This is a genomic window from Dyella sp. (genome assembly GCF_036568765.1).
In the GTDB taxonomy this organism is placed as follows: Bacteria; Pseudomonadota; Gammaproteobacteria; order Xanthomonadales; family Rhodanobacteraceae; genus GSA-30.
The window spans coordinates 1-41,210 of record NZ_DATCRY010000092.1 but is presented as its reverse complement, the minus strand read 5'-3'; the positions used below and the strand labels follow the sequence as shown (position 1 = coordinate 41,210).

The following is a 41,210-nucleotide window of genomic DNA, read 5'->3' as shown; positions in this document are numbered from 1 at the left end:
CAGTTCTGCGGCAGCCTTGCCGAACAGCGTCGGGCCATATGTCTGTGGCATCGGCGGTGTGGGATATTCGGCCGAGCGTGCGCCTTCGAAGGGATTGCCGCCGGGCTGAATCGTGCCGTTGAGATTGCCGGCCTTGCCACTGGTTCCGCACAATACATCGAACTGCTGGTAGTACGGCTCGAGTTCCTCGTACGTTACGCCCCAATCCTGGACGGTCAGATCGTAATCGCTAACCGCTTTCTTGCCATAGCGTTGTTCGTTATGGCTCTTGGTCAGAAAATCCGAAGGCAGAAAGCGCCAGATCTGGCCATTCCAGTGCACGCCGCCACTGCCGACGCCTGTGCCAAGCAGGAACGAGCCAAGATGTCGCATCGGCAGTGCGGTCTGACTAGTGTTGTTGCGTATGGTCAGCGTGTCGTCGGAGACGTTCTGGAACAAGTGATGTCGCCACATGTAGCGCAGTTCATCTTGCGCAAAGCCAGTGGCAAAGTCGGTGGCCGTGTCGCGCCAGGGGCCGCGCTCCAGGGCGAGCACTTCCAACCCCGCATCCGCCAATTGCTGTCCCATGATGGCGCCGGTCCAGCCAAAGCCGACAATCACCGCATCGACAGGTTTCAAGCTCGTCGCCATGGTCAGCTCTCCCCATTCCAGCCAGCGCGCCCTTTGAAACTGACGGGCGGGAAGGGCACGGGTTCGCCATGTCGCGTTACCCATTCGCGATAGTCGTAATGCGCGCCGGGAAAGCCGATCATTTTCCAGGCGCCCATGTCCTTGTTGCCACCATAGATGGGATCGGAGAAATAGCCCTCCTTGGTGTTCTGCAGCAGCATGGCAAAGAACGTCTTTGCATCGACGCCATCTTCAAGCTGGATGGAGCCGCTCTCCATGCCCTTCAGCAGCTTGTCGCGATTGTCCTCGGACAACTTGGCGAAGTCCGCACCGTTGAAGTTTGCGTGCGTGTATTTGTCGATGGCCGCGATGGCCGCCCGGTACATTTGTGCGGGTGAGAAGCGACTTTGATATCCCTGTTCCGGCGCTCCCTTGGGCCAGGGTCCGCCCAGATAGTAATGATCTCCGCGGCCGAATGGTCCGGCCAACTGCCGATCCAGGAAGAACGGAACATTCGCTTCGACAGCGCCCGGTCCCAGTTCATCGTTCGGAATCAGGCGGCTGACCGCGGCTTCGATAAACGCGCGTTCGGCAGGCGTAAAAAACTTGAAGTCCGTGCCCGACACACCGGGCGGTTCGTCCGCCAATCCCTCGGTCCACGGAACACCGCCTTGATAAGTGCGTGGTGGTGCGCCGAGTTCACCGTCGCGGACTTTTGCACCCAATGAGCCCGCTACTCCGGCTCCGGCCGCGACAGCCGTGCTGATCAGGAAATGACGCCGACCAGAGACTGGCTTATCCATCGGACCCTCGCTTGAGCGCAAGACACCTTTTTAATATTTCTCTTGCTGCAGTGATGTCGTGGTGAAGGAGGGAGCGTGATGAGAAATATGATTTAAATCATTATTTTAATGGATTGATTTAAGGCGAATTCTCGTAATGTGAGCCGCTCTGGCATGGCTGGTGGCATTCCATGAGAGCTGTGCATTGGCGATGGGTGTGAATGGACAGCTACATTCGTTCGGCACCGAATTCCGCGTGCCCGTGCTCGACACTTTGACCTGGACAATTTCCGGGCGCCTGGATAAGTACCACGATGCCGGCAGCGCCGACATCGCCCGCACCTGGGGCACGGGCCTGGAATGGCGCCCGTTGGACGGACTGTTGCTTCGCGGCAGCTATGGCACCAACTTCAAGGCGCCGGACATGCAGGCTATCTACCTGTGCGGTTCTACGTCGCCGGTCGGCGATTACATCGATCCCTTGCAGTGTATCAATGCCATCAAACAGGGCCAGAACAACAACACCTGGTGCAACCTGGTACAGCGTCCGACCTCGCAGTACTACACTTTGTATACGAATGGCAGTCGCTTGTTGCTGCCGCAGACTGGCCACTCCTGGGCCTACGGTTTCGTGTGGCAGGTTCCCGGCATGCAGGGGCTGTCGCTATCTGCCGATTACTGGCACATGGGCGTGGACAACGCCATCCAATACCTCGACCAGAACACCGTGCTGTCGGCTGGCAGATCAATCCGGAGACCAGGCTGAAGCTCACCGTCTCCAACATCTTCGACAAGGTCGGCGCGATTCCTTACTATGCCGGCGGCTTAGACGGGGAATCGGATCGATGAACGATGCAGTCGGACCGGTGTTGAATAGGTCTCGCAAAGTCTATGGAATAATCCTCGGGACGTGTATCGTGCTGATTGCCCCTCACTTGGGCGTGCCCATGTTTCTGTATCCCGTGCTTGGGCTTGGGCTTTGCACAGCAATGCTACGTTACCAGGGACTCGGTTGGTCCGATGTTGGCTTCCGCTGGAAAACGTTCGGCATTGCCCCGTTGGTTGTCGGTGGAGCGTTAGGGCTGGCTTATGCCCTGGTGAATTACGCTGTCATCGGCCCCGTGCTTGCTCATCTGCTGACCGAACGGCCCGACTTTTCCGACTTCGCTTTCGTGCGTGCCAGCCTTTCCGGTTATCTGATGGCCCTGGGGCTGGCGTGGGTTATCGGGGGATTCTATGAAGAATTGCTGTTTCGTGGTTATCTCTACGACACGCTTCTACGTCACTTGCCAGCTTCGCGTTTGCGTTCCTTGCTTGCATTCACGGTAACCGCTCTGGTGTTCGCCGTGTACCACTGGCAGCTCGGCAGTTTCGGTGTGGTCAATGCCCTGGTGTTTGCTTTGCTTGCGGGCGCGATACGTTCGTTTTGGCCGGCTAATCTCTGGTACGTCATCGGTTTTCATGCTTGTGCCGACATGAGTGCGTTCACATTGATACGTTTCGGTTATCTATAAGCGCTAATTCCGATGTGCCTGCCTAAAAGGGCAACGCAGTTCGCCCTGGAGCCCCATCGGCTCCAGGGCTGAAATCGGTATAAGCCTGCTAAGCCTTGCTCGAGAGCCCTACCAAGCCAAGCCGAATCAGACTTTCGGCCGTGGCAACGATGGCCTCCTCGCTCGAACGCGGCGCCCAATCGAGCATGCGGCAGGCTTTCTCGCTCGTGGCATTCATATTCCTGCCGAGTAGTGTCGCTATGCCTCTCATTCCGGGGTTGCTGCGGGCGTAGAAGCGCACCAGCCAGTTGGGCAGTTCCCACCTCGGCACTTTATGAGCCGAAGCCCCCATGCGACGACGCAGAACCTTCGCCACTTCGATCAGCCACAGGCTATCGCCGGCGATTGCCAGAAACCGTTCGCCTTTGGCGTGGGGATGCGTCATGGCGCGCATATGCAAGTCCGCTACGTCCCTCACGTCGACAAAACCGCAATTCACTTTAGGACATCCTCGTTGACCATCGAGCATGTTCGTGATCATCCTTATCGAGTGCGAGTAATCCGGCCCCAATACCGGACCGAGCACGGCGGTGGGATTGACGACGGACAGTTCGAGTCCGCGCCCTTCGCGCTCGATAAATTCCCAGGCGGCGCGTTCGGAGAGGGTTTTCGACTTCTGATAGGGCCATACGTTACCAGTCAGATTGCTCCAATCCGTTTCGTCGAACGGGCGCTTCATGGAAGAGTGTCCGGCGCAAATGGCACCGAAGGCGGAAGTAAGAACTACCCGCTGCACGCCTGCATCCCGCGCAGCACGCAGAACGCGCAAGTTGCCGTCTACGGCGGGTCGGATCCAATCGTCCTCATGGGTGTGGTTGCCAGATGGCGTGGGAGAAGCGCCATGCAGCACATACGTGCAATCGGCGGCAGCATCGGCCCAGCCGAGATCCTCGCTCAAATCGGCAATGACAAAAGACAGGCGATCTCCCGGGTCGGCTCCGCCGGTCTTGAGGTTGTCCCGTACTTCCGACTCGCGGCTGGGCGAGCGGATCGTTGTCCGCACGCGGTATCCCTTCCCGAGCAGGGCGAGAATGCAGTGCTGCGCGATAAATCCTGTGCCCCCAGTGACCAATACCTGTTTTTCGTTCATGCCGATGTCCTAATTGACTGATCGTCAGGTTAGACATCGATTGCCGTACTGTGAATAATCAAAAGTACGATCTACTTGCGTGAAAGTACGGGCATGAGCGTCGATCCGTTCTCCGACATCCTCAGATTCACCAGAACCGAATCCCTGCTCACGGGCGGCTTTACGGCAGGCGGTGCTTGGGCGCTTCGTTTTCCGGCGCCGGACAAGATCAAGTTTTTTGCCGTGGTGAAAGGGCATTGCTGGGTTCATATCGAAGGTACCGCCGAACCTGTCTGCTTCGATACTGGAGATATCGGGCTGCTATCGGCAAAGCGCTCGTTCGTGCTGGCGAGCGACCTGGGCGTGGCCCCCGTGGATGCCATGAGCGTCTTTTCCGGGGCGGGGAAAGCAACCGCGCAATTAGGCGACGGCAACGACTTCGCCCACATCGGTGGGCATGTCCTGCTCGACCCGGCCAGCGGGCGGCTACTGTCGGATGTCCTGCCACCGTGGATACACGTGCCGGCCAGTTCACCGCAGGCAACAGCGTTTCGCTGGCTACTCGATAGACTGGTGGAAGAGTGCGCTACCGAGCAACCCGGTGGCCAGCTTGCATCGGCGCAACTGGCTCAGCTTCTTTTTATTCAGATACTGCGCGCTCATCTGAAAACGTCGGCCCCGAAGCCTGCCAGTTGGTTGCGGGCGCTGGGCGATCCACGTATTGCTCCGGCCCTCCGCTTGATGCATGACGATCCCGCATGCAACTGGGGGCTGGACCAGCTTGCCAGGGCATGTGCTATGTCGCGTACAACGTTTGCCCTCCATTTCAGGACGATCGCAGGCGTCGCTCCATTGACCTATCTCACACAGTGGCGCATGCACTTGGCTGAGCGCGCATTGCGCGAGGAGAAAAGTCCCATTGCCTCCATTGCCCAGAAGCTTGGGTATGCCTCGGAAAGCGCTTTCAGCAACGCATTCAAGCGGGTCACCGGCCAGGCGCCCAAAACCTTTCGATTGCCGAACGACCAGCGGTAATTATCGTTACCCGCCATTTCGACGGCGCGAGTATGTCTTCATGGCCTTTTGCGCTTCCTCATGGACCGAGATCCTACTGCGTAGAAACCTGTCAATGACTTGGACACAGCGAAAACGGATCCTATCGTTGTGGGAGCGACTTCAGTCGCGACAAGAACTTGCGATAAGGCACGATCGTCGCGACGAAAGTCGCTCTCACAGAATGCAGGTTTTTAGAGGTTCCCTTCAGTCCGATCGGCCCCTTCGTGCCACGGCGAGTTAAGAAACAGGGCATTGGCGTTCGACAGAACGCTTCTGCCTCAGCCTGTGTTGCTCGACGAGCCGGGGAAATAATCTGAATCTGACCATCGTCTCCCGAAGGGTCCCACAAAACGGGGGGACAGACAGGATCCCGACTCGTCCGGCAGACGCGACGGTGGACCGAATCGTTATTGACCCGGTCCACCATCATGCATCTTCGCCGCATCAGGTTTCGGGCGTCTTGCAAGGCCGTCTTAGTGCTCGATACCCATGCTGGCGAGGCTCGGATGCTGGTTACGGACGGGACTCATGCTTTCCAACAGGGCACCGAGATGCAGAATCGTCGACTCTGCCAGCCAGGGCGATACCAGTTGCACGCCGATCGGAAGACCATCGTGGCTTGTGCCGAAACGAAGCGAAAGGCCGGGTAGACCGGTGACACTGAGGGGAGCGGTCGCATCCATGACATGCAGAGACGAGACCGTCTGGCCGTTGATGACAAACTCGGCAGCATCGTGTGCATGTGCCGGTACCGGCGTGACCGGGCAGAGCAGCGCATCGTAGCGATGGAAGTACTGGGCGAATCCGTCTCGCATGACTTCGATCTGCTGCTCGGCGATAACGAAATCCTCGATGGCTGTATCGGGGGTATCGAAAACGCCCTGAACGTGCTTGTAGATGAGTTCCTCGTGGCCTGCGGTCGCTTCCTTGAAGGCCGGCTTGGTCTCCATGGCCTGGAGCTTCCAAAGAAGTTCAAGGGCATTGATTTGCTCGAGCACAGGGATACGCACCGGTTCTACGATAACTCCGGCACTCTTCAGCGCTTCGGCCGCTGCCTGCACCGTTGCTGCCACATCATTGTCCACCAGGCCAAAGCCAGGCTCGACAAGCCAGCCAACGCGGAGCGGTCGCTTCGGCGTGGTACCGACACCGGCATCGAGTGAGAGCGGACTCGTAGAGAATCCATCTGCGCCGTCCGGGCCTGCCAATAACGAGTAGGCAAGTGCCACATCGCGAACCGTGCGTGCCAGCGGACCGGCGTGCCAGAACCGGCGCGGCACGCGAGGCCAGATACCCGTCATGGGGATGCGTCCATGCGTTGCCTTGAGCCCGACGACGCCGGTCAATGCGGCCGGGCCACGGACGGAGATCGCGACATCGGTGGCAAGGCCGATCGGGGACATGCCCGCTGCGATGGCGGCGGACTCACCGCCACTTGAGCCGCCCGGCGTACGATCCTGGTTCCAGGGGTTCAACGTACGGCCCGAAAGCAAGTTGTCGCTTTCGATCCAGTATGAAAATTCAGGCAGATTGGTTTTTGCGAGCAGGATGGCGCCGGCTTTCTTCATGCGTGTAACGCTGGTCGCGTCGCTGTCGGGGATGCGTCCCTTGAAGATCGGCGAACCCAGCTGGGTGAGGACACCGGCGGTATCGAAAGAGTCTTTGGCCGTGAAAGGAACGCCGTGCAATGGTCCGAGCTCGTGGCCCGCCAGAACAGCGGCCTCGGCCGCCTTGGCGGCTTTCAGTGCGTTGTCGGCGACGGTAACGATGGCGTTGATGTTGGGGTTGGCCGCTTCGATGCGGTCCAGGTGCGCCTGCACGACCTCGACGGGCGAAACCTCCTTGGCGCGGATCATTTCGGCGAGCTTGGTCGCGTCTTGGTAAACAAGTCCGGAATTCATGGGTTTTCTCAACAAAGGCGAAAGGGAGGGTCAACAAGGTCGGGTGGCGCGCTCTACCTAACACTTGTTAGGGCGGAAGATACGCCCTATATTCGGGGCGAGTCAATACCTTTCGTCTCGGTCGAATTTGGCCCTGCTTACCGGTTTTGAGAGAATGACGAGGCAGGAATGCGGCCCATCTCTTCGAGGAAATGTTCGTGGAAAGCCATACAAACAAAAATTCCAAGGACACCATCGTCGATGCCGCAACGCGGATGGCGCAGGCTCATGGTTATGGCGGGCTGAACCTTCGCGCGCTGGCGGAGAATGTTGGCATCAAGGCGGCAAGCCTCTATCACCACTTTCCAAGCAAGGCCGACCTGGCGACCGCCGTAGCCAGGCGCTACTGGGAAGATGCCGCCGCAGGGCTGGAGGCACTCGCGGCACGGCTGCCGGATCCTGCCGATCGCCTGCGGAAGTATCCGGGTACGTTTCGCAAGGCACTCGAAAACGACAACCGGATTTGTTTGTGCAGCTTCATGACGGCCGAATTCGACGATCTTCCCGAGGTGGTCAAGAAAGAGGTCGAGAGTTTCACCGACGTCAATGTCGAGTGGCTGAGCCAGACACTCGTTGAGGCAGGGATTGTGGGCGCAAAAGATGCCAGCAAGCGAGCGCACGCTATTTTCGCAGCGGTCGCAGGGGCGCAATTGATGGCCCGCGGGCGCTCCGATATCAAGCTCTTCGATGTGTTGATCAAGAATTATCAGGCGGCAGGGTTGTTGCCGCCTTGAGCGTCGCCCCCGAATCTTGCTCAACCGGCTACCGGCTTTGCCGTATTGAACGCCAATTGGGCAGCGAAAGCCCGCTTGTACGCAGGACGTGCTTCGCCGCGAGCCACATACGCAGCCAAAGTGGGAAACTCATTCAAAATGCCCGATGGCTTGGTCCTGAGCAGCACCGAGACCATGACCAGGTCACCTGCGCTGAACGCACCATCCAACCACTCCGCATCGCCCAGGCGCGCCGCCAGTTGGCCCAACCGTTGGCGGACTCGATCGACGACCACCGGCAGGCGGTCCTTGGCCCAGGGGTAATCGCGCTCGGTAATCTTGGCGATGGATAAATCCAGAATCGGTGGCTCCACAGAGTTGAGCGCGGCAAACATCCAGGCGATCGCACGCGCCCTTGCGCCGGGGTTATCGGGCAACAAGCCGGCACAATGCGAGGCGATATGGAAAATGATCGCGCCCGACTCGAACAGTACGAGATCGCCTTCTTCGTAGGTGGGAATCTGGCCGAAGGGATGGGCGGCCAAATGTGCCGGTTCTTTCATCGCAGAGAATGAGACAGGGCGAACCTCGTAGGGCAGGCCCGCTTCTTCAAGCGCCCAGCGGACCCGCGTATCGCGAGCCAGCCCCATGCCGCCATCGGGCGATCGTTCGAAGGCAGTAATGGTGATGGACATGGGAATCTCCTGTCGTAGCGATTGCACAGTGTCATTTGGGAGGCGGACGTTTCTCGTCCAGTTCAACATGATGACGAACGAATTGCTGCCAAATCGACACAGCCGGCGAAGCGACTTCCGGTCCGCGCCCTGTTGCGGCTGAAGCCGGTCCCACAGAGATAGCTGCCTTTTCGCTAAGGATGGCGTTGCCGATCCCTGCTCATGGAAGGTTGTGGCGCATTTTCTTGCGCCCTTCGCTTCACGAAGATGTAGTCAGCGCAATGATCGCGAGATCCATTTCGATGATGCAGCGCAGACGAAGAATCAGCGTGCCGTAGCGGATGCCGTCGAGCCCCTTGGCATGGCCAGTCCCATCTATGCCGCCATGGTCGGCCTGGATGCGCCCACGGCGCGGTAGCGCTTCAATGCCCTATCTGACGAACAGTTTGCCAGCGCGCGCAGCGCGCTGGTGGACGATAGCCATTCGGTCATCGCCCGACGAGCATGCGCGTCGATCAACGCGATTCCAACGCCCACGCGACCACGACGGAGCTGGTTATTTACGGCGACGTCTCCTGTCGATATGAGCCTTGTCTTCGCATTCGCGCGCAATGTATCGGTCGACGCCAGTTACGGCGGCCAATTTGGTAACGGCGCCACGGATCAATCCGCGCATATGAGCTTGACTTGAGGCGGTGGCGGTCGTCGTGCTATCGATCGCATCGTGTGCCCGCAAGATATCAGGGTTCGGTTATTCGACCACGGAGTTTTCATGAGAAAGTTCATGGCAATGCAGATCCTGTCAGTCGTTCTGGCAGGCCTTTCTTTTGTTGCGGCAGCACAAGTGCCAGAGGCGAAGCCGGCGCCTTCGGCCGCGGATGTCCAGCGCATGCAATGGTTCAAAGATGCCAAGCTGGGCATTTTTATCCATTGGGGTATCTACGCCGTCGATGGCATTGACGAATCGTGGTCGTTCTTCAACGGGAAGATCGGCTACCCCGACTATATGAAACAGCTGCATGGTTTCACGGCGGCGCATTACGACCCCCAGGCTTGGGCCGACCTGATCAAGCGCAGCGGTGCGCGTTATGCAGTGCTCACCAGCCGTCATCATGACGGCGTGGCGCTGTGGAATTCCGCGCACGGCATCAATGTGGTCAAAGACACGCCGGCGGGCCGCGATCTGATAGGGCCTTTCGTGCGGGCGCTGCGCAAGGACGACTTGAAGGTAGGGCTGTATTACTCGCTGGCGGATTGGTCGTCGCCGGACTACGACGTGTTTACTCGCAAGGAGAAGCGTTATACCAACGACCCCGTACGATGGCAGCGATTCGTCAGCTATTACCAGGGCCAGTTACGTGAGCTGTCGCAGCGCTACCGCCCGGATCTGTTCTGGTTCGACGGCGACTGGGAGCACAATGCAAAGGAATGGCAGGCCAACAAGACGCGCGACATGCTGCGCAGCGACAACCCACAGGTCATACTCAATGCAAGGCTGCCGGAAAACGGCGATTATGCTACGCCCGAACAAGGCCCCCCGATCGCCCGGCCCTCGGATCGGTATTGGGAACTTTGTCTGACGACCAACGACTCGTGGGGTTACCAGCAGCGCGACCGCAATTTCAAGACACCGACGCAGGTGATCGGTCTGTTCGTCGACACGATCGGCATGGGCGGCAACCTTCTCCTCGACATCGGCGCTCGCGCCGACGGCACCTTTCCGCAGGAGCAGGTGGATATCCTCGATGCCCTCGGCCAATGGATTCATCGGTATCCCCAGGCGGTCTACGGCACCGATGCCGGTGTACCGAAGGATTACTACAACGGGCCGAGCACGCTCTCGGCCGATCAGCGCACGCTGTATTTGTTCGTCAACGGCAAACCGAATGGCCCGGTGCTTGTGAAAGGGTTGATAAACAAGGTTGTAGATGCCCGTCTGCTTGGCGGCAATACAAGTTTGAAGACACAGTTAATTGGCAACAGCGTGAATATCCCTGGGCTGCTTTACATCGACACGGCGGGGCAGGCGCTAGATCAGCACATGAGCGTGATCGCGCTCCAGTTGGATAGTCCGCTCAAGCTCTACAAGAAGCCGCTGGACGCAGCCGCGGGCAGTTGACTGTGCCGCAGTCCCAACGCCCCTTTTTGTGGGGCGCTGGGACGACGTCGGGAGCCTCGCCTTCAAGGGCCAGCGGCACCGAGCGCTGTAAAACATTCGCCAAGTGCTCTGACAACCATGAGCACCGATGCGTCCATGCCGACGCATTGTGCCGCCCATCGATCGATGGGGAAGGTCGCCAGATCGGGCTCATTGCCACCACGCCAGTTGGAGCTCTTTGCGAGGAGCTTGGTAAATATCATGTCGTCCTCACCGGCTTCCTCGATGGAATGAATATGATATTTGGTCAGGCCATCTCCATTGCCCGTCTGGAACATAAAACCATCGTTCCTGCTCGGCTTAAAGAAATAGCTGACTCCTTTGTCTCTCAGGCAGTCTTCCAGTCGGATCCACTGGGTGAGTGGAAGTGTATAAGCCATGGCTACCTCCGAAGGCGATATGCGATAGATCCGCGACGCGAGCACGATCGCTCCGCGGGTGTATCGGATGGACGCTCATTGGAGAGGAGTGTGAAGGTCGGTGCGACGTCGGCATCGACCCGTATTCACGCCATTTCCACACAAATGCATGCTAGCTTCACGCCGCTTTCGGGGGAATGCAGGCGTCTGTTTCGGTCGACCAAGAGGGGTTGAGGTGCTGCGTCGAGCACTGGTCGTCTGCTTTCGGCTTGCCACTGGATTGATTTGACTTGCTGGCTTTATGCCTGCGGGTCGGTTGCGCTTGAATGTTTCGAGCGTTTCCGTGTGGCTGCCATGTTTTCTCGCGATAAGCGCAGATCGATGATTTTCGGATGTATCTCATTCAATAATGAAAGGGGAATCTTATGCGCTTGAATAGTAATCGCCCAGGTTATTTTCTGGCATGCGGTATAACGTCGTTGATTGCCTTGTCCTACGGCGGTGCCGCTTTGGCTGCACCTGTTCATGGAAAGGCGCAAGTACGACTGACGCATGTCTTTGCGACGTTGCAGACCGGCGAGCAGGACAAGAAGCCCGAAGACGTGGCCGCGTGCCGCAAGCAGGTAGCGGCAGTAGACTCGCGGTATCTTGGTGTTACCGTCACAACACAGTATTCCATTGACGCGCAGACGCTGATCATGAGCGCGTCATCGTCGCTGCCGTCGCCTGTGGCCACCAAGCCGCTGCAGCTCACCATAAAATTGGCGCCGCTCGGTATTGCTGGCCAGTATGCTTTCGGCGCATTCCGTCCGGCGGCATTACCGAACAATTTCGTACTATTCTCGATCGGAACCGACTTCAAAGGCGCCAATTCGTCGATACTGGTTCTTAATGAAGGCAAGGATTACAACTGCCTGGTCAGCAGCGATCCCAATCCTTTCAATAGCGGGTTGGGAGAGAAATTTTCGGCTGGGCAGAAATAAGCTGCGCCGCGAGGAATGAAGCGGGAAGGCAAAAGCAGGCGTCTCCGGGAGCCTGCTTTTTTTAAGGGCAAGAGGACTGGAGTGGCAACGCCGCAAAGCATGAGATACTTATTGCGCCACCGTAGTCAGCCCAAACTTGTTGGCACGGATCTCGACTTGCGGATCGAGCGTTCGCCCGGCCGCGAGATCCGCATTGCCAGCATCCTTGTCGCCATGACGAAGTTCGGCGACGCCTAGACTATAGTGTGACCACGCAGACTGTGGCTGTTGTGCTACCAGTTTCTGGTATGCCTTGACTGAATCGGAGTAATTCCCCAGCCTCAGCTCGACCAGGCCAAGACCATTGAGAGAGAGCGGTTTTTCGCCGTCCCGCTTAATCGCCTTCTTGCAATCCTTGAGCGCTTCATTGAGCGCCTGATTACTAAGGGCGCGTGCCCAGCAACGCTCGGCTAGGGCATGGCCAAGCATAGCGTCATCGTCATGTAAGCGTATCCAATCGTCCAGCATAGGAAGCGCGTCCGCAGGTCGATCCAGCCTGATATAGAAGCTCGCCACAGCGTGTTGCAAGATTGTCCCCGCAGGGGCCAATAAACTGGCAGCCGCAACATCCGAAGCGGCTCCCGCGCGATCTTTAAGAGCGAAGCGAATCTGAGCCCGCATGAGTAGCGCAGTGGCATCCTTGGGATTCAATTCGAGCGCTTTGTCCAGATCGGCAAGCTCCTCGTTCGGCTGCCTCGCGATCTCATGTGCCTTGGCTCGCGCGGCATAATAGCCAGCCCTGTCGGGTGCCATGCGAATCGCTTCGTCGAAATCGGTCAGTGCCGCGGCAGTCTCGTCGCGAGACAAGTGCGCCTGGCCAAGCAGATAATAGTCGTTCGCGGTCCTGGGCTTGCTCTCGTCTTCGCCGGGCTTTGTATCGATATCGGTCTTGTCGCTGTCGACGGGTGCCGAGGCATAGGTAAATATACGCCCGCCGTTGTAAGTGAAATAGGCCTTCTTCTTGCTGTTGGCAATAAACATATGATGGGCAAGGACGAAGTCCACACCCAGAATCATATCGGTGTCGTCGGCCACTTTCCCATCGATGACGACCATCTGGCTGTGTTGGATCGTTTCCGTGCCAACAGAAAAAGAGTCGACATTCACGATCCAGGATTTGAGCGTTTTCTCGCCGATGCCGGTGCTGTTGCCTACTACTTTGACCGTAGGAGCGTTGAGGTCGATGCCTGCTTTCTCGGCTGCCTTGCGCCCCAATATGGTAGATACGGCCCCTGTGTCGAGCAGGGCGCGCAGCTCTTTTCCATGTATCGTTACCTTCATGAAGGTGCGCCGATCGTGTTCGCGAGTCGGTTCGATATCAGCGACATTGTATCGGCCATCTTTCGACCAGTAGGCGAGCGATGCCTTTTCGCAGTTATCTGCTTTGAGCAGCACTACCTTGCCATGCGCGAGATCGAGCTCCAGATCGGCGACATCGAGGAGATTGGCGCCAAGCAGTCCACGTCCTGCATCCGTGCCGCCGACGATAAAAGCGACGTTGTCGATAGTGGTGCCAAGAATGCCAAATCGCTTGACGCGGGTTTGCTGGACGCTGGCGCTACCGCCAATGCCACTAATACGATACCCCCATGGCATCGGCTCTAACTCAAGTCCCAGCGCTGAAGCATTAGCGTTTGACATGAAATTGAAGAATGCCCCGGTGTCCAGAATGAAGCGCGTGCTTACCCCATTGATTTTCACCAACGTCGTGGCACGGTCACCGACCATATTCACCTGAAGGGTTCCGTACTCCCTTAGCTTGCAATCATCGGCTACGGCTCGGCCCGCGAGCAAAGCGCCCAGGATCAGGCAGCAAAAACGCAGACACTTCATGATTCTCCCCCGTGTATAACTATCGAGCCATTGCGGCTGCGAAGCCGGAGGAATTATAGCTATCGGGAAGTGAGTGTGTTGGCGCAAAAAATTGCGCATCGATGTGAAATTCCACCGCCGATGTAAGGCAGCTGGCTATGAAGGGAACGGTGCGATTGCTGTCGAATTGCAGCGGCGCACTTTATTTTCGTCTGAGTTCATGCGTGGAATAGGAGTGGGGAGAGAAGCCATTGAGTATGTGGTGCGCTAATCCATGCTGTCGCCCATGACGACTTGCCGGGACGAAGATAATGCGGACATGCGCGACCGAGCGACTTAAGGTGATCCGTTAACTGATTGAACTGTAAGTATTTTTTAATATTGACATGCCAATGTGAGCCGGTCTCGATTAGCTGATGATTTGATTTATGAGACCGATTGACCATTATCTCATCGAGCTAGAAGGCTACACTGGGGTCGAGTCGTTTGGATTATCTCTCGACCCTCGACATTGGAGCCTTCAAAATCACGAAGGAACAGCCCGAATTAGCAGCTGGCAAGGAACCACAAGGACATCCATCCATGAGCGATCAACTGGAAGCGGAGCGCAAGCTGTTTGAGGTCGAGGCATCGCGCCTCGATTACAACTTGTATCAAGTCGGCGGCGGATACGAAGACGAATTTACTCAGGATGCCTGGACAATTTGGCGTGCTGCCCGCTTGCTGCCTGCTGTGGCGCCTGCCTTATCGCAGGACCTTGCAGGGGATTTGAGCGATCCTGCTCTGCCGAGTGTGCCAGCGGAGGTATTGGCCGAACTCGAACGACTCCAGGCGATCATCAACACCCCGCAGTCCGACGATTTCATCCGTGCGGTAAGCATCGAGTCCGAACATCAGCGACAACGCTGGGGTGTCGAGCATGATGCGAAGAAAACGCCAGCCGATTGGTTCTGGCTGATCGGGTACCTGGCCGGGAAGGCCTTGCATGCACACGCCGCAGGTAATGCGGAAAAGGCCGAGCACCATGTCATCACCACGGCTGCTGCGTGCGCAAATTGGCATCTTGCGATGTTTGGCAAGACAGGCATGCGACCAGGAATCGATACCGATACGCTCATCGCCGAGCATCGCAATGGAAATGCTTACGCTTAAAGGCCCCGTGCCTTCAAAGAGATCGCGACTGCTACGAGTTTTCGACAAGCCGCCATTACTGCTCGGTCGAAAACTCGTAGACGATCAGGTTGCGGTACTCGTGCCCAGGTTCCAGTCGCGCACTGCCGAATGACGGCTGATTGGGCGTGTCCGGGTAAAGCTCCGGCTCAAGCGCAAAGGCGTCGCCCTGGCGATATGCGTGGCCACTTGTGCCGACTGAGGTGCCATCGAGAAAGTTGCCCGAGTAGAACTGCAGTCCTGGCTGCGTCGTCTTCAAGGTGAGCACGCGGCCGGAGGCCGGGTCCGATACCCTTGCCGCCAGTCGCGGCTCGGAAGCCACGGCTCGACTGATCACCCAGTTGTGATCGTAGCCCCGGCCGTTAACCAGTTGGAGTTCGCTGCCGGTGCGAATATCTCGACCGATCGGCTTACCTTTTCGAAAATCGAATACCGTGCCCGCAACGCTCCGTATTTCGCCAGTCGGAATCGAGGTCGCATCGATCGGCAGGTAGCTGTCGGCAAAAATCGTGAGCTTTTGATCCATCACGCTGCCGGAACCTTCGCCAGATAGATTCCAGTAAGCGTGGTTGGTCAGATTGACGATGGTGGTGCGATCCGTCGTTGCGCGATAGTCGATGGATAAGCGGTTGTCGGCGTCCAGCGTATAGGTTGCCTTGACGGTGAGTTTGCCTGGGAAGCCCATGTCGCCATCGGGGCTCACATGCGTCAATGTAACGCTGGCGCTATTGGCGTCGTGCTTGACTTCGCCGATGGTCCAAACTGCCTTGTCGAAGCCTGTCGTACCGCCATGCAGGGCGTTGGGGGTGTCGTTGACCGGCACATCGTAAGCGTGCCCATCCAGGACGAAGTGGCCCTTGGCAATACGATTCGCATAACGTCCGACGCTGGCGCCAAAATACTGCGGCTTCTTGATGTAGCTGTCGAGAGACGCATAGCCTAGTGTGATATTGGCAAATTTGCCGTGGCGGTCCGGTACCGACAACGATTGCAGGGTTGCGCCGAACGAAAGGATGCGCGCAGTTACACCATGTGCATTGGTGAGAACGACAGCGTCCACGCGAGAACCGTCGGGCATCGTGCCGAACATCTCACGCTTGGCATCGACGGCAGCGTGAGCGCTTGCAGCTGCCACCAAGAGGCACAGCATCGAACTTATCCGACCAGGGCATCGCATCACTCTTTGCCTCTCTTAGCTGTGTCAGGGAAAGCACATCCAACCATATTGTAGGATTATGGCGCAAGCGTGGATTTTAGGGCCCTCATACCCATGGCGGCTTACGAAGAGGTAGGCTCGGCCCTTTGTGACCGTCAGTCCGACAATCCAACCGGGGAATTCGATGCGCAAGAAGCAATGGGCAGGGTGGCTCTGGGTCGGCGTGGCGGTCGCGTTGTTTCCTGCGCAAACAGCTTTTGCGGCCACGCCGCCTTCCGCAGAACCTGTCATTCAGATCGAGGATGTCGAGCGGTTCTATCGACTCTATGACGTTACTAGAGGGCATCCTACGGCCGATCAGCTACAGCATGATTACCTCGACGCAGGCACGGATGGCCTGCATGAGTTGGCCAAGGTCAGAAACGTCACTGGCGCCTCCATCGAGGCAAACCTGGTCAAGCACCCGGAGGTTTATTCGGATGCCAAACGCTGCACCGGGGCGCTACCGCGCGTGCGACAGCGGCTCAAAGCGTCATTGCTGAGATTCGGCGAGCTGTATAACGACGCGCGTTTCCCGCCAGTCACCATCGCCATTGGCCGAGGTAAGCCGGTAGGCGTCGGGAGTCCGGTCTCGGGTGTCCAGATCGGCCTTGAGGCCCTTTGTGCCACTAACTGGCTGAATCCCAACGTCGAAGATCGATTCGTCTACGTGATTTCTCACGAATACGTACACGTTCAGCAGGTGCGAGAACTGGTCGACGATGAAAATCCCACCGTATTGGAGATGTCCTTGATAGAGGGCGCCGCTGAATTCGTGGATGAGCTCATTTCCGGCGACGTATCGTATTCGCAGCTCAGAGCCGTAACAAAAGGGCATGAGAAAGAGATCGAAACGGCCTTTCAGGCGGATATGCAAAAGCGCGACCTATCTCATTGGCTTTACAACAGTACTTCGGAAAAGCCTGGCGATCTGGGCTATTGGGTCGGCTACCGCATCGTCAAAGCCTATTATCTGAAGGCGACCGACAAGCGCCAGGCGTTGCGTGACATTATCGGCATGAAGGATCCGAATGCATTCCTGGTCGCGAGTGGCTGGCACCCGGGTATGAAATTCTCTAGGCACGAGGGCAGGGTGCATAAATCATGAGCGCCTACATTCAAGATGACGACCTGGCGCACCTCACCACTCACGGCGTTCCCTCGTTTCCCACGCCAGCCACAAGCGGGTATGCCAGCAACGAAAACGCTCGTATCTGGTATGCCAGCTTTGGTGCGGGCCCTCCGGTTATCCTGTTGCACGGCGGTCTTGGTAACGCGGGCAACTGGGGGTATCAGGTTCCCGCATTGGTCGAGGCGGGCTACACGGCGATCGCAATCGACAGTCGGGGCCAAGGACGTTCGACGCGCGATGCAAGACCTTACAGCTACGAGCTCATGGCCTCCGATACCCGCGCCGTGATGGATGCGCTTGGCATTGCCAAGGCCCGCTTCGTCGGTTGGAGCGATGGTGCCGATATTGCCCTTGTCCTGTCACGCCAAACGCCAGATCGCTCCGCCGGCGTGTTCTTCTTCGCCTGCAATGTCGACAGCACGGGCACAAAGCCCTTCCAGTCCTCGATCGCGATCGAGCGTATCTATAGTCACCACGTCAAGGACTACGAGGCGCTTTCACCCGTGGTGGGTGGCTTTGAGGCCATGCGCGACGATTTAGGTGTAATGCAGGCCGGCCAGCCCAATTATGGCCCTGAACAGCTGAGGGAGATCGCCGTTCCGGTGTGGAGCGTCCTGGGTGAGCACGATGAGTTCATTGAGCGCGAACACGCCGAATATATCGCCCGCAGCATCCCTGGCGCTCGGTTCGTCTTGCTGCCCGATGTCAGCCACTTCGCGCCATTGCAGCGCCCGGAAGCTTTCAATCGTGTGATGCTGGAATTTCTGCGGCAGCTCGCGCCGGCTGCGGGAGTCGATCAGAATCGGCGATAGTTCGAATGGGCGCGATCGGAGTAACGTCGCCTGGTTTTTTGCGTGCAGGGCCGTCCACTCTCCCGTAGCCAAGGGAGAGGGGCGGTCTGCGCAAGTGCTAAGCACCGGGGCCTGCCACACCCGGCTCCCTTTCGCCTGGTTCTGCCGGGGGCGGCCCCGCAAGATTCGTCACAAGCAATGATTACGGAACCAGCACCCAGCTGACCTGCTGCACATTCGGCGGTGGGGGCAACTGCGTCCCCTTCGCCGAATAGCCGTATGCGTAGATCGCGCTGTCTTGCATGGAGAACGAGTGCATCGGAAGGGCCTTGCAGACGACATCGTGCGACGGCAGTACTCCGGTGTGGAGATATCCGAACTCCGCAGCAGTTACGCAAGCATTGTTGTCGAAGATCGCGCCATGCGTTACGGCATTGTCGATGAACACCATCGGTGTCGCGCCGCCGTTCCACAGGCGGTTCACCAGGGCTTCCGCGTACGGCGTGGACGGATCGAATTCCCCCTGGACCATCAGGCCACGTACCTTTGTGCGCAGCTCAAACACCGGATCGATAGCCGGTGCCCATGGCCATCCCTGGCACTGGTCCACCAGAGTGGTCTCACCGACCGCCCAGTATCTGCGGGTATCGGCGATCTTGCGGGATGCGCTGCGCCGGTCCGTCGAGCCGGAATCGTTGCACTGTAAAGCCGCGCTCATCGGGTTGAAGCTGGGTAGCACGCGCAGGTCGGCATAAGTCGCTCCGGCCATCTGCTCAGCCGTCGCGATATGCGCCGGATCGCCATCCAGGGCGTTGGACATCGCGCTCAACGAGGGCGCCACCAGCAGGTCCCAGAAGATCCACATCCCCGTACCGTCCAGCGCCCCGAGGGCCTGGTCGGGCGTGACGCTACCCATGCGATGGTGCGAGGTAGCCTGGTAGATCCGCTGGAACGTCGTCAGCACCTGCTGCGGCGTCGTCCCCATGTGGAACTGATCGTTATGTCGCGCAATAAACGGAATGAAGGCCTGCTGCACGTTCAACTGATCCATCGACATCCGTAGCAGTGCCTGCTGCTGCCAATCCAGGTGCGACCAGTTCATATTGCTGTCGAGCACCACGCGCTCGAACTTGTCCGGGAACATGCGACTGGCATACGCCATCAGGCCTGTGCCGCTGGAGACGGCAAACAGGTCCGCATGGGAAAAACCCAGGATGCTACGCACTAGATTAAGGTCGCGCACGTGGTTGGGCGTGTTGATGCCCTTGAGGAAAGCCGCGTTCTGCTTCAGGCAGGCGCTCATCGAGCGATTCCACCAATCCTGTTGCGCCTGCATGCTGGCCGGGGTTGGATTGCGGCTATCGCCATCCATGAAGTTCTCGGCGCCACTGCGTGCGGCATAGTTGCAACTGACCTGGGTGCCCATGCCGTCGCTGACACCTCGCAGATCGACGCCGATCACCAGATGGTCGACCTGCAGCTGCGGCTGCCGTTGCTCGAACATCTCCGCCATCGATGCGCTGGAGTTATCCGGGCCGCCGCCGTTCAACAGCAGCAATCGGCTATAGGCCGGCGAATGAAGCGGCCTGGAAATGCCGATGGTTATGTCGCCCTGATCCGGGTCGGCCCAGTCGTTGGGTACCGTGATCAGCGCGCACTGGATGGTGCTTCCATCGGTGAACAGCGACGGCGGGCAACTGCGCCAGTTCACCGATTGACGGTAATACTTGGCATAAGCTGGATCGCCGCTGTGATCGTCGATGTCGTGGGCGCTGGCCAAGCCCGAGGCCGAGCATATCGCGCAACCGAGTACCACGGCCAGCTTGCGCACAGACAACGTAAGAAGCTTCATTCAGATGCACCTCGATCGCTAGTGGCGCGCGAAGCGCAGCCAGAAACAGTGCGCAGACGAGTGCACCTTGCCGGACCGTCGCCCGGCGTCGTCCGATACACTCGACTGCGCGGCCCCTGCCGGTCCCCGATAGTGGGCTGCCGAGGCGCGACCTTCCCTGATCGACGCCCCGTCAGCCGTGGCATGATCATCTTCAGGCCAGCCGGGATCGTAAATGACCGGTCGCGGACTTTTTCGATGTGACCACTTCGAACCGCCCCCGGGGGGCGATGGATGGCGAGCAGGGTGCAAAACGACGAGCCGATGTATGTCCAGTTCGCCGAGTCGATCCGACGGGATATCGATTCGGGACGTTTCCAGGTGGGGGCGCGCCTGCCCGGAACCCGATCGATGTCTGTTGCCCTGGGAGTCTCCCGCACGGTCGTATTGATGGCGTATAGCCTGCTGGAAAGCGAGGGCTACCTGGAATCGCGCGCGGGCAGCGGGGCTTACGTGTGTGCGCGTCGCTCTGGCGTATCCGCGGGCAAAGCACCCTCGGAGGAGCGGGTGGACGCGATCAAAGTCCCGCGCTTGTCCCGCCTGGCGAAGCGGGCCGTGCGGCCTGCTTTACCTGAGGCGCCAATGCTTGCGCCCGAAGGGGAGGCGATCGATCTTGCGCAACCTCGTGTGAAATCCGACTATCGCAGCCTCAAGGCATGGATGCAGAATTTGACGACGTTGCTGCGTCGCCGCGATGCACCCGATTTTCCCGAGCTGCAAGGTGCCGTCGATCTGCGCAAAGCCGTGGCCAGTTATTTGAGCATCGAGCGGGCGATCGAGGTCGATCCGGACGACATCCTGATCGTCAGTGGCGCCCAGCAGGCGCGCGACCTCATCGCCCGTGTCCTGCTCGACGAAGGCGACGGCGTGGGCGTGGAAGAGCCGTGCCACTGGAGTGTGCGCCATACCTATGAGGCTTTGGGGGCGCGCATCGTGCCTTGCCAGGTGGATCCGCATGGCATGGACATCAATCGCCATGCGACGGCACTGGACGGTATACGGCTGATTAATGTCGCGCCGTCCTTTCAGTTTCCTACCGGCGCGGTCATGCCGGAGGAGCGGCGCAGGGCTCTCCTGAGATGGGCTTACGCGCACGATGCGTGCCTGGTAGAGGACGATTTCGATTGCGAACACCGCTTCGGCACGCGCGCTTGCCCCTCGTTGTGGTCGCTGGACCGCCACGGCCGCGTTATCCACGTCAGCAGCTTTGCGCGTTCCCTGTTTCCGGCCCTGCAATTGGGCTACATGCTGGTGCCACGCCAATTGCGAGAGCAATTTCTTGCGGTCAAGTGGCTGGCCGATCGCGGCAGCATCTCGATGCAGCAGCACGTGCTTGCCATGTGCATCCTCAGCGGCCAGTACCTGCGCGATCTGCGACGCATCGCACATCGCCTGGCTCCTCGGCACCGTGCCTTGCACGATGCACTGCAGCAGCCCCTCGGCAACGCGATGCAGGTGATCGGTACGGTAGCGGGAGGATCGCTCTTCCTGCACTTGCCTCAACTGCCACGCAGCGCCACTGGAGCATTGCTGGCGGAGGCCTTGGCGCACGGCGTGCTTATCCGTTCTGCCGAACGCTTCCATCGAACGCCACCCAATCATGTCACGCTGGTACTCAGCTATGCAGGGGTATCGGAGGCAAATCTCAAGCGGGCAGGGGCACGTATTGCCGAAGCGTATCGAGCAGTGGAAAGGCGCTTGTCTGCCGCCCGATTTGAGGAAACATGTGTAACGGAGCCGAGCTTGACGGCGGTTTGATCTCGGGCTGTCCATGACGCTCTGTGCAAGTCGAACCCGGCCGCAAGGCAGCCGTCGTTACCCATCTGGCGCTGGCGGCAAGCAACAGTGAAGGGAATATCAGGCGGGGCTTGGCGTCTTCAGAACTCCGCTTGAGCTCGCGGATCTGCGAATTGAAGCTTCCCGCCCCCTGCGAAAGTCGTAGACTGTCCTTCCCGAGAATTCTTTCCTGGCCGTGTCCATCCAACGGAGCGCATCGTCAAACTGGCTGGAGCTTCGCCGTGACGAGGAAAGCGGCATCGAAAGCCTGCGCGCCCATTTCCAGGGGCATGCCTACGATGCCCATGCGCACGATGAACTTCTGGTCGGAGTGACGCTGCACGGTGTGCAGCGGTTTCGATGCCGACGCGCAATGCATACCAGCACGAAGGGCCGGATCATGGTGATCGAGCCTGGCGCGGTTCATGATGGGCACGCACCCGAGGAAGCTGGATTTACCTATGCGATGCTTTACATTCCCCGGTCATGGATGGAGAGCGAACCGGATGCAGGGGGCGCATCCCCGCTATCCAGTCTATCCGGGTGGTTCCGCGATACGCTGGGGGTCGATGAGCGCCTGCGCAAAGCCATTCTCCGCGCGTTCGCAGCCGTGCATGGCAAGGAGGGACGGCTTGCGCGCGATCTGAGCGTGGAGGCCTTGCTGCGAGCCCTCAAAGGCAAGCTTGCTGACGATGAATCAATGAGCCACAAGACCGCGCGTGCACCGGCCGTAGAGCAGGTCCGCGACTTTATTCACGCCAACCTCGCCATGGATATCGGCTTGGCCGATCTGGTTCGTCACACGGGCATGGATCGATTTCGCCTCAACCGAATGTTTACTGCGGCCATTGGCCAATCCCCTCACGCTTATCTGGTCAATGTTCGGCTGAGGGAGGCTCGCCGGCGCCTGGCCGCCGGCGAAGCGCCTGCCGACGTAGCGGCGACAGTCGGGTTTGCCGACCAGAGTCATCTGGGTCGCTGGTTCCGGCGGGCTTACGGTCTTGGCCCCGGCGCTTACCAGCAAGCCTGCACAAACGTTCTATAACGGGACAGTGCGTCGATCGATCATCTGGCCTTTCATTTACTTCGGATCTGCCATGTTCGATACCAAAGTGGCCCTGGTCGTCCGCAACGATCTGCCGACCTGGCAAAAACTGAACGTCACTGCCTTTCTCGCCACAGGCATTGCAGCCGCAGCCCCCGAGGCGATCGGGAAGCCATATATGGATGCATCCGGCACGCGCTACGGCAGCATGCTCGTGCAACCGATAGTAGTCTTTGGAGCGGATGTTGAAGAGCTGCGCCATGCGCGCCAAAAAGCGATCGAGCGCAGCATGCTGGTCATTCCGTACGTCGAGGCTATGTTCCGCACCGGAAATGACGAGGCCAACCGCCAGGCTTTCCTCGTTGAAGCCGTCGATTCAATGAATCTGGTGGGTATCGGCATTCGCGGTCCGAAGAATGGCGTCGACAAAGTGCTCAAAGGATTCGAGCTTCACGCCTGAGTGCACCCCATCATGATGGGATGCACTCGGCCTGAAACTACGGCTTGTGGACCGCGCGCATCACCTTCGATCCATTTGCCTCGACACCGATAAGACAAAGCGTATTGTCGAGCACCGCGGTAGATGGTCCATCGTAGAGGTCGAGCCCTATGTTAAACGGAGCGGCCGGCTCGAATTCGAAGCCATTGACGGAAGCGGCGTGGAAGATGGCATTGCCTCTGGCATCTCGATAGAAAAGGTGAAGCTTGGCGCCGTAGCCGACAGCGATAGGCGATGCGCTGGTCTCAGTATTCGAGACATGGAAAGGCGTCGCCCCCATCCATGTTTCGCCGTCATTGGAAAAAGCATGCATGATGCCGCGGTTGTGGCCATTATCGCCGCCGTCCTTGTAGAACAGATGGTAGCGCCCACCATAAGCGACAATACCCGGGCGTGGCGCACGCGATGTATGTCCTGTGTTTCCATGCTTCCAGCCACCGGTAAACTTGGAATACATGATGCCGTCGCCCTGGTAGTTCCTGTAGACGAGCACGAAACTGTCGTCCAATGAGGCTACCGACGCTCCCGACCTGTCCTCCGTCGCCCAGCCGATGTTGTACGGCGTATCCCAGGTCTCCCCATCGGTGGTGCGTATATGCAGGATCTCGCCACGTCCGTGGCGATAAAAGACATGCATCTGTCCCCAAAAGACGATGGAGCACGAGGGCCGCCCCCGGCTGTCGCCGACATTGGTCTGATGGGCAACATCCCAATGAATACCGTCCGATGACCGAACGTGCTTGATGCGGCCACTGCCCAGTTCACCGTAAAAGCAGTGGAACTGGTTCTTGAAGGTGCAAATGGTGGGCTGGATCCACTCATTGGCATTGACTCCTGTGGCCCCAATCTGAAACTGCATAAGGGTTTCCATGCGGCGCCCCTGATTGCTCTATAGATGATGGATGCAAATACGCGCGTTCTTCGGCAAACGGCGTGCTTCTGCACTAGTGAATGGTTCCCAGTCCTAGCAGGCAGCGATTATTAATCAGTCACGGCGGACGCCGCGTGGCGCGTTTGTGCTACAGCGGGCGCTCCGGCCAGCGGCCATGACAGGACGATCAAGTGGACTGCCGCCTCCCCCAGAACTCAACCCAGGCGGCCTGTCGTCGCTGCAACTTCGAAAGCCTTGCAATTTGTCTTATATGAGACTATTATCCTGGAAAAGCGGACATGAGGCCCTTATGAGTGCAAGCAGGAAAGGTCGTAAAGACGCATTGCGATGCAACTTCACCTCGTTGCGCCAAGCTGCGCGACACGTCTCGCGCTTCTACGATGCTCACCTGGCGGCGACTGGGTTAGGGACAAACCAGTACACGATTCTGGCCAACCTGGTGTTGCATGGCCCCATGACCATGAGCGAAATGACGTCCTTGCTGATACTCGACCGCGCGACCCTGGGGCATAACCTGCGACCATTGGAACGGGACGGGCTGCTGACAATTACGATAGGGAAGATCGATCGACGCGAGCGCGAAGTCCGATTGACGGACAAAGGGCTGCGACTCGAGGCTGAGGCTCGTCCCCATTGGGAGCTGGCTCAAGCCTTGTTCGAGCGCGAGTTCGGCGAAAACAACGCGCTCGCGATGCGACAGACGATGTATCGAATCGCACGACTGGGTTTGGTCGGACCTGACGGAAAACTGGCAGTTTCGTGAACGCGCTCGAACGACGCGGCATGCCAAATATGGGCATATAAGACAAAACATCGCAACGGCTGTTCCTTTATCACGGAATGGCGTTGTCGCTGAGGGCAAAGCGTTGAACGTGTTGTCTGGCAAACCGATCAGGGAGGCTCAAGTGGTTGAACGCAAAGATGTCGAATTTGTCGGCGAAGGCGAAATAAAGCTAGGGGCGTGGCTATACATGCCAACTCGCGGCAATGGCCCGCTCCCGGCTATCACCATGGCACATGGGTATGCCGGCACACGGTTGCACGGCCTCGACCGTTTCGCTCGGCGGTTCGCGGAAAATGGTTTTATCGTATTAGTGCACGATCATCGCGGGTTTGGGGCCAGTGAAGGCCTGCCGCGGCAGGACGTCGATCCGTGGAGGCAGATTGCCGACTGGCGACGCGCCATCAGTTATCTGGAGAGTCTGGACGAAGTCGATTCTCGTCGAATCGGCTTGTGGGGAACGAGCTACGCAGGAGGGCATGCGCTCGTTCTTGGCGCAACGGACCGGCGCATCAAGTGTGTAGTGTCCCAAGTGCCGACCATCAGTGGTTTCGAACAAGGTTTGCGGCGCATCGCACCGGATGCTGTGGCAGCTGTCGAGGAGGCGTTCGCCGAGGACGAGCGCGCGCAACTGCGTGGTGAGCAGCCCATTCGCCAAGCGGTGGTCAGCTTGGATCCGGCGACATCTGCCGCCTACAGGACGCAGGAGGCGGCGGCTTTCTACTTGCAACTGGACGCTCAGACCGCTTGGGGAAATCACGTCACACTGAGGTCGGCGCGCGCAGCACGCATGTACGAGCCTGGTATATGGGTCGCGCGCGTTTCTCCCACACCTTTGCTCATGATCGTGGCGTTAAACGACACAATCACTGTCACGGATCTTGCGCTTGCTGCTTATGAGCGCGCCCTGCAACCCAAAAAGCTCGTTACGATCCAAGGCGGGCATTTCGACCCTTATCTATCGCAGTTCAGTAGCGCGAGTACAGCGGCGCTTGGATGGTTTGAAGAACATCTCGCACAACATTGAGAGGGCTCCATGAACCGTTTGACTTTCGACATAGTGGACGACATAGCAACCATTACGCTGAAGCATCCTCCGCAAAACCGCGTCGATGACAGAATGGTGGACGAGCTCAATGAAGCCGTCGAAGCCATAGAGAATCTTGGCGCGCGCGCCGTCCTGTTGCAGGCAGATGGTGACAATTTCTGTTTTGGCGGCGACATCCAGCTATGGCCAGATAATCCAGTAAGCCAGCTCAGAGCCCGCTTCGAACGATACTTGGCTGTATTCAACCGGTTTGAGCGGCTTCCGATGCCTGTTGTGGCTGCTGTCCAAGGTATTTGTCTTGGAGGGGGTTTTGAGCTGGCGCTGCGTGCAGATGTGATCTTTGCGGGTGCCGACGCGACCTTCGGGCATCCGGAACAGACCCTGGGGATAGTGACTCTTCTCGGCGGCATCTACCGAGTGGCTGAGCGAGCAGGGCGTGCGCGAGCGTCGGAGTGGGCCCTGAACTCGAAGCCTGTCTCGGCCAGTGAGATGAGGCAGAGCGGTGTGGTCAATCGAGTTATCGCCGAAGGCGATCTGCATCGTGAGGCAAGGGAGTTTGTTCGAAGTCTCGCGCGTGGGCCAACGCGAGCCTACGCGGCGCATAAAGCGTTGCTACGCGCATGGTCTATTGGAGGCATAGCTGCCGCCGACGAGGTCATGCTCGACATAGCAATGCCTTTGTTCGATACGGACGATGTCCGAGCAGGCATCAAGTCGGCGGTCGATGCCCTTCGTGCAGGCAAGCCTCGTCCCGCACTCCATTTTACCGGACAGTAATGACCGAGGAACCTCTATGAAAGAACGCACCATTACCGATGCGGATATTAAAGAGATCCGCGCATTGTTTCTTCGCCAGGCGGCAGCCGAATCGGCACACGATATCGACGGCATGGCTGCCGTGCTGGCCAACACGGAGCCTGGGCAGCCCGATTCGGTAAATTTTGTCGCGCGCGCCTATCGATTCTGGGGACGTGAAGCAGTACTCGACCATTTCCGGACCGTATTTGCCGGCACCTGGCGTTTCGAGCCCGAGGTGGACGAAATCAAGGTGTTTCCGATCAGCGCGGATGCCGCCCATATCTTCGCGCCTACGCATGTTACGGCTGGCCCTGCGGGAGGCGATGAGACGACTTTCCGTTTCCTGGTTAATGAATTTGCTGCACGGACACGCGATGGATGGAGGATCACGTCGATCGTGCCAGTTCCCGCGCAATGACATGTTTTTTTTCATGCGGTCGCCGGGCACCCATTGACCGAAGGGAGTCTCGAAAAACTGACTCTTCTGTGGGAGCCACTAAAGGGAGCCTCTAAAAATCCTCTCCTGCTCGTCATCCCGGCGAACGCCGGGATCCAGTGTGCTGTGCCACAACGTGCTGGAGGCGCTGTGCCCCGGCGTTCCCGAGGCGACGATGAAAACTGAAACAACCAAGAGTACGGTGGCAAGCATCACTTCGCTGGTCAGGAAATCCAGGCTCTGCGACAAAGGCTGCGTCCCACGAGACACGGCGAACAAGGTCAAGCCGGCGCTCGGCGGATGAACGGTACGCAACATCCCCATGGCGGTCACTGCGATCGCCATGGCCATCGCACTGGCAAAGACCATGGATGAGATCAGATGTGGCGTGAGCAACCCGATGGCTGTAGCAACCGCGTTTGCTATAAGCACGGTCCGCGGTCGCGCGAGACTACTCTTGGGCATGGTCAACATAAGCAATGCCGAAGCGCCCATCGGAGCGAGCAAGGGCGCGGTGCCCGGATGCTTTCCCAGAACCAGCGAGGGAACGAACCCTATGGCTGCAATACCGATAAACAGCGCAGCGGCAATCCAGTACAGGCAAAAGTTCCTTTTAGCGTCATGAATGCATTCGATAGACATGGTCGAGCCTCGGTCATCGTGGGCGATCGATCAGACGAACGAAGTGACATCGATCGGTGTGTCGTTAATGCGATTGAAGACGTTGGTGAAGGTCGTCACTGCAATCGCCAGACTGATGTCCAGCAGGTTCGCATCGGTATAACCGGCTGAGCGAATGTCGGCCACAGCCTCTTCGTCGACCGCACCCTGCGTGGTTACAACAGTGCGAACAAAGCGAACCAGGTTATCCAGTTTGTGGTTGCCTGTCGGTTGTCCGCTGCGAATGGCTTCCAGTGCGACGGGTGAAACACCGGCAAGCAGCGACAACAACCCATGGGCGATCGTGCAGTAATCGCAACGCGCCGCTTCGCTCACAACAAGTTTCACGATTTCCAGCTCATGCTTTCGTAGCGAACTGGAGGTCAGGACACCATCGGCTTGCAAAACAGCCTTCAGCGCCGCGGGATTGAGATGCCCGACAGCCGCGTAGCAATCCGGCACGGAACCGGTGGATTCCCGGATCTGCTCGAAAATGGCAGCGGCAGCGCCGGTTGCCGACTCGAGCTTTGGGGTGTTGATGCGCTGCATGACTGCATTCCTTGGGTTCAGGTGGTGGTGGCACTTTACGCAGCGATGGCGAGCCCGTTAATGTTGTAAAGTCTTCCTTTTATGCTCGAAAGTATCAACGGGGTAGTCCATGTCTCCACCGCTCGATTGGCTGAGCCGACTGCTGGAAATCATGCCGGTACGTGGGCAGCTCGATCTGCGTTGCCAATACGGGGCGCCTTGGCGGATCGATCAGGGAGCCTTTCCAGGCGGCGAAATGGCCTACCACATTGTTCTGGCTGGCTCGGCGTCCTTAGTCGATCCCCATGGAGGGGAGCCGGAAATCCTCGGGGCCGGTGACATTCTGCTGCTGGCGAACGGCGACGCGCATACCCTGCACGATGGCGGTGGAGCTCGCCCCAGGCGTGCAACGAACCGCGTTGCCGCCAACGTCGTATTCAGCGAGAACACCGGCAAAGGCAATCGCCTGGATATGCTATGCGGGCGGTTTGCGCTGTCGCCGGCGCATGCGCGCCTTCTGCGCCGCTATCTTCCAGCACGCCTTATTGTGCGCACGGGCGTCGCTTCGACAGCGCCGACCGACCAGACAAGCGGTGTGGCACTGCACGGGCTCATGGCACTCATGCAGGCGGAGACGACGGCCGATTTTCTAGGTGGCCGCGCGATGCTCGATGCTTTGTCGACCGCCTTGTTTGCCCTGACACTGCGGTTTGCCAGCGAGTCAAAAGAGGCTCCCGCCGGATTGCTGGCCTTGGCGGGATATCCGCGACTCGCCCCTGCGCTGGATGCCATGTTTCACAACCCGGGTTATCCGTGGACGCTTCCGCTGCTTGCGGCGAAGTGCAACATGTCGCGAGCGACGTTCGTCCGCCTGTTCCAGGAGAAACTCGGTGTATCGGCCAGCGATCTGCTTACCGATATTCGCATGACACTATCGGCGAACGAGCTAAGGTCGACGACAGCCTCCACGGGCGCCATTGCCGAAGCGGTGGGCTATCAATCCGAAGCCGCGTTCCAGAGGGCTTTCAAACTGCATATGGGCGTGACTCCGGCGCGCTGGCGAAAGCAGGCCGAAGCCACGGAAGAGGTCTGAATTCTTTGAACGAAGGCTACGGAGAGCGTTGCGGCGCCTTCGTGGGCCGCTTATTTAACCGCTGGAAAATCGATGTCCGTATCGTTGATGCGATTGAACACATTAGTAAACACGGTCGTCGCAATAGCCAGGCTGATGTCCACCAATTGCGCGTCGGTGTAGCCGGCATCCTTGATCGCCGTAAACTCCTCCTCGTCGATCGTTCCCGATGTCTTCGTCAATATGCGGACAAAGTGCGCCAGCGCATCACGCTTGGCATCGCCAGTCGCGCCGCCCAAGCGCAACTGAGCCAGCGCGTCCGGCTTGAGTCCGGCCATCTTACCGAGCAGGCTGTGAGCGGCAACGCAATAGTCGCAACCGGCGACAGCGCTGACGACCAGCTTGATGGTTTCCTGATCCTGCTTGGCGAGGGTGCCGTGAGCCAGGACGCCGTCGGCAGCGAGGATGGCCCGCAGTGCCGCAGGGTTCAAAGCGCCGATGGCAGCGAAGGTGTTGGGAACGCCGCCTGCGGCTTTGCGGATCTGCTCGAATACTTCAGCGGTGGCACCCGTAGCAGCATCGACGGGTGGGGTAAAAATGCGTGACATAAGTAACTCCGTGTGTGTGTTGAGGTGGAGTCACTTTAGTTGCGGAAGGCGATCCTTTTAATGCTCAAAAATTGTCATTTCATGCCAATTCGTCTCAAGCGGCGCATCGGAGTCGTTGCGTCGCTCGATGTGAGTGCACATCAATCGCGGGAGAGTGCCTGCTCGAGGGCGTCAAGAAAAGCCTTTACGCGCGACGGCGTATAACGTCGTGTCGGCGTGACTGCCCAAATGGAAAGCTGCTCAGTAGCTGCGTCTTCCAACGTAAGCTCCACCAGTTGCCCCGAGGCCAGGTGTTGTCGCACATCCCAATGCCCGAGCATGGCGATGCCCGATCCACTTAAAGCGATGGCCCGAACCGCCTCCACGCTTGCCGTGGTAAAGCGTCCCGACAGCGACACCCGGTGGAGTTCCCCGTCGATCACAAAAGGCCACCTGCCTACTGGGGTAAGCAGGATGCAGTCGTGCTGATCCAGATCTGCCAGCCGGCGAGGTATGCCACGTTCGGCGAGATAGTCCGGTGCGACCACGCTTATGGAAACTACCTGTTTCCCGATAGCACCGTCGTCATTCAACATCCCGCGACCAAGCGCTACATGGACGAGAATTTCGAGGACGATCGCCAGTTCATGCTCGGGTTGATGGGTAAAGGAAAAGGCATCGAACGCGTGCAGTCACGCTCTGCCGATATCACTGTGCCGGACATGATCAGCGTCGACCTTGGCGGACGCGTCGTGGAAATCCGTCATTTCGGGTTTGCGCAGACACCCGGCGATCTCGTCATCTGGGCACCTGACGCGAAGGTGTTGTGGGTAGGCAACATGATCCAGGCACCGTCACCGGCCTTGCCGTGGCTTCTGGAGGGGCGGCATAAGGAAACGATGGCAACGCTCGCTCGTGTGCGCGACTTCCTGCCAGAAGACGCTACGATCATCCCCGGGCACGGCCGGCCGATGCGTCCGGCGGATATCGAATTTCCGCTTCGCTATCTTCGCGAACTCGATAGCGCTGTCCAGGCGGCGATCCAGGAAGGTCGATCGGTAGAAGATACGTTGAAGGCTGTCGAGATGGCGGACTATGACGAATACAGCCTGTTCGATTGGGCGCACCATCAGGTCAATGTGCCCGCAGCTTATAGTCATCTGCAAAGCGCTGACAGCGAAGTGAAGTAGTGAAGCCCGGTCATCGCAGCTAGAGAGAGCATCGATGCCGCGTACTTGCGCAGAACGGCTCCCTCTCCTCCGTCTTTGCCGGGGAGAGCAATAATTAATCGGTGTGCACCGTGAACTGGTCGGCTTCGACCGATTTCCTCAGGTGCGAGCGTGGCTCGATCGCGCACTCGCACGCCCGGCGGTGCAACATGGGTTGCTGTTTACTGCGGCCGACAGAGGGGCCACGATGGAAACCGAAGTTTTTTAGAGGTTCCCCAAAGTCGCTCCCACAGAGATGGCGTCCGTCTTCACAAGTCCTGTCCAGCTTGGAACCACTACTTCCCCGCAGTTGGCCGCTTGTAGGGAATGAATGGACCAAGGCTCACGAAACTCTTCGGAAAGTGCCCCGTCCGGTCGAGCATACGCACGATATCCATCTTGCACAGTTGGGTGGTGTATGTCTTCGTCAGCAAGATATCGTCGCTGTTCAATGAACTGGCACCGCCCCTGGGGTAATTGACGTAGATCGTCGTCCCGAAGTCGTACACGATGGCCGTGCGGTCATACACCCGGGTACCTTGGGCCTGAGGCAGGTTGATGCAATCCACAGGCGGTCCGGCCACCCGGCCCTCCAGCCTCTTGGCCAGTTCGGCGGCAGGCGCGTCTTTGTCGGCAGCCAGGGCTTGACCGGAAACGGCAAGGGTCATGGCACTCAGGGCCAGGACTTTAATTAGGGCAGGCATGGCAGTCTCTCCCGGCGGTGGATATGTATTTATGTTATGCCGATCCTTATCTTTCGGAAGCCTGATCCATGGCAGCGGTTACCCGCTGTTAGGCCATAAGCCTGACTAATCGGTCGTAAAATATTGTCGTCAGGGGACGCAAGGTCCAGTCACGCGCCCATCGTGCCTGTCGAGTCGACCTCGTCCTTGACGGCTCCAGCCGGCGAAGCATCCAACCGCTTTAAGCGGCCAAGCATTTCCAGCGCTGCAGTACCTGCCATCCACCATCGGAACATTGACAGGCCCATCCAGAGAGAGAGGGCAATGGGAAATGCAAACACGATGCGCTGCTCCCTTCGGCTTTTCCTGAGATAGTCGTCCAAGCCCTTATGCGTCAACCAGGAGCAGGCTGTCGGAACCTCATTCCTGGGAATGCCCGTGTTCGCACTGATGGGTACGTATCCTGCCACGCAATCGGCAGAAGAAAAATTCGAGCGCATCGGGCGGGAAATCCGGTGCTCAGTCAAAACCATCCATGTCCCGCTTCCTCCTTTGACGGAAGCAAAAACCCCTGGCTGTACGGTCAACACAATAAAGAGCACCGCTATATATGCGCACGCAGCGATGGCGACGAATTTCAGGGTCTGACTCAGGCGGCTGGGCAACTTGTTTTCCGGCTTCAAGCGAAGTTCGACGCGGTCAAAGTAGGGGCCGCATTGTCGAATCGCACCGATCTCCTCGTCATTGGCTTCGCACCATTCGATCAATGCGTGAGCATGCGATCTTGTCCTGGCCCTCATGCCGGTCATCAGGCGGAACTGCATCAGCGCCCCTCGGCGCTTGAGATAGTCCTGGATGACGGCATCATCGTGCCGTTGCTTTCCGAAGAGGAAAAGCCACAGGCGTGACAGCAGCATATGCAGAGATCCGCTTCGGAGGCATAGCCAGACAACGGCAGATCCAAGCAGGAAGGGGGCAATAACCACCTTCCAGGGATCGACCACGTCGTTAATCAGGCTCAAAAAATCCGGCGAGTCCATGGCTTGCCTCCCGACAAGGTTGTCATCGATAACGTTGTTTGTACGTACCGGCGAAACGCACGTGACGGTCCCGCCTGTCGTGCAGGCAGAGGAGGGCTCGGGATGACGAACCGCACTTGCCTTTCGCTCGCCATGCTCCTTATGGTGCAAACCGTTACGCGCCACCTTTACAACCGACACAGAGCAGGCCATGAATCTTCTATCGCTTCGTAAGTCGACGGTGTTTTGTGCCCTGGTGCTTGCAGGAGCGTCGTTGCAGCCTGCCGCTTCGCAAAGCGCTCCTGCATCCGCTCAAGCTGCAGCGAGCGCGGCCGGAGCGCCAGCTGCGCGTCCCTCGGATGTGTCTTCGGAGAGCGCCATCATCCAAGCCGTCTACGACGTCATTTCAGGCCCCAAAGGGCAGCAGCGCGACTGGAATCGCATGCGTTCGCTGTTCGTGCCAGGCGCACGCCTGATTTCCGCGCACACAGGGTCGGACGGCCTCACCACGGCACATGTGATGAGCGTGGAGGATTACATTCGACTGGGCGAGCCTTTGCTGAAAAAGGATGGCTTCTTCGAGCGCGAGGCACATCGCACTGAGGATCGTTTCGGCAACATTGCCCAGGTGTTCAGCACCTACGAATCGCGCCATGAGGTCAATGCCAAGCCGTTCCAGCGTGGCATCAACAGCTTCCAGTTGCTGTTCGACGGCCACCGCTGGTGGGTGGTGACGATCTACTGGCAGGGGGAGCGCCCCGGCCTGTCCATTCCGAAGGAGTACGGCGGCTGATCGAGCCAGAGGGTCAGTGAAATTTCTCGCCATGCGCTAGCATGTCGATAATCAGCTTTATCCGCTCGACCCTGGTCGCCCGGCGCCTGGCTGTCTGCAACGAGTAGGCAATCGAAGACAGGTGGGCCTTCAATGGCGCACGTGTCGTGTGCGCGATCGAGAACCTCAACCATTCGGCACAACGGTTGCGGGCTGTGTTTGGCAGCCATTTTCCGCTGGCCAGCCCGAACGATTTCCCGTCCCTGCCGCACCGGGCATTCGCCGGTTAGCGGACTCGTCAGGGACAGTAATTATGCGCACGAGTACACAAAGGCACTTCGCCATGCGGGGCTGCCCATGCCCTGAAGTTCTTCGGATTGTCTGCCCCACCGCGCGGTTGTGAAGGCCTGGTTCGGATTTGCTGCACGTTGCCATGATCGCCAATGGTCACCATGGGTTGTCTGCCCGGAGGTGTGCTGATGACTCGCTTGAAGGCCCAGCGTCCGACTATCACCACCGTTCTGTACGCCCTTATCGGCGCGTGGCTGTTTATTGGCGGAGTCTGGTTGGTCATTTTGGGCGGTTCGTTTTACTACGTGCTGGCAGGTGCAGGCACTTTATGGACCGCCTGCTTGCTCTGGAAGCGTCGGCGCGCGGCGTTGGCGGTATATGGCGCTACTTGGCTGGGTACGGTGATCTGGGCGGGTTTCGAGAGCGGCTTTCGCATCTGGTATTGGGAGCCGCGGGTATTGCTGCCGACGCTCATGTTGCTCTGGTTGTGGATGCCGCCTGTCCGTTTGAAGCTGGGCGATCTGAAAAAGGGCAGCCCTGTGAGGCACGCTACCTTTGTCTTGTTGCTTGTTGCCATGGCTGCGACCGGTTCGATGCTCGCGGGAGCGACAGCATTGTCCACGCCGATGCCAGATTCCACGGCATCCGCGGCAACCAGCGACGATGCTGCTGCGGCACCGGGCGACTGGGTGTATTACGGCCGGACACCACGCGGCGAACGCTTTACCCCGTTGAGCCAGATCACGCCAGCCAATGTGGCGCAGCTGTCACCAGCGTGGACCTATAGAACGGGCGATTTGCCTTATCCCAACGATACAAAGAACGATCATGAATTCAACTTCGAGGTCACGCCCATCAAAGTGGGCGACGGCCTTTATCTGTGCACACCGCACAGCCATGTCATTGCACTGGACCCGGTGACCGGCAAGGCCAGATGGACCTTCGACCCGCATGCGGACACCAGCGAGAACGCCTACGTGAACTGCCGTGGCGTGTCGTATTACGAAGCACCTCCGGGCACCGATTGTCCCAGGCGTATCATCGCTCCCGTCGCCGATGCACGCCTGGTTGCCTTGAACGCCGAAACGGGCAAGCCGTGCGAAGGATTTGGCGATCATGGCTTCGTGTCGCTAACCCAATACCTGGGGCCGATCGGCAAGGGCTTTCACTTTGTCAGCTCGCCACCGCTGGTCGTCAAGGATCGCATCATCCTGGGTGGCTGGATCTACGATGGGCAATCGGAAAATGAACCTTCCGGTGCCGTGCGTGCCTTCGACCCCGTCACAGGGACTTTGATATGGGCATGGGACGTGGGTGCACCGGGCGAGGTGGCGCATCCTCAACAAGGAGACGTCTTGACGCGCGGTACACCCAACGCATGGGGTGTCTACACCGCGGATGTCGGCCTGGGTCTGGTGTATCTGCCTACCGGCAATGCGGTGCCCGACTATTACGGCGCGCATCGCCGGTCCTTTGACGAAAAGTATTCGAGCAGCACGGTGGCTCTGGATATCGAAACCGGACAGCCGCGGTGGCATTTTCAAACCACACATCATGACTTGTGGGACATGGATGTGCCTATTGGCCCATCTCTCGTGGATCTTCCGGATGGGGCGGGGCGAACCGTGCCGGCTCTGATCCAGACCACCAAGCGTGGAGAAGTATTTTTACTGGACCGGCGCGATGGACATCCCTTGGCCGCCGTAACCGAAAAGCCGGCTCCGCAAGGCGGCTTGCCGGGGGATCACGTGGCGCCGACCCAGCCGTATTCGACGGGCATGCCGTCGTTTGCGCCGCCGCCTATTCGGGAGCGCGATATGTGGGGCGCCACCATGCTGGATCAACTGGTGTGCCGTATCCAGTTGCGCAGCATGCGCTATGACGGGGCGTTGACACCGATAACTACGCAAAAGACCCTGGTTTATCCAGCGTTCGATGGGATCATCGATTGGCATGGTGGTTCGATCGATCCGCTTCGCCATTTGCTTGTGGTCAATACCAGCTTCATTCCTTTTGTCGCGCAATCATTTCCGCGTGAGAAGCCGGAGGACAGCGGCGATGTTCCCAAGTGGAACGGACAAGGCAATCCGCCGCATGCCAAGGATTTTGCATGGAATCCGCAATACGGCACTCCCTATGCCACCAAGGTGACGCCCTGGTTGAATCCGCTGGGTGTTCCCTGCAAAGCACCGCCATGGGGTCAGCTGGCAGCAGTCGATCTGGTTACTCGAAAAATCGTCTGGCAGCACGACGTCGGTACCACGCGGGACACGGGTCCGTTTGGCTTGCATTTCAATGTGCCCTTGCCAACGGGCATCTTCAATATCGGCGGCAACATCATCACCCGTAGCGGCCTCATTTTCATGGGGGCGACCGCGGACGATTATTTGCGCGCTTTCGACGAACGCACAGGCCAGGAGATATGGCGCACGCGTCTGCCGGCCGGTGGGCAGGCCACCCCAATGAGCTACGAAGGAGCGGATGGACGGCAATATGTCGTCATCGCGGCGGGAGGCCACGGCGGCTTGAAGACGCGATCGGGCGATTACGTCGTGGCGTACGCCTTGCCTACATCTCCCGCCAAGGGCCGATAGCCTAGAGTTAGTGCTAGCGCGCTGCTCCCGACTCTCTGCAAGCTTTTTTCCAGAGGCTCCGCAGGGTTATTTCAATAGGCTGCTACACCGGCGGCTGGATCCAGCAACAAGAATAAAAAAGGAGGCCTGGCGGCCTCCCTTTATGCAGCGTATAACTCATTCAATCGCATCAACCTTTGCGTGGAAGGTTCAACGCGCGAATCGTATCTTCCCTGAGCAAATAGACCGAAACCACCAGCAGAACAAGATCCTTCAAAAGGAAGGCCGCATTCATCGCCATCGCAGGAAATCCACCGGCACCCGCATCCCAGCCTTCGGGAACGAACGGAAGGATCGTCAGCGTAGAGATAAAGGTGGCGATGGAGCCGATGGCACCCAACACGCCCAATCTCTTGTTCCAGAAACCCAACAGCAACAGCGTGCCAAACGTCCATTCGGCGGTACCGAGCAGGATGGCGGTGCCGCGAATGCCCAAGACCGGAATCGTCCAGAAGATGAGCGGTCCGTGCTCGATCAGCGGCGCCAATGCCGTGATCTCCGATTGAAACCACTTGTCGTATCCGAACCACGCAAAGATGACGACCATCGCGGCGCGAAGCAGGTGGTAGTCGAAGTCTTTCTTGAGAAGACCGGATTTGGCGACGAGCTGGAGGAGGGCGTTCATGAGTTTTCCTTCATAAGATAGGTCGGTAGGTGGCGCGCCGTACGAATCTGGCCACGAAGGCGGTGTCATGTCCGCTCGGGTCGATCTGGCGACGGGGCTACTTTACGAAGGAGGGTAGAGATTATTAATGTTAAATAATCTTAGCAATATGCTCAAAAGTATCAATCGCGAGTGCGGCATAAGCCGGCAGAATTGCACTCACCCGATCGCGTACAGCCTACCGGCTCGGCTACGCGCAGGGTGCAAAGACCTGCCGTAAGCAGGCTGGCGCCGCCGAGGCCCAGCGCCCAGATCGGCTGATTATGGAAGAGCAGTCGCAACAGCAACCCGAGTACGCTGGCGGCAAGCAACTGCGGGATCACGATAAAAAAATTGAAGATACCCATGTAGACGCCCATCTTGGCCGTCGGCAGGGTGTCCGATAGCAGTGCGTAAGGCAGGGACAAAATCGAAACCCAGGCAAAGCCGACACCGACCATCGACGCGAGCAGCCAGTGGGGATCGCGGATATACAGGAACGACAGCAAGCCGGCTCCACCGAGGCACAAGTTCATGACATGGCTGATGCGCAGGCCCCACCGGCGCACCATGAGCGGGATAACCATGGCGGCTAGCGCGCCAAACCCGTTGTACGCGGCGAACAGCACGCCGACCCAGTTGGCGCCCTCGTTGTAAGCGGATGAGCCGGTATCGGCGGTAGCGTAAATCGTCTGCGTCACTCCAGCGGTGGTATAGATCCACATCGCGAACATCGCGAACCAGGAGAACAGCTGCACCCCGGCCAAGCGCCGCATCGAGATGGGCATGCCATAGAGATCGCCCATCACTTCGCGCAACATCCCATGGCTGCGGGTGCGGCTCAGCCAGGTGAGCAGCAGGCCGAACACGATCAGGCCGCCGGCGAGCAGGTAAACCTCTTTTTCCAATGCAAAGTGCCTGATCGCGAACCATATCGCGATACCGGTCAGCAGCAGTAGCAGGCCCGGTCGCCACGCGCCTGATGCATCCACCGCCGGCCGGTCCGCCACGTTGTCGTCGAACGATTGCAGCTGCAAAGGGGGGTACTCGCGCGTCGTCACGATGGTCCAGCACACCGTGCCCAGCAAGACCGCGCCGCCGCCGTAGAACGCGTACTTGACGGTATCGGGGATGCCTCCGTTCGCCGTCACGTTGGTCACGCCGAACTGCGCCAGGATCCACGGCAACATCGAGGCGACCACGGCACCGGCGCCGATGAAGAAGCTTTGCATCGCATAACCGGCAGGTCGTTGCCGCGTAGGCAGTTGGTCGCCGACCAGGGCGCGGAATGGCTCCATCGCCACGTTGATCGATGCATCCAGGATCCACAGCAGGCCTGCGGCCACCCACAACGCCGGCGCGTTCGGCATCCACAGGAGCGCCAGCGAGGCGAGCACCGCTCCAACCAGAAAGTACGGCCGGCGCCGACCCAGGCGGTTCCAGGTGCGGTCCGAATAGTGACCGATGATCGGTTGCACGATCAGCCCTGTCAGCGGGGCGGCGATCCACAAGGCAGGGATGTCGTTTACGTCCGCGCCCAGTGTCTGGAAGATCCGGCTGACGTTTGCGTTCTGCAGTGCAAAGCCGAAATGGAGGCCAAGAAAGCCGAAGCACATATTCCAGATCTGCCAGAACGACAGTGTGGATTTCTGTGTCATCGGTGCCTGCGCCTGGTTATAGGTCATGTCGTGCCGTGCGGCCTCGTTCGCTGGCGGCATGCTTAGTACGAGCGCAGCATGAGGGCTGCGCTATGGTCGTTCAGTGTCATGGGGCTCCTCCAGCCACAGTTATGTCATGGTGTGGCGCGTCCCGCATGCTGCAAGTGCAGCATCGGCTCCTGTTGCAGGAGATGGCTTCGCATGAGGGAGGGATCGCAGTGCGACAGCCGGCGCCTGCGCAGGGAGATGCCGCACAGCCGATCGTCCTTGTAAAGCGAAGGGCTCTAGCGGCATAGTCAATCGATAGTGTGATGACCGTGGAGAATCCATGCGGGTACGCCTCGAAGACGTGGCGCGCGCAGCGGGCGTATCGCCCAAGACAGTGTCGCGCGTACTCAATGATGAGGCCAACGTGACCGACGCCACGCGGGAGCGCGTGCGCGCTGCCATGGAGGCGATGGACTATCGCCCGCACCCGTCGGCGCGCAGCCTGGCGGGCAATCGCTCGTTCCTGGTGGCGATGCTGTATGACAACAACGACAACCCGGCCTCGACCTATCTGGCCGAGATCCAGGACGGCGTACTCGAAGCCTGCGACGCGCACCGCTATAGCATGATGGTTCGCCCGCTGCGCATGCGTGACGGCGATTTCATTCGTCGCTTGGATGCATTGATTTCCGACCATCACCCCGATGGCGTCGTGCTGACGCCGCCGATCACCGACTATACGCCGCTGCTCAAGCGTCTGCGCGAGCGCAACGTGCCATATGCCAGCGTGTCGCCGTTGCGGCACGGCAAAACCATCGGCGTCATGATGGACGAGCAGCGGGCTGCGCGAGCGATCACGGAGCACCTGCTGGAGCTGGGCCACCGGCGGATCGCTCACGTCATTGGCATCGCCAATCATGGTGCCAGCCGCTGGCGACTGGCCGGCTATCGTGAGGCAATGGTTGCCGCTGGCATACCGGAGGATCCGGCGTTGGTGGTGCAGGGCGCTTTCACTTTCGGCTCCGGCGTGGAAGCGGCTCGGCAGTTGTTTTCGCTGGCCGAGCGACCGACAGCGGTGTTCGCTGCCAACGACGACATGGCCACCGGCGTCATGTGGGCAGCCGGTGAGTACGGCCTGAAAGTGCCGCACGACTTGTCGGTCTGCGGCTTCGACGATACTCCATTGTCACGACAGCTGTGGCCGGCGCTCACCACGATCCAGCAACCCAGTCGCGAGATGGGCAGGCTCGCAGCGGAGCAACTGCTCAGCATGTTGCGCGGTCACGGTCCGGCCAAACTGGTGCAGGTGCCTTTCTCCCTGCAGATCCGCGGCTCGACGGCTGCCGCCCCCTGATATCCCTTGCTCGGCCGAACGCGTCGGCGCCATGTTGCGAAGCAAATTGACAGCGCTGTCATTTCTGCCACCATGCAGCCCAGACGCGCGCCGCCGGTGCGCCAATCAGGGGCTTTGTCGTGCCATTGCTGCAGCTGTCGAGTCGGTTCCTGCGAAGCGTTTCCATAGCCCCGTTGTTTGCCAGCGCGCTGCTGACGATCGTTCCCGCTATCGCTGGCGATGCGACCGTCGTGCACCCGGAGCAGTGGCCGAAGGGCAACTCGCCGCTGCCGACCGATCCGGCGATCGAGTCCCGGATCCAGGCTTTGCTCGCGAAAATGTCGGTGGCAGACAAGGTCGCGCAAATGATCCAGGCCGACATCAAGGACGTAACGCCGGACGATGTGCGCGAGTACCGCCTGGGCTCGATCCTCGCCGGCGGAAACTCCAAGCCGGCCGGGCAGCCGTACCCTGTGGCGTCGCAATGGCAGGCATTGTCCGACGCGTTTTACCGCGCTTCGATGGATACCTCGAAGGGAGGGGTAGCGATCCCGGTGCTGTTTGGCATCGACGCTGTGCACGGCCATAACAACCTCGTCGGCAGCACACTTTTTCCGCAGAACTCCGCACTGGGCGCGACACGCGATCCACAACTGATCCACGATATCGGAGAGGTCACCGCGCAAGAACTGCGTGCCAGCGGCATCGGCTGGACATTCGCGCCGACACTCACGGTGCCGCAGGATGTGCGTTGGGGTCGTTCCTATGAAGGGTATTCGCAGAACCCAGCGCTGGTAGCGCAATACGCCGCCGCCGTGATCGGTGGACTGGAAGGCCGGCCGGGGACTCCGCAGTTCCTGGACAGTAAGCACGTAATCGCCACCGCCAAGCATTTCGTTGGCGATGGTGGCACCCGCGACGGCAAGGACCAGGG

General features: G+C 59.0%; 39 protein-coding genes and 1 pseudogene. 22 read left to right on the top strand and 18 right to left on the bottom strand.

From position 1 onward, the window contains the following. Positions 1 to 630: pseudogene (locus tag VIM98_RS07065) on the bottom strand (GMC family oxidoreductase); the annotation flags it as partial. Between the two features lie 2 nt (positions 631 to 632). Then, complete coding sequence (locus tag VIM98_RS07060; protein WP_331992394.1) at positions 633 to 1,412, bottom strand: gluconate 2-dehydrogenase subunit 3 family protein; 780 nt, start codon at positions 1,410 to 1,412, stop codon at positions 633 to 635. Positions 1,413 to 1,572: 160 nt separating this feature from the next. Between VIM98_RS07060 and VIM98_RS07055 the strand changes: the two genes are divergently transcribed. Continuing rightward, a complete protein-coding gene (locus VIM98_RS07055) occupies positions 1,573 to 2,157 on the top strand; it encodes a TonB-dependent receptor domain-containing protein (protein WP_331992393.1) in 585 nt (194 codons plus the stop codon). A gap of 151 nt (positions 2,158 to 2,308) precedes the next feature. Next, the gene (locus VIM98_RS07050) at positions 2,309 to 2,905 is read left to right on the top strand and encodes a CPBP family intramembrane glutamic endopeptidase (RefSeq protein ID WP_331992392.1); all 597 of its coding nucleotides are present in this window, start codon (positions 2,309 to 2,311) and stop codon (positions 2,903 to 2,905) included. An 88-nt stretch (positions 2,906 to 2,993) separates the two neighbouring features. Here the strand turns inward: VIM98_RS07050 and VIM98_RS07045 are convergent, their stop codons facing one another. Next, on the bottom strand, positions 2,994 to 4,034 hold the full coding sequence (locus VIM98_RS07045) for an aldehyde reductase (protein ID WP_331992391.1): 1,041 nt from the start codon (positions 4,032 to 4,034) through the stop codon (positions 2,994 to 2,996). Positions 4,035 to 4,127: 93 nt separating this feature from the next. Here VIM98_RS07045 and VIM98_RS07040 point away from each other — a divergent pair, with 93 nt between their 5' ends. Next, the gene (locus VIM98_RS07040) at positions 4,128 to 5,048 is read left to right on the top strand and encodes an AraC family transcriptional regulator (protein ID WP_331992390.1); all 921 of its coding nucleotides are present in this window, start codon (positions 4,128 to 4,130) and stop codon (positions 5,046 to 5,048) included. 494 nt (positions 5,049 to 5,542) lie between these two features. Here VIM98_RS07040 and VIM98_RS07035 read toward each other — a convergent pair whose 3' ends face one another. Further along, positions 5,543 to 6,970 carry an amidase gene (locus tag VIM98_RS07035; RefSeq protein WP_331992389.1) on the bottom strand — a complete coding sequence of 476 codons (1,428 nt, stop codon included), beginning with the start codon at positions 6,968 to 6,970 and terminating at the stop codon, positions 5,543 to 5,545. 191 nt (positions 6,971 to 7,161) lie between these two features. Here VIM98_RS07035 and VIM98_RS07030 point away from each other — a divergent pair, with 191 nt between their 5' ends. Then, the gene (locus VIM98_RS07030; protein ID WP_331992388.1) at positions 7,162 to 7,743 is read left to right on the top strand and encodes a TetR/AcrR family transcriptional regulator; all 582 of its coding nucleotides are present in this window, start codon (positions 7,162 to 7,164) and stop codon (positions 7,741 to 7,743) included. Positions 7,744 to 7,763: 20 nt separating this feature from the next. Here VIM98_RS07030 and VIM98_RS07025 read toward each other — a convergent pair whose 3' ends face one another. After that, entirely contained in the window at positions 7,764 to 8,417 is a 654-nt protein-coding gene (locus tag VIM98_RS07025; RefSeq protein WP_331992387.1) for a glutathione S-transferase family protein, read from the bottom strand. Positions 8,418 to 9,168: 751 nt separating this feature from the next. Here VIM98_RS07025 and VIM98_RS07020 point away from each other — a divergent pair. Next, positions 9,169 to 10,515, top strand: a complete 1,347-nt coding sequence (locus VIM98_RS07020) for an alpha-L-fucosidase (RefSeq protein WP_331992386.1) — start codon at positions 9,169 to 9,171, stop codon at positions 10,513 to 10,515. Positions 10,516 to 10,577: 62 nt separating this feature from the next. Here the strand turns inward: VIM98_RS07020 and VIM98_RS07015 are convergent, their stop codons facing one another. Continuing rightward, complete coding sequence (locus VIM98_RS07015; RefSeq protein WP_331992385.1) at positions 10,578 to 10,934, bottom strand: hypothetical protein; 357 nt, start codon at positions 10,932 to 10,934, stop codon at positions 10,578 to 10,580. A gap of 404 nt (positions 10,935 to 11,338) precedes the next feature. Between VIM98_RS07015 and VIM98_RS07010 the strand changes: the two genes are divergently transcribed. Next, the gene (locus tag VIM98_RS07010; protein WP_331992384.1) at positions 11,339 to 11,896 is read left to right on the top strand and encodes a hypothetical protein; all 558 of its coding nucleotides are present in this window, start codon (positions 11,339 to 11,341) and stop codon (positions 11,894 to 11,896) included. 108 nt (positions 11,897 to 12,004) lie between these two features. Here VIM98_RS07010 and VIM98_RS07005 read toward each other — a convergent pair whose 3' ends face one another. Next, the gene (locus VIM98_RS07005; protein ID WP_331992383.1) at positions 12,005 to 13,768 is read right to left on the bottom strand and encodes an aspartyl protease family protein; all 1,764 of its coding nucleotides are present in this window, start codon (positions 13,766 to 13,768) and stop codon (positions 12,005 to 12,007) included. Positions 13,769 to 14,233: 465 nt separating this feature from the next. On the opposite strand from VIM98_RS07005, the gene VIM98_RS07000 reads away from it, so the two are divergent. Then, positions 14,234 to 14,899 carry a hypothetical protein gene (locus VIM98_RS07000; protein WP_331992382.1) on the top strand — a complete coding sequence of 222 codons (666 nt, stop codon included), beginning with the start codon at positions 14,234 to 14,236 and terminating at the stop codon, positions 14,897 to 14,899. A 55-nt stretch (positions 14,900 to 14,954) separates the two neighbouring features. On the opposite strand, the gene VIM98_RS06995 is transcribed toward VIM98_RS07000, so the two are convergent. Beyond that, positions 14,955 to 16,067, bottom strand: a complete 1,113-nt coding sequence (locus VIM98_RS06995) for an aldose epimerase family protein (protein ID WP_331992381.1) — start codon at positions 16,065 to 16,067, stop codon at positions 14,955 to 14,957. A gap of 190 nt (positions 16,068 to 16,257) precedes the next feature. Between VIM98_RS06995 and VIM98_RS06990 the strand changes: the two genes are divergently transcribed. Both VIM98_RS06990 and VIM98_RS06985 read left to right on the top strand, forming a co-directional pair. Then, positions 16,258 to 17,220: a DUF2268 domain-containing putative Zn-dependent protease gene (locus tag VIM98_RS06990; protein ID WP_331992380.1), complete on the top strand. Its 963-nt coding sequence runs from the start codon at positions 16,258 to 16,260 to the stop codon at positions 17,218 to 17,220. Next, positions 17,217 to 18,056, top strand: coding sequence for an alpha/beta hydrolase (locus tag VIM98_RS06985; RefSeq protein ID WP_331992379.1), 840 nt, complete (start codon positions 17,217 to 17,219; stop codon positions 18,054 to 18,056). The genes VIM98_RS06990 and VIM98_RS06985 overlap by 4 nt, the downstream gene beginning before the upstream one ends. Positions 18,057 to 18,237: 181 nt before the next feature. Here the strand turns inward: VIM98_RS06985 and VIM98_RS06980 are convergent, their stop codons facing one another. Then, the gene (locus tag VIM98_RS06980; RefSeq protein ID WP_331992378.1) at positions 18,238 to 19,887 is read right to left on the bottom strand and encodes an alpha/beta fold hydrolase; all 1,650 of its coding nucleotides are present in this window, start codon (positions 19,885 to 19,887) and stop codon (positions 18,238 to 18,240) included. A 285-nt stretch (positions 19,888 to 20,172) separates the two neighbouring features. Here VIM98_RS06980 and VIM98_RS06975 point away from each other — a divergent pair, with 285 nt between their 5' ends. The 3 genes from VIM98_RS06975 to VIM98_RS06965 all read left to right on the top strand — a co-directional run bounded on the left by VIM98_RS06975 (position 20,173) and on the right by VIM98_RS06965 (position 23,207). Beyond that, the gene (locus VIM98_RS06975) at positions 20,173 to 21,684 is read left to right on the top strand and encodes a PLP-dependent aminotransferase family protein (RefSeq protein ID WP_331992377.1); all 1,512 of its coding nucleotides are present in this window, start codon (positions 20,173 to 20,175) and stop codon (positions 21,682 to 21,684) included. 214 nt (positions 21,685 to 21,898) lie between these two features. Then, a complete protein-coding gene (locus VIM98_RS06970; RefSeq protein ID WP_331992376.1) occupies positions 21,899 to 22,747 on the top strand; it encodes an AraC family transcriptional regulator in 849 nt (282 codons plus the stop codon). A gap of 52 nt (positions 22,748 to 22,799) precedes the next feature. Further along, positions 22,800 to 23,207, top strand: a complete 408-nt coding sequence (locus VIM98_RS06965; RefSeq protein ID WP_331992375.1) for a DUF2000 family protein — start codon at positions 22,800 to 22,802, stop codon at positions 23,205 to 23,207. A 37-nt stretch (positions 23,208 to 23,244) separates the two neighbouring features. Here the strand turns inward: VIM98_RS06965 and VIM98_RS06960 are convergent, their stop codons facing one another. Then, on the bottom strand, positions 23,245 to 24,105 hold the full coding sequence (locus VIM98_RS06960) for a hypothetical protein (protein ID WP_331992374.1): 861 nt from the start codon (positions 24,103 to 24,105) through the stop codon (positions 23,245 to 23,247). A gap of 322 nt (positions 24,106 to 24,427) precedes the next feature. On the opposite strand from VIM98_RS06960, the gene VIM98_RS06955 reads away from it, so the two are divergent. The 4 genes from VIM98_RS06955 to VIM98_RS06940 all read left to right on the top strand — a co-directional run bounded on the left by VIM98_RS06955 (position 24,428) and on the right by VIM98_RS06940 (position 27,183). Beyond that, positions 24,428 to 24,901, top strand: coding sequence for a MarR family winged helix-turn-helix transcriptional regulator (locus tag VIM98_RS06955; protein ID WP_331992373.1), 474 nt, complete (start codon positions 24,428 to 24,430; stop codon positions 24,899 to 24,901). A 109-nt stretch (positions 24,902 to 25,010) separates the two neighbouring features. After that, a complete protein-coding gene (locus VIM98_RS06950) occupies positions 25,011 to 25,946 on the top strand; it encodes an alpha/beta hydrolase (protein WP_331992397.1) in 936 nt (311 codons plus the stop codon). A gap of 9 nt (positions 25,947 to 25,955) precedes the next feature. Continuing rightward, entirely contained in the window at positions 25,956 to 26,744 is a 789-nt protein-coding gene (locus tag VIM98_RS06945; RefSeq protein WP_331992372.1) for an enoyl-CoA hydratase/isomerase family protein, read from the top strand. A gap of 16 nt (positions 26,745 to 26,760) precedes the next feature. Next, positions 26,761 to 27,183 (top strand): YybH family protein, encoded by a 423-nt coding sequence (locus tag VIM98_RS06940; RefSeq protein WP_331992371.1) that lies wholly within the window; start codon positions 26,761 to 26,763, stop codon positions 27,181 to 27,183. Between the two features lie 78 nt (positions 27,184 to 27,261). Here the strand turns inward: VIM98_RS06940 and VIM98_RS06935 are convergent, their stop codons facing one another. Next, positions 27,262 to 27,843, bottom strand: a complete 582-nt coding sequence (locus VIM98_RS06935) for an HPP family protein (protein WP_331992370.1) — start codon at positions 27,841 to 27,843, stop codon at positions 27,262 to 27,264. Positions 27,844 to 27,873: 30 nt separating this feature from the next. After that, positions 27,874 to 28,410, bottom strand: a complete 537-nt coding sequence (locus VIM98_RS06930; protein WP_331992369.1) for a carboxymuconolactone decarboxylase family protein — start codon at positions 28,408 to 28,410, stop codon at positions 27,874 to 27,876. Positions 28,411 to 28,519: 109 nt separating this feature from the next. On the opposite strand from VIM98_RS06930, the gene VIM98_RS06925 reads away from it, so the two are divergent. Beyond that, positions 28,520 to 29,482 (top strand): AraC family transcriptional regulator, encoded by a 963-nt coding sequence (locus VIM98_RS06925; RefSeq protein ID WP_331992368.1) that lies wholly within the window; start codon positions 28,520 to 28,522, stop codon positions 29,480 to 29,482. A 50-nt stretch (positions 29,483 to 29,532) separates the two neighbouring features. Here the strand turns inward: VIM98_RS06925 and VIM98_RS06920 are convergent, their stop codons facing one another. After that, positions 29,533 to 30,069: a carboxymuconolactone decarboxylase family protein gene (locus tag VIM98_RS06920; RefSeq protein ID WP_331992367.1), complete on the bottom strand. Its 537-nt coding sequence runs from the start codon at positions 30,067 to 30,069 to the stop codon at positions 29,533 to 29,535. 140 nt (positions 30,070 to 30,209) lie between these two features. Then, positions 30,210 to 30,644, bottom strand: a complete 435-nt coding sequence (locus VIM98_RS06915) for a substrate binding domain-containing protein (protein WP_331992366.1) — start codon at positions 30,642 to 30,644, stop codon at positions 30,210 to 30,212. Between VIM98_RS06915 and VIM98_RS06910 the strand changes: the two genes are divergently transcribed. Then, positions 30,531 to 31,238 carry an MBL fold metallo-hydrolase gene (locus VIM98_RS06910; RefSeq protein ID WP_331992365.1) on the top strand — a complete coding sequence of 236 codons (708 nt, stop codon included), beginning with the start codon at positions 30,531 to 30,533 and terminating at the stop codon, positions 31,236 to 31,238. The genes VIM98_RS06915 and VIM98_RS06910 overlap by 114 nt on opposite strands. Positions 31,239 to 31,552: 314 nt before the next feature. Here the strand turns inward: VIM98_RS06910 and VIM98_RS06905 are convergent, their stop codons facing one another. Both VIM98_RS06905 and VIM98_RS06900 read right to left on the bottom strand, forming a co-directional pair. Further along, entirely contained in the window at positions 31,553 to 31,960 is a 408-nt protein-coding gene (locus VIM98_RS06905) for a hypothetical protein (RefSeq protein ID WP_331992364.1), read from the bottom strand. A gap of 149 nt (positions 31,961 to 32,109) precedes the next feature. After that, positions 32,110 to 32,979, bottom strand: coding sequence for a DUF6216 family protein (locus VIM98_RS06900; protein WP_331992363.1), 870 nt, complete (start codon positions 32,977 to 32,979; stop codon positions 32,110 to 32,112). A gap of 190 nt (positions 32,980 to 33,169) precedes the next feature. Between VIM98_RS06900 and VIM98_RS06895 the strand changes: the two genes are divergently transcribed. Both VIM98_RS06895 and VIM98_RS06890 read left to right on the top strand, forming a co-directional pair. Further along, positions 33,170 to 33,751: a hypothetical protein gene (locus VIM98_RS06895; RefSeq protein WP_331992362.1), complete on the top strand. Its 582-nt coding sequence runs from the start codon at positions 33,170 to 33,172 to the stop codon at positions 33,749 to 33,751. Positions 33,752 to 34,209: 458 nt separating this feature from the next. Then, the gene (locus tag VIM98_RS06890; RefSeq protein WP_331992361.1) at positions 34,210 to 36,615 is read left to right on the top strand and encodes a membrane-bound PQQ-dependent dehydrogenase, glucose/quinate/shikimate family; all 2,406 of its coding nucleotides are present in this window, start codon (positions 34,210 to 34,212) and stop codon (positions 36,613 to 36,615) included. Between the two features lie 169 nt (positions 36,616 to 36,784). On the opposite strand, the gene VIM98_RS06885 is transcribed toward VIM98_RS06890, so the two are convergent. Together VIM98_RS06885 and VIM98_RS06880 are read right to left on the bottom strand one after the other, a co-directional pair. Further along, the gene (locus VIM98_RS06885) at positions 36,785 to 37,279 is read right to left on the bottom strand and encodes a YkgB family protein (RefSeq protein WP_331992360.1); all 495 of its coding nucleotides are present in this window, start codon (positions 37,277 to 37,279) and stop codon (positions 36,785 to 36,787) included. A gap of 161 nt (positions 37,280 to 37,440) precedes the next feature. Then, positions 37,441 to 38,955 carry an MFS transporter gene (locus tag VIM98_RS06880; RefSeq protein WP_331992396.1) on the bottom strand — a complete coding sequence of 505 codons (1,515 nt, stop codon included), beginning with the start codon at positions 38,953 to 38,955 and terminating at the stop codon, positions 37,441 to 37,443. Positions 38,956 to 39,283: 328 nt separating this feature from the next. Here VIM98_RS06880 and VIM98_RS06875 point away from each other — a divergent pair, with 328 nt between their 5' ends. Continuing rightward, positions 39,284 to 40,297, top strand: a complete 1,014-nt coding sequence (locus VIM98_RS06875) for a LacI family DNA-binding transcriptional regulator (RefSeq protein WP_331992359.1) — start codon at positions 39,284 to 39,286, stop codon at positions 40,295 to 40,297. 149 nt (positions 40,298 to 40,446) lie between these two features. Next, a partial coding sequence (locus VIM98_RS06870; RefSeq protein ID WP_414650199.1) for a glycoside hydrolase family 3 N-terminal domain-containing protein occupies positions 40,447 to 41,210 on the top strand: 764 nt, incomplete at its 3' end.

Coding starts and splice junctions, on each gene's coding strand:
- VIM98_RS07060 (WP_331992394.1), bottom strand. CDS start 1,412: ATGGATAAGCCAGTCTCTGGTCGGCGTCATTTCCTGATCAGCACGGCT.
- VIM98_RS07045 (WP_331992391.1), bottom strand. CDS start 4,034: ATGAACGAAAAACAGGTATTGGTCACTGGGGGCACAGGATTTATCGCG.
- VIM98_RS07040 (WP_331992390.1), top strand. CDS start 4,128: ATGAGCGTCGATCCGTTCTCCGACATCCTCAGATTCACCAGAACCGAA.
- VIM98_RS07035 (WP_331992389.1), bottom strand. CDS start 6,970: ATGAATTCCGGACTTGTTTACCAAGACGCGACCAAGCTCGCCGAAATG.
- VIM98_RS07030 (WP_331992388.1), top strand. CDS start 7,162: ATGTTCGTGGAAAGCCATACAAACAAAAATTCCAAGGACACCATCGTC.
- VIM98_RS07025 (WP_331992387.1), bottom strand. CDS start 8,417: ATGTCCATCACCATTACTGCCTTCGAACGATCGCCCGATGGCGGCATG.
- VIM98_RS07020 (WP_331992386.1), top strand. CDS start 9,169: ATGAGAAAGTTCATGGCAATGCAGATCCTGTCAGTCGTTCTGGCAGGC.
- VIM98_RS07015 (WP_331992385.1), bottom strand. CDS start 10,934: ATGGCTTATACACTTCCACTCACCCAGTGGATCCGACTGGAAGACTGC.
- VIM98_RS07010 (WP_331992384.1), top strand. CDS start 11,339: ATGCGCTTGAATAGTAATCGCCCAGGTTATTTTCTGGCATGCGGTATA.
- VIM98_RS07005 (WP_331992383.1), bottom strand. CDS start 13,768: ATGAAGTGTCTGCGTTTTTGCTGCCTGATCCTGGGCGCTTTGCTCGCG.
- VIM98_RS06995 (WP_331992381.1), bottom strand. CDS start 16,067: ATGCTGTGCCTCTTGGTGGCAGCTGCAAGCGCTCACGCTGCCGTCGAT.
- VIM98_RS06990 (WP_331992380.1), top strand. CDS start 16,258: ATGCGCAAGAAGCAATGGGCAGGGTGGCTCTGGGTCGGCGTGGCGGTC.
- VIM98_RS06985 (WP_331992379.1), top strand. CDS start 17,217: ATGAGCGCCTACATTCAAGATGACGACCTGGCGCACCTCACCACTCAC.
- VIM98_RS06980 (WP_331992378.1), bottom strand. CDS start 19,887: ATGAAGCTTCTTACGTTGTCTGTGCGCAAGCTGGCCGTGGTACTCGGT.
- VIM98_RS06965 (WP_331992375.1), top strand. CDS start 22,800: ATGTTCGATACCAAAGTGGCCCTGGTCGTCCGCAACGATCTGCCGACC.
- VIM98_RS06960 (WP_331992374.1), bottom strand. CDS start 24,105: ATGCAGTTTCAGATTGGGGCCACAGGAGTCAATGCCAATGAGTGGATC.
- VIM98_RS06955 (WP_331992373.1), top strand. CDS start 24,428: ATGAGTGCAAGCAGGAAAGGTCGTAAAGACGCATTGCGATGCAACTTC.
- VIM98_RS06945 (WP_331992372.1), top strand. CDS start 25,956: ATGAACCGTTTGACTTTCGACATAGTGGACGACATAGCAACCATTACG.
- VIM98_RS06940 (WP_331992371.1), top strand. CDS start 26,761: ATGAAAGAACGCACCATTACCGATGCGGATATTAAAGAGATCCGCGCA.
- VIM98_RS06935 (WP_331992370.1), bottom strand. CDS start 27,843: ATGTCTATCGAATGCATTCATGACGCTAAAAGGAACTTTTGCCTGTAC.
- VIM98_RS06930 (WP_331992369.1), bottom strand. CDS start 28,410: ATGCAGCGCATCAACACCCCAAAGCTCGAGTCGGCAACCGGCGCTGCC.
- VIM98_RS06925 (WP_331992368.1), top strand. CDS start 28,520: ATGTCTCCACCGCTCGATTGGCTGAGCCGACTGCTGGAAATCATGCCG.
- VIM98_RS06920 (WP_331992367.1), bottom strand. CDS start 30,069: ATGTCACGCATTTTTACCCCACCCGTCGATGCTGCTACGGGTGCCACC.
- VIM98_RS06915 (WP_331992366.1), bottom strand. CDS start 30,644: ATGTTGAATGACGACGGTGCTATCGGGAAACAGGTAGTTTCCATAAGC.
- VIM98_RS06905 (WP_331992364.1), bottom strand. CDS start 31,960: ATGCCTGCCCTAATTAAAGTCCTGGCCCTGAGTGCCATGACCCTTGCC.
- VIM98_RS06900 (WP_331992363.1), bottom strand. CDS start 32,979: ATGGACTCGCCGGATTTTTTGAGCCTGATTAACGACGTGGTCGATCCC.
- VIM98_RS06895 (WP_331992362.1), top strand. CDS start 33,170: ATGAATCTTCTATCGCTTCGTAAGTCGACGGTGTTTTGTGCCCTGGTG.
- VIM98_RS06890 (WP_331992361.1), top strand. CDS start 34,210: ATGACTCGCTTGAAGGCCCAGCGTCCGACTATCACCACCGTTCTGTAC.
- VIM98_RS06885 (WP_331992360.1), bottom strand. CDS start 37,279: ATGAACGCCCTCCTCCAGCTCGTCGCCAAATCCGGTCTTCTCAAGAAA.
- VIM98_RS06880 (WP_331992396.1), bottom strand. CDS start 38,955: ATGACACAGAAATCCACACTGTCGTTCTGGCAGATCTGGAATATGTGC.
- VIM98_RS06875 (WP_331992359.1), top strand. CDS start 39,284: ATGCGGGTACGCCTCGAAGACGTGGCGCGCGCAGCGGGCGTATCGCCC.